This window comes from Bartonella tribocorum (assembly GCF_002778015.1).
Lineage (GTDB): Bacteria > Pseudomonadota > Alphaproteobacteria > Rhizobiales > Rhizobiaceae > Bartonella > Bartonella tribocorum_B.
Genome location: NZ_NJPP01000014.1, coordinates 1 through 44,307 on the forward strand (window position 1 = coordinate 1; position 44,307 = coordinate 44,307).

A 44,307-nucleotide genomic window follows, 5' to 3' on the forward strand; every position below is an offset into this window, starting at 1 on the left:
GGCATAACAATAACTATCTGTATTTGGGCATAACAATAACTATCTGTATTTGCCTGACAACCAAGATAAGTGTTTTTATAGGCTGTTGCCCCTACATTGGTCAACACATTCGCATGGATATCCGCATTTTCTCCTGCTTTTATAATGCTATAGTTATTCTCAATATTATCAGCGTTAATGATCAGATTACCGTGAGATTGTATCATCCCCTGAGCCGCCGATTTATGCGAAAACGTCTGCGTGACAGTCTCCTCTGTCATATGGGACCAATTATTCCATTGATACCGTTTTACAGATTTTTGATCATAGACAGGCTTAAATTCCCAATTAAATGCCTTATAGACTGATCCATCTTTCAATGTTGCTTTGCCGTATGATCCTTCCTTATTGTCAAAAAGTACTTCGTCCAAGATAAATTTATTTTGTATTCTTTAATATCGAGGCAGTTCATACAACAGATGAGAATATTTTACATTTTATCCTATTAAGAACTGAGACTTCCTTTATATTTGAATGAATAGTTTTTCTTTTAAAGATCATTAATTGATTTTAAATAAAACTATTAAAATTCATCCCTTCATTAACAAGAGCTTTCCTTTTTTCCTGTATTTTTCTTCCCATATTTAATACGCATAGATCTTTTTTTAATTGTAATATCCAGCGTAATGATAATAAAATGGAGGCAGATAAATTTTTTACATTGCTCCAAAAGAGCTTACAGATTATAAAAATGCCTCGTGGTTTTATCTTTGCCTGCTTATTGAATAGGAGAACATAATGAAGTTATTAGCAAGAGCTCTTATAATAAGCGCAACGTTGTTTACATTATCAGCCAATTCTCAAACGCTGAAAATAGCAAGTGATGCTTCCTACCCTCCGTTTAGTTATATTGATTCAAATAACGAACTTCAAGGATTTGATATTGATATATCTTACGCACTTTGTAAAAAAATGAATGTTGAATGTACCATTGTCACGCAAGACTTCGAAGGGATGATCCCCGGCCTTTTAGCCAAAAAATATGATGCTATTGTTTCTTCCCTTTCTCCTACAAAAGAGCGTTTACAAAAAATTGATTTTACAGATCCTTATTACAACACAGTACTTGCTGTCATTGTTACCAAGAACTCAGGCATTAAAGAAATTTCAGCACAAGCCTTTAGAGATAAAAACCTTGGTGTACAATCAAATACAACACAAGCTGCATATGCAGAAGATCATTATGCTTCTGAAGGCGTAAATATCAAACTTTATCCTACAGCAATAGAAGTGAATCGTGACCTTTTAAGCCATCGGCTTGATATCATCATCTTTGATAAATTAAAGGCAGTAGATTGGCTTGAAAATAAAGGAAAAGACTGCTGTAAGCTTCTAGGAACTTTAGAAGAAATAAAATTTCCTGTTGCAATTGCACTGCGTAAAAATAATCATGATCTTAAAAATAGTTTTAATAAAGCAATAGAAGAGATACGCGCAGATGGGACCTATGATAAAATTATGAAAAAATATTTTACATTCGATATCTATTAAATATCACGATCAATTAAAATCGACTCTTTTTAAGAAATGCCGTTTAGCTTTTTGTTGAACATGAAAAAAGTGTTAGAAATTCAGTGTTTTTATAAAAAAATTATATTTATCAAAAGATTATTTTTTCATTGTTTCTCGATAGTTAAATGTTTATAGAATCTAATGGCAACAAGGAAGTTTTCTATCTTATCTCAATCTAATTTGTTATATTCATATTGAATAGCCTTATTTTTAAAGAAAAGCCCTCAGTTTCTACTCGTGAAATGATGCCAACCTATCATTTCATGAAAATTAAGTGTCGTACAGCAGTAAGATATTTCTTCTTCTTGAGATCATAAAAAAGATATTTTTTTGATAATAATGTGCAGCATAATAATCTAAAATAAATACCGATAAATTTTTGCATTGCTCCAGAAAAGCTTACAGATTATAAAAACGTGACGATTTCATATTTGCCTGCTTATTCAATAGGAGAATATCATGAAACTATTAACAGGAGCTCTTATAATAAGCGCCGCACTATTTATCCAATTGGCTGACGCAAAAACATTAAAAATCGCGAGTGAAGGCACTTATCCTCCCTTTAGTTACATTGATTCAAATAACAAACTACAGGGATTTGATGTTGATATATCTTATGCACTTTGTAAAAAAATGAATGTTGAGTGTACGGTTGTCACGCAAGATTTCGAGGGAATGATTCCTGGGCTTATTGCAAAAAAATATGATGCAATCGTTGCTTCTCTCTCTCATACACAAGAGCGTTCAAAAAAAATTGATTTCACAGATCCTTACTACGAAACAGCACTGGCTGTCATTGTTACCAAAGCTTCGGGAATTAAAGAAATCTCAACACAAAACCTTAGAGGCAGAAATCTTGGTGTGCAATCAAATACAACACAAGCTGTTTATGCAGAAGATCATTATGCCTCTGAAGAAGTAAAAATCAAACTCTACCCTTCCACAATAGAAGTGAATCGTGATCTTTTAAATTATCGACTTGATGCGATTATTGTTGATAAATTACAAGCATTAAATTGGCTGAAAAATGAAGGAAAAGATTGCTGCCTTCTCCTGGGAACTCTGGAAGAAACAAAGTTTCCTGTTGCAATTGCGTTGCGTCAAAAGAATAATGATCTAAAAAATAAATTCAATGAAGCTATAAAAGAAATTCGTTTGGATGGAACTTATGAGAAAATTATGAGAAAATATTTTACGAATGATGTTTTTTAAATATCATTGTGATATTTAATAAGATCCACTGTTTATTTCTAAAAACATGATCTAACTCTTTCATGAGGAATACAAGAATGATTGAAAATTTAGCATTGCTATCATTTAGCAATGGTGGGTGGGGAGCGGTTATACTTTCTAGTGCAGGAATGACATTATCATTGGCGTTATGTTGCGGACTTCTGGGACTTCCTCTAGGACTTCTCAATGCAGTGATGATTCGATCCAATATTAAGATGGCTAAAGCTATAGCACGTCTCTTTTCAATGGTGTTTCGTGGGCTACCAGAGCTTTTAACTTTGTTTTTAGTGTACTACGGGTTACAAAGTCTTATTCAAAATGCCTTTGACTATTTTAATCTTGAAGTCATGTTCACTATCAATGCCTTTGTGGCGGGTGTTCTTGCACTGAGTATGGTTCTTGCCGCTTTTTCTTGTGAAGTTTGGCTTGGAGCATTCAACATTTTTGATAAAGGTCAATATGAGGCAGCAAAAGCCTTAGGCCTTTCACAGTCAACCACATTCTTTCGTATTGTCTTCCCTCAGCTCATCCGAAATGCCTTACCAGGACTTTCCAATAATTGGCTTACTTTACTGAAAGATACATCTCTCGTTTCAACCATTGCGCTTGTTGACCTCATGCGGCAAACGAATTTAGCTGTCGCTGCGACCAATAAACCTATGCTATTTTACCTTGTCGCATGTTTACTTTATTTATTATTTTCAGCGTTTTTTTCTGCAATCTTACGCCATTTGGAAACTTACACTCAAATAGGCTATAAAAAGGTTCTAAGTCAATGATTCCTGAGTGGCTTTATTTCCTTTTTAATCCTGATCTTTTAAGCCGTTATGGACCCAAATTTATTGATGGTTTTATTGTTACTGTTGAGCTTGTTTCTATTTCTTGTTCTCTTGGTTTTTTCCTTGGTATGGTTATTGCTTTTGCACGTTTGTCAAAAAATACATTTTTACAATATCTTTCAAATGCTTATGTCTATTTTTTTCGCGGATCTCCTTTGTTAGCCCAACTCTTTCTTTTTTATTATGGGCTTGCTTCAATGAACAGTTTTTGGCAACAGATTGGTCTATGGTGGTTTTTTCAAAACGCGTGGTATTGTTGTCTTTTTATTTTCACACTCAATTCTGCTGCTTATCAATCTGAGATCTTTAAAGGAAGTTTTCTATCCGTAACAACTGAACAACGTGAAGCATCACAAGCTTTAGGACTGAGCAATTCTGTCACATTTTTTAGAGTTATTCTTCCACAAGCAATGATTGTAGCATTACGCCCCCTAGGAAATGAGTTGATTTTAATGATTAAATCCAGTGCCATTGCCTCTCTTGTTACTGTTTATGATTTAATGGGGGTTGCCAAACTCACGTATTCACGTACATTCGATTTTCAAGTTTATGTTTGGGCCGCTCTTATCTATCTTTTTATTGTTGAAATCATTCATCGTTTTATCGTTTTTATCGAAAATCACCTCACACGATATTTACGGTAAAATAAAATGATCATAAAAAACTTTACCAAACCAACATGTTGCATTAATCAATTTATTCATCAATGAAAGAATAAAACAAGATGAATTTGGAAAATAATCAATCGACCTCTTCCAGTAAAAGCCCTGTGATCTCCATTCGAGATCTCAATAAATGGTATGGAAACTTTCAGGTCTTACATGATATCAATTTTGATGTTCAAGCTGGTGAACATATCGTTATTTGTGGGCCATCCGGATCTGGAAAATCAACGTTAATTCGTTGTATTAACCAATTAGAACAAGCACAAAAAGGTTCAATCTGTATTCATAACGTTGATATCCATACCGCTCCTATACAACAGCAAAAAAATATTCTGCGAAAGATAGGAATGGTTTTTCAAAACTTTAATTTATTTCCCCACATGAGCGTTATACAAAATTGTATTTTAGCCCCTATGACAGTTCAAGGGCTTTCCAAACAACAAGCACAGGAGCGAGCAATTCGTTACTTAACGCATGTCGGTATTGAAAAACACTGTGAAAAATATCCTTTACAACTTTCTGGTGGGCAACAACAGCGTGTTGCGATTGCCCGTGCGCTTTGTATGGAACCTGAAGTCATGCTTTTTGATGAACCAACTTCTGCTCTTGATCCAGAAAGTGTGGGAGAAGTTTTGGAAGTGATGGCGCAATTGGCTAATACAGGGATTACAATGCTTTGTGTTACCCATGAAATGGGCTTCGCACGGAAAGTATCAGAAAGAATACTTTTTCTGGAAAATGGAAAAATCGTTGAAGATACCGCCTCTGATAAATTTTTCACCAACCCTAAAAGCCAACGTGCCCGTGATTTTCTTGCTAAAATTAAACATTAGTCATCAAAATATTGCTTTATTTATACAATTTTACCCCTACTTTTTAAAAGAGTAATAATTTTTTGCGCACCGACAACTCCGGAGGGGACTTCAGTTTTCATTTTCTGTTCCACCCCCTCAAAAGCATCAAGTTGAGCCTGGCGTAATAAAGGATTAGATAAAAGTTGTTCTATCTGTCTTGCTAACATGCCAGGACGTATCAATTCATTCAAATATTCTGGAACAATAGGCTTATCAGCAATAATATTTGGAAGAGCAGCGCTCCATAACATCATTTTAGGGAAAATAAATAATTTAGAAAAAAGATCAAGTTTATAGCAAAGAGCCATAGGAATTTTTGCTAAAGCTAATTCAAGTGAAACCGTCCCATGGGATGCAAGAGCAACATCTGCTTGTGAAAAAGCACGCCATTTTTCATCTTCCCCAACAACAATTTCTACTTTGCTTTTCCAACCTTGTACAAAATCACTGATTCTATTCACCAAATGGGGTAAAGTTGGTAAAATAATCTGTAAATGAGGGATACGCTGTACAAGAATCTCTACGGTTTCTCGAAAAATAGGCATTAAAGAACGAAGCTCTGAATTGCGTGATCCCGGCAAAATAACCAATGTAGGCGATGAGGTTTGTTGATCATATAAATGTCTTTGTTCTACTTGGCGCTTTTTTTCTGATTGAACTCTCAAAAGAGGAGAATATGTCAAAAGGCGATGTCCAACATAGGTGGTAGAAGGACCTCCCAAATCCTGCATAACCTTTTCTTCAAAAGGAAAAACCGCTAAAACATGATCAACAAACCCGCGCATAGCTTTTGCACGCTCTGGTCTCCATGCCCAAACGGTTGGCGCAATATATTTAATAATCGGAATAGAAGGCGCTAAAGCGCGTACCTTTTTTGCAACACGATGCGTAAAATCAGGACTATCAATAATAATTAAACAATCAGGTTGTTCTTGTGCGATAAATTTGGATAAATTGCGAATATGGAGCAACAACAACGGTAATTTTTTCAATACCTCCTTTAAACCTATTAAAGCAATATCACGAGAATCAAAAAAGCTTTTTAAACCTAAAGCTTTTAAATGCCTCCCCCCAACCCCCATCAAATGAATGTTGCATTCTATTTGTTGTGATAAACAAGAAATTAAATCTGCTCCAAGCAAATCACCAGATTCCTCACCTGCAACCACAGCAATCTTTAAGAAACAATCATTCATGACCAAATTTTTCAAATGTTTCTATAAATAGAGAATATTTATTGGCTTTTTCTATTGTTGTTTTCACCGATAATATTAGACTTCTATTTGCCTCAACCGCAATACCAGATAAACCACTCTTTGCAATATTCACTATTGTCGCAGGCCCAATTGATGGCAAATCAACGCGATTATCCTGCTGTGGCTTTGCACATTTAACAAGAACACCACCTTTAGGGGGGATTTGCCCTCTTTCTCGCATTTCACAAACACGCCACAACATATTATCAGTTCCCTCAGCTCCCTCCAGAGCAACCACCCTTCCTTGAACAACGACAACAGCTTGACCGATATCCAATTGACCTAAAAGCTTTGCTGCTTGTGCTGCTAAAAAAATATCTTTCTTCTCTTTTGACGTAGCACGCCGTACTGTTAAATTAAATTCTATGGGCGCTAAAAGATCTGGGACTATTTCATGAGCACCGATAACACAAAAACCGTGTGCTTCAATGACCCGTATAAAAGCTTTTAATAACGCATCATCCCCCCTTCTTAAGGCTCCAATCAATTTAGGAAGAGCTAAAAATGTGATCCAGTCCAGTCGCAATTGTGTAAGAAGTGGTCGCTTTTTCACACCACCTGCCAAAACAACATTATAAACGCCAGCCTCTTTTAAGATTTTAATGAGTCGCGCTAACTCTACAATTGATAACTCGCAATGCTCATAGCGATAAAGAAAAGAATCTGCCTCACCATGCAAAAGCACAAGAAAAGGATTCTCTCCATTCTTCTCAAGAGCCTGCGCAACAGTAATCGGTAGAACACCATTTCCTGCTATAATAGCAGTACGGCCGGAAAGAAAATTTCTGGCACCCCAAATAGGCATTTTTAATCCTTATGTTCTTTTATTCTATCACCTTCATATTTTGGTGTACAATAAAAACGCTTTCCTTCCTCTTTTATAAAATTAACAACTTCAGCAACAGACCGAAAAGAAGAATAGAAAGAAACAACATCACCAACACGCTCTTTAAATGGCTTTTTATGATCAAAAAGCATGGCAACCGCATGACGGAGTGCGTGAATATCTTTACGCTCCAACCCTGCACGCTTCATGCCAATAATATTGAGACCAGCAAGTTTTGCCTGCACACCAACAGCTGTTCCATAAGGAATGAGATCACCGACCAGTGCAGAGACACCACCTATAAATGCATGATGCCCAATACGAACAAATTGGTGAACAGCAGCACCACCACCGATAATCACATAATCACCAACAGTAACATGACCAGCAATCATTGCATTATTAGCAAATGTTACGTGATTGCCTACATAACAATCATGAGCGATATGCGCATAACAAAAAAATTGGCAATTATCACCAATAACTGTCATTCCTCCACTCGAATCAGAGCCTCTATGCATTGTTACGCCTTCACGAATTGTACAATTCTTACCAATAGAAAGAGTCGTAGCCCCCCCTTTATGTTTATTATTTTGCGGATCGGCCCCCAAAACTGCATGAGAAAATACTTTACTCTTGGCTCCTAACGTTGTCTTTCCCATTACCACAACATGACTTGTCAAACTACATTCATCACCAATAACAGCCTCTGAACTAATATGGCAAAATGGCCCAACGTGTACATTCTCACCAAGCTGCGCCCCCTTCTCCACAAGAGCAGTTGGATGGATTTTCGTACCGGACATTTTTAAATTCCCATCAAATATCGTTTATTCTTCTTCAACAATCATCGCAGCAATTTCTGCTTCAGCCACGCGGACATCTTCTACTTTTGCAACACACAAAAAACGCCTCATACCAGATCTCTTTTTCAAAAGCTGAACATGAATTTTAAGCTGATCACCAGGCATAACCGGCTTACGAAATTTCGCTTTATCAACCGTCATAAGGTAAACTAAATTTGTTTGCTTATTACCTAAATTTAAAAGTGCTATTGCTCCTGCCGTTTGTGCCATAGCTTCTAAAATCAAAACTCCAGGCATAACCGGCTTTGCGGGAAAATGTCCCGTAAAATGTGGCTCGTTAATCGTTATATTTTTAATACCAATCGCTTCTTGTTCACCATCAATATCAACGATACGATCGATCAATAAAAATGGATAACGGTGCGGTAATATTGATAGCAGTTTTTCAATATCAACGGTCTCTAAATCTTTAATTCCTTCAGTGCTGATCATATCAGCTTTTCTCCTTTTTAACTTTTCCCATACTGCGCAACGTCGCTACTTCACGAAACCATTGTTTTAATGGTCGCGCTGGACTCCCTCCCCATTTTTCACCATCGGGAATGTCATTCATAACACCACTACGACCAGCAATTTGAACACATTTACCTATTACGATATGGTCTGCTACTCCAACCCCCCCACCAAGCTGAGACATATCCCCTATAGATGTACTTCCCGCAATTCCACAGTGGGCGGCAATAAGGCAATAACGACCAACTTTGACATTGTGGGCAATTTGTACAAGATTATCAATTTTGCTTCCTTCTCCAATAACTGTATCTTGAAATGTTCCTCGATCAATCGTGGTATTGGCACCGATTTCCACATCATCCTCAATAATAACGCGACCAAGTTGTGGAATTTTCTCGATTCCAGAAATACCCACAACATAACCAAAACCATCTTGCCCAATGCAAACACCAGGATAAAGCTGAACCCTATCACCTATTAGAGAACACTGAACGGTTACTCTAGGAGCAATATAGCAATCACGTCCAATACGACAATTCTCACCGATAACAGCTGTGGATGAAATAAGTGTTCCTGCTCCAATCTCAACATTTCTACCAATAACAGCTCCCGCTTCAATACACACATCATGGGCAAATTTAGCCGTTGGATGAATATGCGCATGCGGTGAAATCTCCTTCTGTCCAAACCAAGGCATTGGCTTGACAGAATCAGGAAACAAAATACGACCAATCTGAGCAAAATCACGCTGCGGTGTGGACGTCACCAAAATTGCCATCGTGTCAGGAACTTTAAAAACAATATCATTCGTACAAAAAACAGCAACAGCAGAACTGTCCCGTAGAGCATCAGAAAATTTCCGATGCTCCACAAAAACAAGAGATCCTTCTACAGCACTCTCAAGAGAAGAAAGAGTATTGATAACTTTATGAGAAAACTCTGGATTAAGAAGCTTTGCACCCGTCAACTCAGCAACATTTGCAACTGTTAATTGCTGGGACGGCGTAAAAAAAAATGTATCCGCCATCAAAACACTTTCTCTCCCAGCTTAAGCTATTCTCTTCAGGTTTGTCCTTCTTAAAAACCACTCAGATCAGAACTTCGTAGAAATACCAAAGTTCAATTGCTGCAAACGATCCCCCTCCTGCTTTTTTATTGGCCAAGCATAATCAAAACGCAAAGGACCAAACGGAGAATCCCACATCAAACTCACACCTGCAGATGAGCGCCAAGCACTTTTAATATTGGTAACAGGCGGTTCACCCTTAAAAACAGCTTTATAATTATTGCCATAAAGCGTAGCAATATCCGCAAATACAGCACCGCGCAATCCAAATCCTTCCGGCACAACAGGAATAGGAAACTGTACTTCAGCAGTCGCATTCATATAAGTCGTCCCCCCTAAGAAGTAAACTTCACCTTTACTGGAAACCTGACGTGGACCTATTCCGTTGTATTTGAACCCTCGGATCATATCGGTATTTGCTTTAAACATATCGAAAATACGAACACCCTCTTTGCCTACTTCATGGATATAACCACCACCAAAGGAAAGCAAACCAACAATATCCTTCTGATCAGAAATAGTCTTGTACATCATCGCCTTCCCCGTGGTCTTCAAGAACTTTGCACTCCCACCAAGTCCTGCATATTCCTGAAGGAGATTCACATACCATCCATCATGGGGATTTCTCATATCATCAATCGTATTATAGGTTAAACCATAACTAATCGATGAACGTTTCCAAGGACTTTGCTTAGCTGCTTGAACAATCGCACCAGAATATTTCCCATATAATTCTATTATATCACTCTCTTTGTCGAAATCATACTCCCCGCCAAAATCGTATTCTTCCTGTACATAAGAATAAGCGACATTCGCAGATAATTTATTATTAATAGGGAGAGAAAACCGTAGTGATCCCCCTGTCTGTCGTACATCGTACGCTTTATCAGCACGGTAAGTGCTGCGAAAAACATCGACACCAGCCGATAAGCGGTACCCTAAGAAATAAGGATCAACAAATGATAAATTATAATTACGGGATTTTTCTTGCCCCGCTCCTAATCCTAAACGAACGTACTGACCGCGTCCCCCAAGATTACGTTCAGTAACAGAAACTTCAAGTGACATACCAGGGCTTGTTCCCCCCGTTGTATATCCTCCAGAAAGGGAAAGATCTCCTGTTGAAGCTTCAACGACATCTATCACTAAAACAACCTGATCGGATTGCTCGGTGGGAACCATTGAAATATTAACGGCTTTGAAAAAACCTAAACTTTCTAAACGACGTTTTGCCCGCTGTAATAAAGTTTGATTGTAAGCATCTCCTTCGTTTAAATCAATCTCACGACGAATGACGTAATCACGCGTTTTTTCATTACCACGTATATCAATGCGCTGAATATAAGCCCGTGTACCTTGTTCAATATTATATAAAATTGAAATCGTATGACTTGCTAAATCACGGTTTCCCCGTGGTTCAACTTTAGCAAAAGCATATCCCGAATCAGCAACCTTGTTATTAATAGTTGCAACAGATTGTTCAATATCTTCTGCACTATAAATACTACCTGGCTGAGTCTTAAGCATCCTTTTCACAGATTGAACATCAATTCCATCAACATCACTTTCAACCTGAATATCACTAATTTTATAGCGCGCTCCTTCATCAAGAACGAAAGAAATTTTATACGTATTGCTTGCTGCATCAAAAGTTGCTTTAGAAGAGACAACACGAAAATCTGCATAACCACGATTATAATAAAAGCGACGTAAAGCTTCTTCATCGGCAGCAAGGCGCTCTTCACTGTAAACATCGCCTCCCAACAACTTCGAAAAAATTCCTGAAGATTTGGTTGAAATCACATCACGCAATCGGCGGCTTGCAAAGACACTATTTCCCCTAAAAGTAATAGCCCCAATCTTTGTTTTTTGTCCTTCAACAACATTAAACACCACATTAACACGCCCTTTTCCAAGGTTAATTGTTTGAGTGTTAATAGTGATATTATTACGACCAAGCGTTTTATAAGCTTCACGAATTGTATTTATATCAGCAGAAAGCTTAGCAGAATTAAAAGGTCCATTTGGTTTTAATGAAATAAATCGCTTGAGATCTGGATCCTTAAAAGATTTATTTCCCTGAAATAATATTTGATTAACAACCTCGTATTCTTTTACGAATACAACCAATTTATCACCTACTTGATTTATTTTAACATCATAAAATAAACCTAATTCAAAAAGATTCTTCACAGCATGGTCAACATCACCACTGGAAACCCCTTGTCCAGCCTTTATACCTATATTATCCCGAATCGCCTGAGAACTTACAAACTTATTCCCACGAACCTCAATAGAACGGACTACAGATGCTTGTATTTCTCCAACAGCAGCAATTGACATAAAAACCGTTGCTGGGGCAATCATCCCCATCCTTAACACTAATACAGATGCTGCATTTAAAAACTTTGAATTCGTAGTCATTGGCTTTTTTACCTTACTCTTGTTCTTTGGACACGATGCCTTAAAAAGCTAACTGCCATAACAACCTTTTTACAGCGAGACTTTTTCATCCCTTAATTACTCATTATAATGTACAACGCCACAATATTTTGCAGACATGGTAAACAACCTTCAAGTCATTTTTGCTACTATTACCTAATTTACAAAGCATTTTCTATAATTTAATTAGCTAAACCAACAAAAATAATCATTAAAGAAGACAAAAAGCATAAAAAGAAGAACAAGGGAAAAACCTAAACGAAAAACAATTCCCTGAGTTTTAGCGGATGTTTTCCTCCCAGTAATGACCTCAATGACATGAAATAAAAGATGCCCACCATCAAGCGGTGGAATCGGAAAAAGGTTAATAAGCCCAACGCTTATTGAAAGAAAAGCAGCCAAATTCAACAAAGAGATAAAACCTGTCTCGCTCACTTTCCAAGCAACTTTAACGGTCTTAGAAGGCCCACTTAGCCGACAACGATCTTCTTTTCCTACGATTAAACGACTCATAAAAAGAATAGTTTGAGTGCTAATAAACACGGTACGGTTTAACGCTTCTCTTATAGCTGCTAGAAAACCATAGCGAATATGTTTTATATAAGCTGGGTCTAAACGCGCCGGATTATTTACATCAACAGGAACACCTACACCAATCATAGGACTTTGTGTTTTATTCCCAAACCCATCATCTCGCTCAACAACTTTTGGGGTAATGACTGTTGTAAATGCCTGCCCCATACGTTCTATTTTAAACTCTATCGGTTCTCTTCCATAAAAAGCAACATAATTCATCAAATCTTCAAAACTTTTAACCTGTCGACCATCCATTTCAACAAAACGGTCTCCTAATTCCAAACCGGACTGAATAGCAGGGCTCTCTTTTACCAAAAAACCCACAACAGGTTCAATGGCAACACGACCATAAGTAAAGAAAAAAAATGTTAGAGTAATAACAGTAAAAAGAGCATTGAAAAAGGGACCCGCAAAAACAGTTGCGGCTTTTTTCCAAGCATGCGCACTGACAAATGAACCATCAACAATCGGAGATGATGGAGATGATAGCGTATCGTTGTTTTCCTCATCCCCAACGAACTTCACATAACCTCCTAAGGGGATAAATGCTAAACGCCACTTCGTGCCATGCTTATCTGTGTAACTGGCTATTTGTGGTCCAAATCCAAGTGAAAAAACTGACGCCTTAATACCACACCACCGACCAATAAGATAATGCCCAAATTCGTGCACAAAAATGATAATCATAACGATGAAAAGGATACCCAAACTTCTTAAAAGAAAATCACCCATAGTGACCATATAATTTAAAAGTCCCAAAATATCTTCTCCCCATTAAATCATACTAAAAAGATTAAAAGGTGCATCCATATCAGACATCAATGAACCAATTAAATAAAGGAGACAAGCCGCCCCTACCAATCCATCCATACGATCCATAAAACCACCATGTCCAGGCAATAAAGAACCGGAATCTTTAACAGAAAAGCGTCTTTTAAGCCATGATTGTCCTAAATCACTCAATTGTGAAATAATTGACAAAACAACTGGAAGGATTAGCACAAAAAAACTTGCTAAATTTATATCAAAAAATCCAACAGAAACCCATATACCTGCGAAAACGCCGACACATGTACCACCAAGTGCTCCTGACCATGTTTTATTGGGAGAAAATCGTGGCGCTAATTTAGGCCCCCCCAATGCACGTCCGATAAAATATCCACCGATATCGGTTCCCCATACTACCGAAAATAAGAAAATAACAACTTGGAACCCCAACATCTCATGATCCCGTAAAAAGCATAAAGCCGCCACAGGAAAAGATGCATATAAAAAACCACAAAAAACCCAACCACTGTTTTTTATAGATATAATAGCCAAAACCGCAGCCAACACGATTAAAACACAAAAAACCAATGAAGCAGATACATTCAACACTAAAAGAAAGCCAAAAAACAAATAAAAAATGCTTACTAATATCTTTTGTAAAACACACCACTTCTCTTGAGTAATACGTATCCACTCATAAAGAATAAAACCGCCAATACACCACGCAAACAGAAAAAAGGAGACCCCTCCCAACCATGTTAGATACAAAGCAATAACGCCAAATACAAAAGCTGTTAGAACACGATAAACCAAATTAGACAAAACAACATCCAACCAATAAGAATAGCAAACACAAGCTCTAAAATTGATGCAACAAAAACGGCCCTCTCGAGTATTTTCATTTCATACTTGTACAAATCTCTCTTAATAATTTACCACAATTGATCTAGTTTACCAAGATAGCGCTTATAAGACGAATAATCAATGAAAACAGCTTCAAAAATCTTCCTTATCAGGGTTAATCCTAAAATAAGTTTTCAAATATTTTCTAAAACATAAAATGAAAAAGCGGCTGTCTACGCCCCATAACATCAGCTTTCTTTACCCTACGCACATGTTTTTAATGAACGATAAGAGCAAAGTATTATTTGTTGCACTATATTATTTCCCAAAACTCCATCTTAGAATATTTGAGAAACCCTCATAATATTTCTCATCATACAGTTTGACAAAAACATGCTAAACAAAAAAATCTCATTATGCTGTAATAGTGTCCTCCAGTAAAGAACAGAACGCACTCACAGATTAAAGAATAAAAGCATCAACTCTTTCAAATCAATCTTTCCCCTATCGAAATGATTAAACAATAAAACAGCTCTCTGTATCACACCTTGCTATCACAGTGCACATCTATGCTCTTATCCAATAAAAATAATTTACACGCTGGGAATAGAATATCTTTTCTAGCGAAAAAATCGTCTTAAACGTGCATAATTTCAGATTCTTTCACGGCTAAAATTTTATCGATATCAGCAATAGTTTCATCTGTGAGTTTTTGAACTTTCTCGGATAAACCATGGGCTTCATCTTTGCCAATTTCACCATCTTTTTCTAATTTTTTCAAATTATCCATACCATCACGACGAACATGACGTGTAGCAACACGCGCTTGCTCTGCATAGTGATGCGCAATTTTTACAAGTTCTTTACGGCGCTCTTCATTCAACTCAGGCAAAGGAATACGTAAATTCGTACCATCAGTTATGGGGTTCAAACCAAGACCAGAATCGCGAATAGCACGCTCGACAGCTCCTACCATCGTTTTATCCCATACAGAAACGGAAAGCATCCGAGGTTCGGGAACAGAAATATTCGCAACCTGATTAATGTGTACAACAGAACCATAAGATTCAACGGTCAACGGCTCTAATAAACTCGCTGATGCCCGTCCCGTCCGCAAGCCACCTAATTCATGTTTAAAAGCCGTAATAGCACCATCCATGCGTCGTTTCAGATCATCCATAATTGATGCAACATTCATATTTTTGTCTCCTTCAATTGTTCTTTGAAGCTTATCCTTATTCCGATACCATTGTAAAGCGCCCTGTTCCATTCAAGACTTTAGCTAAACCACCTTTTTCATGAATAGAATACACAATAATTGGTACATTGTTCTCACGGGCTAAAGTGACCGCCGTTGAATCCATAACCGATAATCCCCATTGCAAAATTTCAACATGTGTTAATTGGTCAAAACGCTTAGCTGTAGGGTCTATCTTTGGATCTGCTGAATAAATACCATCAACTTGTGTTCCTTTAAGAAGGACATCTGCACCAATTTCTGCTGCACGTAAAGTCGCAGCAGAATCAGTGGTAAAAAAGGGATTTCCTGTACCACCCGCAAAAATAACAACTTTTCCCTGATTCATATAAGCTATTGCTTTACGTTGCGAAAAACTTTCACAAATTTGTGGCATAGCAATCGCAGAGAGTACAACAGTTTCAACCCCTAGTTTTGTCAATGATGTTCGCAATGCCAAAGAATTAATAGCCGTTGCAAGCATTCCCATATGATCACCTGTCACACGGTCACCACCATGCGAAGCAACAGCAACGCCACGAAAAATATTTCCCCCACCGATAACAACTGCGACTTCTATCCCCATCGCGCGCACTTCTGCAATATCATCAGCAATACGGTCGACAACAGAAACATCAATACCAAAGCTCTGCCCCCCCATAAGAGCTTCACCAGAAGCTTTTAAAAGGATACGTTTATACGGAAGTGCTAATGCCATTCACAATCTCCCCAAAAGCACATTTACTTTTTGCTTTTGACACCACGAAGGGCACCACTTTTTTTCACGTGACGCCCTCACAAAAATTACCTTGTTTCCATCAGAGATTCTAAAACGAGCAATATGATTCTAAATCTCTGATCAAAAGTTTGCAATAACTAGCCTTTTGCAGCAGCCGCAACCTCTGCAGCAAAATCAGACTCCTCTTTTTCTACACCTTCACCGAGTGCAAAACGAACAAAGCCTGTAATTTTTGCTGGAGCACCAATTGATTTCTCAGCGTCCTTTAAAGCAGTTTCAACAGTTATATCAGGATTCATAACAAAAGCTTGAGAAAGCAAAACAACCTCTTCAAAAAACTTACGCATACGTCCTTCCACCATTTTTTCAATGATATTCTCAGGTTTCCCAGACTGACGCGCTTGATCTGAAAAAATTGCTTTTTCACGTTCAACAGCACCAGAATCAACATCTTGTGCTGTAAGCGCTAATGGATTGGTTGCCGCAATATGCATCGCGACCTGACGACCAAAAGCAAGAGCAGCTTCTTTATTTCCCGTTGTTTCAATTGCAACCAAAACACCAAGTTTCCCAAGCCCATCAGCCACACTATTGTGTATATAAGTCGCAACAACACCATTCTCAACAGACAATTTAGCGGAACGACGAAACGTCATATTTTCGCCAATTGTACCAATTGCATCTTTAATTGTAAGCTCTACGGTCTTCTCAGAACCCGGATAAAGAGAAGCAGAAACAGACTCAACATCACCTGGCGTATCCAAGGCAGCAGCGGCTACATTGCGCACAATGTCTTGGAATCCATCATTGCGTGCAACGAAATCTGTTTCTGAATTAATCTCAACCAAAACAGCATGTAAATCTCTTAACACGACACCGATTAATCCCTCAGCTGCTGTACGACCAGCCTTTTTATCTGCTTTAGCTATCCCTTTTTTACGAAGCCAATCAACAGCAGCTTCCATATCACCATTGGTTTCTGCTAAAGCAGTTTTACAGTCCATCATACCGGCGCCAGATAATTCTCTAAGTTCTTTTACTTGTGCAGCAGTAACACTCATATTTTCCTCGTTATTCTATAACAGTGGAAGCGTGCAAATCTCCGCACGCTTGTAACATTTCCTTTAGATAATAAAAATACCTTAATTAGACGTTTTACATTACTCAGAAACTGCCAAAACCGCACTTTCTTCCAAAACAGGTTCCACTTCTTCTAAAACAGGTTCCACAGGCACATCAACTTGAGCTCCTAAATCAATACCCATTGCACCTTGCTGACGAGCAATCCCATCAAGGGCAGCACGCGCAAAAAGATCGCAATAAAGAGAAATTGCACGTGAAGCATCATCATTTCCTGGTATTGGATGTGTTACATCATCAGGATCACAATTGGTATCAATAATAGCAATCACTGGAATACCCAAACGTTTTGCTTCTTGGAGTGCAATATTTTCTTTATTGGTATCGATAACAAAGATAAGATCCGGAACAGAGCCCATATCTTTAATACCACCAAGCGCACGATTAAGCTTTTCACGATCACGTTCAAGATTTAAACGTTCCTTTTTGGTAAAGCCTTGCGCTTCAGCAGCGAGAATTTTATCAAGTTTTCGCAAACGATGTATCGAATTGGAAATTGTTTTCCAGTTCGTCAGCATACCGCCAAGCCAACGCGCATTAACATAATACTGGGCGGAACGATTCGCTGCATCAGCGATAATTTCAGATGCTTGCCGTTTCGTGCCAACAAAGAGAATACGGCCACCACGCGCAACAGTATCTGAAACAAGTTTAAGCGCTTGATGTAAAAGTGGAACGGTCTGAGCGAGATCAATAATATGAATATTATTACGCTGACCATAAATATAGGGAGTCATTTTGGGATTCCAGCGATGAGTCTGGTGACCAAAATGTACACCTGCCTCTAAAAGCTGGTGCATAGTAAAATCAGGTAGTGCCATAAATCTTATCCTTTCCGGTTTAACCTCCGCGGAAAAAGCAGGAAAACCTACTACCGGCGGATGCTTGCTAAACTTTTAACACGAGATCATCTATAAGCACCCAAACTCCGCGTGTGGAATAGCGCAAACATACTAATATTTAATTCTTTTTCAAGTTATTTTCTTCAATCATTTAATATTTGCACTTTCACATTGATTAAGATCTTCATCTTTTCCAAGTTCTAAGAATTCAAGACTACTCAATTTCGCACGCATTGAAAAAGTTCCATAATCTATACGAAAATCACGCATGACACCATTCTCATGTAAAAGAAAACTGTTCTGATAAACCGGCAAACCATCTTTATTTTCACCATCATCAAAATAAGAGATCGTAACAGGCCAATATCCTTCTTCATCCAATTTTCTCACTTTTTCCGCCTCGCTATCGGATAAAAGCGCTTTCTTTTCCCCTATGACGATACTTTCTTTTATAACTTTATCTGTTTTATTTTTTCCGTCAAATACAGTAACATTATAAAAATGATCCCCCGCTTTTGCATGGCGGATAATATTCTTTAGTTGCATCATTGGAAATTCAGCCATTACGAGCTTATACTCTTTTTCCTTTGGCTTTTTTAAGGTAACTGTAATACCATCTCTCGTTCGTTCTGCAACTCCCTCCGCATGATGCGTAACCTCTTCTCCCTCTAAATCTGTAACATTAAAACGAAATGTACGGCTATCTCCTGTTTCATAAGTCATCGTCTGTTGATCCTTGAAACGTACCGGCATATCTTCAACATGAAGACGGTTAATGAAACGCAAACGCGTGCTATAGCCTTGGCATACCGAACCAGTAAGCTCGTAAACCATTCGCCCTGATATCCCAGAAATTGTCATTTCATGCGAAACGCTATCGAGATGAAAATCATAAATTGCTCGATGAGGCGCAATAAAAATAGACTCTTCAGCTTTCGCCGTACAGAAAAAAACAATATATAAAATTATTATAAATAACGCTCTAATCATTCCCAACTTCCAAACTTTATCCCCGTTGCATAACATCATAAAACAAGGCAAAAAAGGCTAATTTCTTCATTAACCACACATTTCCTTAAATTAAAAAATAGGTTATGCAATGAATATATAGAACAGCTATGGAGTTTAAATTATGACTAATATGATTGAAAAAAACTTAGAAAAGTTTGGTATCACTCTTCCTGCAGCAACGCAACCCCTTGCCAATTACATCAGCACTTCACAAAGTGGCAATCAACTCTTTATTTCTGGACAGCTCCCTCTTATCAATGGGAAACCAATAGCCATCGGTAAAGTCGGTGCAGCTGTGAACGCTAAACAAGCCCAAAAAGCATCGGAAGCTTGTGCTCTCAATATTCTTGCCCAACTCAAAGCAACTTTGGGTGATCTAAATAGAATAAAACGCGTGGTAAAAATTACTGTTTTTGTGGCTGTCGATCCTCATTTTACCGATATTCCTTTTGTCGCCAATGGAGCTTCTGATTTATTCGTCAATATTCTTGGTGAAATTGGGGAGCACGCCCGTTCTGCTATTGGTGTTGCCTCTCTTCCTATGGATGTTTCTGTAGAAGTTGAAGCTATCATAGAAATCTAAATCTTCATTAAAAACAGTGCGTTTCTTAAAGATAACTGAAGTCAAAATATTTTTTGTCTTACACTCTGATAAACCTTGTATTTTTCCGTTTTAAAATTAGAATTCTAAACTTGTAATAAAAGGAAATATTTGTATGAAACAAGCTTATGACGATAACAATATTTTTGCTAAACTGATTCGTAATGAAATCCCTTCTGTTCGGGTTTACGAAGATGATGATGTCATTGGATTCATGGATATCATGCCACAAGCACCAGGCCATACGCTGGTCATTCCTAAAAAAGGCTCCAGAAACTTACTTGATGCCAATACCGAAACATTATTTCCTGTTATTAAAGCTGTTCAAAAAATCGCCACTGCCGTCAAAAAAGCCTTTCAAGCAGATGGCATAACGATCATGCAATTTAATGAAGCCGCTAGTCAACAAACCGTTTATCATCTCCATTTCCATATTATACCACGTATGGAAGGAATAGAACTTACCCCTCACAATGATGTAATAACTCCTACAGAAATACTTGAAGAAAATGCAAAAAAAATCCGTGCTGCCTTGTAGCATGTCTTCTGTGTGGCATGCTTTTAAGACGTTGTGCTTTTTTTTCTTTCGCGTTTTTTTATAAAATTTTTCGTTTTACTTTTCTTTGAGTCAACAGATACGTCGGAAGAGAAAATTTTCAACTGTAATCTCTCTTTTTCGCCATTTGACTTTTGTGTCAATACGCGAACGGTACCACCATTGCGTAACTTTCCAAATAAAATTTCATCCGCTAATGGCTTTTTAATATATTCTTGTATAACACGCGCCAATGGCCGTGCACCCATCTGAGAATCATATCCTTTATTGGAAAGCCATAAAGTTGCAGAAGGGCTTAATTCAAAACAAATCCCCCGATCAGCTAATTGTGCTTCAAGCTGAAAAATAAATTTTTGCACTATTTGATTGATGGTGAAATGAGATAAAGGCGCAAACGGAATAATTGCATCTAACCGATTACGAAATTCTGGTGTAAATAACCGATTGATTGCTTCTATATCCTCACCATCACGCTGGACTTTTCCAAATCCAATAGCTGATTTTGCCATATCTGAAGCCCCAACATTGGTTGTCATAATCAAAATAATATTGCGGAAATCAATTTTCTTGCCGTTATGGTCTGTTAATCGACCATAATCCATGACCTGCAATAAAATATTAAATAACTCTGGATGAGCTTTCTCAATCTCATCAAGCAATAGAACTGCATGCGGCTTCTGATCTACTGCATCTGTAAGGAGGCCTCCTTGATCAAACCCTATGTAGCCTGGAGGAGCACCGATTAAGCGCGCTACCGTATGGCGCTCCATATATTCTGACATATCAAAACGTAATAGTTCAATGCCTAAAGATGATGCAAGCTGTTTTGCAACTTCAGTTTTTCCAACTCCTGTTGGTCCTGAAAATAAATAATTTCCTATTGGTTTATCGGGTTCTCGTAAACCTGCTCGCGCCAATTTTATGGATGAAACTAAGACAGAAATTGCCTGATCTTGTCCATAAACAACGTGCTTGAGTTCTCTCTCAAGCTTACTCAATATCTTCTGATCATTCCGCGAAACTGTTTTGGGTGGAATCCTTGCAATTGTAGCAACCGTTGCTTCAATTTCTTTAACACCTATAGTCTTTTTGCGCTGTTTTTGTGGCAAAAGCTTTTGCGCTGCGCCACTTTCATCAATAATATCAATTGCTTTGTCAGGTAACCTACGATCAACCATATAGCGTGAAGATAATTCTACGGATGCCTTCATTGCCTGATCTGTATATTTGATCTGATGAAAATCTTCAAAGTAAGGCTTCATCCCCTGCAAAATCTTAATCGCATCAAGAACAGAAGGTTCATTAATATCAATCTTCTGAAAACGGCGCTCTAAAGCACGGTCTTGTTCAAAGAATTTTCGATATTCTCTGTAAGTCGTCGACCCAATACATCGCATAGCTCCAGAAGATAACGCAGGTTTTAAAAGATTTGCAGCATCCATATTTCCCCCTAATGTTGCCCCTGCTCCAATTAGGGTATGAATTTCATCAATAAATAAAATAGCATCTGGATACAGCTCAAACTCTTTAATAACTTGCTTTAATCGTTCTTCAAAATCACCGCGATAACGGGTACCAGCCACAAGTCCCCCCATATCAAGAGAAAATATCGTTGCATTTGATAAAACTTCAGGCACTTGCCCATCAACAATACGTTTTGCTAATCCCTCAATGATAGCGGTTTTTCCTACTCCAGGATCACCAACCAAAAGCGGATTATTTTTTGATCGTCGGCATAAAATCTGAATCATGCGTGAAATTTCTTTTTCACGGCCAATTAATAAATCAATTTTCCCATTCCGTGCTTTACAATTGAGATCAACACAATAACTCGTTAAAGCACTTGTTACCCTTTCACCATTGTCGGAAATCTGCTGATCTAATTGCTCTTCAAGACCTTCCAGTAACATGGATAATCCATCATCACGCGTAATACCATGTGAAATAAAACGTACAGCATCATAGCGTGTCATACCCATCTCTTGAAGAAAGTAGGCTGCATGACTTTCACGTTCAGAAAAAATTGCAACAAGAACATTTGCCCCTGATACTTCATCTTTTCCAGCAGATTGAGCATGAATCACCGCACGTTGGATAACACGCTGGAAAAAAGCTGTAGGCTTTGTATCCTCATCAGCTCTAATCTGTTCATCTAACTCTGAGCGAAGATAATTAGTTAAGCGCTCACGCAATTCCTCCACATCTACTTGGCATGCCTGAATAACGGAGCTTGCATCGGCATCATCTAACAGAGCAAGAAGAAGATGCTCTAATGTTGCATATTCATGCCGCGCTTGAGTCGCAATTGTTAATGCACGATGTAAAACCTCTTCAAGACTCGGTGTAAAAGATGGCATAATTCCTCACTTCCATTCCATTACACATTGTAACGGATGTTCATTTTGACGTGCACACTTCCTCACTTGTATCATTTTCATTTCAGCAACTTCATAAGTATAAGTTCCACATTCACCTACCCCATTATGATGAACATTTAACATAATCTGCGTGGCCTCTTCGAAACTTTTTTTAAAAAAGTTCTGCAAAACGAAAACAACAAAATCCATAGGTGTGTAATCATCATTAAGTAAAAGAACGCGATATAATTTAGGTTTTTGGGGTTTTGCTCTAGCTTTAGGGATTATAACCGCACCCTGCCTACCTTCATTCCAATTCTTGCCCTTTTCATTATGCATAATATGGAGTATATCATTATGTGTAATATGAGGTATAGAGTTTATTATGAGTATTTGTCCCATTATCGTTTTCCATGCAGAAATTTTTTTATCAATTTTAAGTTCTTTCACGACTATTGCAATACCTCTTTCCTATAAGATAAAAACTTCCCCCTATGATTTAATTTAAATCACTCATAAAATAACTTCTGTAAACAAATTAGTAATACCATTCGTCTACACTGCATCAGCACGTTAAAGAACAGGAATCTTTATAGAAGTTTTTCAGAGTAAATGGAGAAATAGGATAACTACAAGTGTGTATTAACGATCAAAAAATTATGCGCTGTTATAAAAAAATAGCAATTTCTTTCGTTATGTTAGCTTTTTCTTATTGTTGGGCATCAGCAACACCTCAAGGAGCCTATCCTGATAAGTATGCAGCTATTGTTATAGATGCCACTACGGGAAAAACTCTCTTTCAAGCCAATGCAACGCTAAAACGTTATCCTGCTTCTTTAACAAAAGTAATGACATTGTACCTACTCTTTGAAGCTATGCAGATGCGCCGTGTGACACCCAATACACCAATTCCTGTTTCACATTATGCAGCAACACGTCCACCGACAAAAATTGGATTTAAAGCAGGCCAAACAATTTCTGCAGAAGCAGCAGCTAAAGCACTCATAACAAGATCCGCAAATGATGTCGCTACCGCCATTGCAGAATATCTTGGAGGGAGTGAAAAAAAATTCGCTCAAATGATGACAGCAAAAGCTCGTAAACTTGGCATGAAATATACACATTTCGCAAACGCTTCAGGACTTCCGGATGTGCGTAATTATTCTACGGCACGAGATATAGCCACTTTGTCATTAGCCATACGTAAACATTTTCCAAAACAATATAAATTGTTTAAAATAAAAAGTTTTAATTTCCGTGGACATACGATTAACAGCCACAACAAACTCGTTAAAATAATGAAAGGTGTCGATGGAATTAAAACAGGATACACACAAATGTCAGGTTCTAATTTAGCAACTTCGATGCGTCTTGAGGGCCGTTCTATTGTCGCTGTTGTTATGGGAGGTAAATCGTCTACCGCACGTGACGAGCATATGGCGAGCTTATTAAATCAATATTTACCAAAAGCAGCCCAAATGAAAAGTGGGGAACGTTTAATAGCCTCTGTACACTATCACTTACCTACTGGCGCAAAGACTCCTATACCGACCATTAAAGCTAATTCAAGCAATTTTGATGATGAAATTTCGACTATGTTGACAGCATTTGCAGAACAACCGAAAAATTCCAATATCGCAATAGCTGCTGTAAATAAAGTGATTGTCCCAATACCTAACCCTCAAAAAGCTACACTCGTTGAAACTGATAAAGTTGTAACTGCTTCTTTTTCCACAAATACCGGATGGGCTATACAAATTGGCTCTCTTCCCAGTGAAGAACAAGCAAAAACTCTGCTTTTAAAAGCAAAAAATACATCTTTTTCTATTTTAAAGAACGCCTCTTCACATATGCAACTGTTTGAAAAAAATGGGCAGCGTTATTATCGAGCTCGATTTACAGGATTTCAATCAAAAAAAGCTGCATTTGATGCGTGTTCTACATTAAAGAAAGCAAATTTTAACTGCTATACTGTAGCCTACTAAGAGTTTTTGAATTTTGCGTTAGGATAGTATTATGACAGATAATGCTTTTGCTTCATTCCATGAAAAAAAATTTTTATTGAAGCAATCATCCCTCCTTTCATTGCGTTCTTTTCACGATGCTGCAGCAAAACTTACTGGTTTGAAATATAATTCAACTGCCTTAGACACACGGTCTCTTGTTAACCTTCTCATTTGCCAAACAATGCGCAATCGTCGTCTTATAATGCCGCCTGTACGCATCCATTTACGCGTTGCGAGTCAAACTGGTAATGTGCCTATTAAAATTCATCTAGGAGCAACAAATAGTTAATTCTACAAACCTTTCTAAAAAATTATTTTACTATTATACCATTATCTACACTCTTAGAAAGTCCTTTGATAAATATACTTCTTTCTTAAGTCGTCGAAATTGTTCTAACGGCTATTCTAACTATTCCAGCAAACGTCTTTAAGATTCAAATAAAACTATTTCTTAAGAACACAAAAAATGCCAAATATTTTTCCACTTTTTGATATAATATCAAAAATTATCTTCGATATCTTTCTGGAAAAAAATGCCCCCTCCATGAAATAAAAGCTTATTACTTTAGAGGATATTGTAAAAGTGCAATAAAGAAAATCCCTCTTAATAACGATTCTCCCTATAACATAAGCGCTGTAAAATAATCTAAGTCCTTTTATTTCTTTCAACAGACAAAGAAAATTTGAAAATATAAATACCATCAATCAAAAAATGTAAAAGAAATTATCAAATTAAATATCATGATACAATTTCCATAAGATTTTCATTTATTTTTTGCATATGCCTTAACATAGCAGCAAGTCAAATAGGACAATGATGAATCGATGAAAAAAATCCTTTTTAGAGATACAATAGACTTTTTAAATTATTTGGATTGCTTCTAATGATAAAGATACACAAAATTCTTCTTTAGCATTTCATCGATTTTTTATATCTTCAGTAGGAATTATCCATGAATCATCTTCAATCTGATTGTCACAAATATAACCCAATGGATATGTGTGAATACTTGTAAGAATAAAAAACACAAAATAAAATGCATTATGGTTGTTTTTTCACAAAGTTTTTTTGTAAAAAGCAGGTTCTTCTCTTCATTTTTTTGCTGGTAAACTTTGTATTTTATGGAGTTGTTCTTCCTAAGAAAGCCTGTGCTTTTTCTATTACCTATAAATCAACATCCAATCCTTAGCAACCGCATGTTTGAGACAAAGATTAAATCGCATCAGTAGCTATACGAACAATCCAAACTTCCGTATGTTAGATGGAAAAAAGGTATTTTTCATACCTGATTGTACAATCTCCAAAACAAGCAGACAGCCTCATTTTGGAAAAATATGAAGTTTTATAAGTGAAAACCGATCCCAAACCTTGCATCTCCTTTTAATTCAGCTTTACCGATTTCAAAAATATCTAAAGCAATATTCTTTAAATAATTAAGATTACGCATTATTTCATGCTTTTTTATATTTTTCTCCATTCGACTATTTTTTCATTTCACAGACAAATCAAACAGATATAAGCAACACTCTCCTACCAATTATGCAGAAAAAAGCTACTACTCGTTCAGAAAGCACGAACCCGTCTCAAATTTATATCGAGTATACTGCTGAATTTAATTTGAGTTTCGGTTTATAAGCAACAAAAACGATATAAGCTTTACTTCGTTTCTTATAAAGACAAAATGCTTTTGGAAAAGAATGGGGAGCAATGGCTCAACATCCAATAACTATATGGCAGAAAGTGATTTAAACGGGTATAATCTCAAAGTGTTTTTCATTCTAGCTTCTTGTTTTGATTTTAAAAATCTACTCGTCGTCAATCAAACGGAATTCACTCAAAGAATTGCTATTATTAGGCATGATTTTAATCGCAGTGAAAAAGACTCATAGGATATCCTTTTGGAAGCTTCTCGTATTGGTATTAATAGATCTTATCGCCTCAATCCAAACTTTGACTGGAAGAGTAATACAAAAAACCATAAAATGGTTATTAAAGAAAATTTTAAAAACCGCATTAAAACTGCTGGTATTAGTATATACGAAAACCGTAAATCTCTATAAATTGATATCGATAATCAAATAGATCTTGAAGATTATTTAAAAGAACCCGTACGTACTTCGTTCGTCCATAAACCAATGAAATGAGATGCTACCGCCTCTCAAATTCTCTGTACGCTCACCAACATCACGGTCTCAGATCCGCATTTATCGAAAGGATAACAATCCTTTGGTTCTTAGAACCAATCCCCCCCTACGGAGGCGCTTAACGTCGTCCTTGACCAAAGATACCAAACGGTTTGTTTTTACGTTCTCGCGCGGTTTCGAAATCATGATATTTTAAGGAGTTTCTTATGGTGCTAAAATGGAGAAATTATCGTTTTTTCGATATGGGTTTTGCACCCCCAAATTACGTTTTATTTTAAAACGTATCATTGCACCTTTAAAAAATCTTTTAAAGAAAGACATTTTTCAGGAGAGCATGAATGTGCATTGGGGATTTTTCAAAAATGAAAGGAATGGAAAAATGCACTCAGTCACAAATTTTTGGGGGGTGATGTTTTTTTGAAAATGATTTTTGAGAGTTAAAAATATTCTATTTGCTTTTTAAAAGCTCTTTGAGAGAGGTTTTGTTTTAATGTATATAGAGACAGAAATTGGTTTGTTTTATAAAACGCATTCTAGGGCTAAATTTGTTTCCAATAGAGGTATTTTTATCTCATCATGTTTTCGGCGAGCTGCGTTATAAGGATAAAACAATTCGTTTGATTCTGGATCAAAGTCGCCGTTAGACTCTCCAACGGAAGGGCCTTTACCCTAAAAACCAAAGGATTGTTAGTTCCCAAAAGCACGGCTTTGAGATCATGATCTTGATGAGTGTACAGAGATTTTGAAAGACGGTAAGCCTCTCATCAAATTAAAAAAAGTCTGCTTTAGAAGCCATTTTTTCTCTGATGAATTTGTTGAATGAAGTTCGTCATTTTGAGACTTAAAAAGCCCGTCTAAAACGAACGTTTTAAGTATACAATATACAGATACAGAAGAGAGGATAAAAAATTCATAGTAGCTACGCATTGCAATATTATTATTAATGGTAACATCAGTGACCTAACGAAGTTAATTTTATGAATAAAAATTATACTCAATAGATAGAAGACAGGCTAGGAATAACAATGTGCTGCCTCTCTCAAGAGCCAGTATAGATTGAAAAATATTCCAACTCTTAACAAGATATTGCATTAACTGCGAGACCACCTTTACTTGTTTCTTTATAGCGTTCACTCATATCATGGCCCGTCTGACGCATTGTTTCTATACAAGCATCAAGAGAAACAAAATGTTCTCCATTACCATATAATGCAAGAGAAGAAGCCGTGACTGCCTTAACTGCCCCCATTGCATTACGCTCAATACAAGGAACTTGTACAAGACCTGCAACCGGATCACACGTCATTCCCAAATGATGCTCAAGCGCTATTTCCGCAGCATTTTCAATTTGAGCCGGTGTTCCACCTAACGCTGCAGTCAACCCCGCTGCGGCCATCGAAGATGCCGTTCCAACTTCACCTTGACACCCAACTTCTGCACCAGAAATAGAGGCATTATGTTTGATAACACCGCCAATAGCTGCTGCTGTCAATAGAAAATTATGTATTCCCTCTTGATCTGAATTATCATTAAACTGAAGATAGTAACGCAAAACTGCGGGAATAACACCAGCTGCCCCATTTGTTGGTGCTGTAACAACACGACCACCTGCTGCATTTTCTTCATTGACTGCCATAGCATATACCGAAAGCCAATCGTTTGCCCAAAGTGGATAATTGTAATTTTTCTTTTGATTTTCCAAAAGCGTTTCATGCAGTTTTTTAGCACGCCTTAGAACACGCAATCCACCTGGCAACTCACCTTCTTGTGAAAGACCTCTATCAATGCAATTTGTCATCACTGAAAAAATTTCATCAAGCCCTGCATCCAGAGAAGAACGCTCTATCTTTATTTCTTCATTTAAGCGCTTCATTTCAGCAATTGAAAGTCCTGATTTTTCTGCCATTGATAACATTGTACGCGCCGAATCAAAGGGATATGGCACCTCAAATGATTCTGGTTGTATATCACCATTCATATGGCTTAATTCATCCTCAGTCACAACAAAGCCACCACCGATAGAATAATAAATCTGCCGCAATAGAACATTCTCAACCGTATCAAGTCCTTCAAAGGCGAGGCCATTCGTATGTCCAGGTAAGATTTCTTTTCGTTCAAAAATAAGATCACGTTGCAAATCAAACTGATAAGCGGGATGATCTTCTGGTTGGACTTTTTTTTCACGTATAACTTTTTCTAACAAAAATTCCATATTATCAGGATCAACAGTAGAAGCTTTTTCTCCTAAAAGTCCTAGTATAATAGCCTTATCTGTCGCATGACCAATCCCCGTGAAAGCTAAAGAACCATAAAGATAAACACGTATACGAGAAACTTGAATACCAGATGACTGAGAAAAATCTCTTATCTTTTGCAAAAACATATTAGCAGCCGTCATCGGCCCCATCGTATGTGAGCTAGAAGGACCAATTCCAATTTTAAAAAGTTCAAAAACAGATAAAAACACGCATCACCTCAAAACTCTAGTATGGTTTGAGCATACGCTTTTTATTGCTTATTCCATTTAAAATCAAATTGCGAGATAAACTAAAAAAATGATAGCAATAAATAGGATTGTTGCTCGTCTTGCTACCACCCAACACCTTTTTTCTATAGTGCTTTCCACAGTCAACCTTTAAAATGGACAATGCTCATAGAGTCATCACTTTCTTAACTTCGTAAACGTAGTAAAATAAGCGTTAATATGCAATACTATAATTCAATAAGAATGTGGGATTCTTACCGAAAATATTTCTTATAATGCACCAAGCTCTTCAAAATATATGTTTAATTATACAAAATATTTTATGGATATGCTTCAATGAAACGGACAAAACTTTCTAACGGTTCTCGTTCTGTCTCAAAATTGTTTTCTGGAGCATTCATATCGCGATAACCAAGTGCCATACCACAAATAATATGGCGATCAGAAGGGATCGATAAAAGTGTACAAATCTGTTTATGATAATCAGCAAAAGCTGCTTGGGGGCAAGTATCTAATCCAAATCCACGTGCTGCTAACATAATAGTCTGCATAAACATACCCAAATCAAGCCAACTCCCCATCTCCATGTCGTGATCCATTGTAAACAAGAGTCCTACAGGTGCATCGAAAAATAAAAAATTTCGCGCCTTTTGATGAAGCATTTTTTCTTCATCATCTTTTTGAATTCCAAGACTCTGATAAAGGTCCAAACCAACTTTGCGACGCCTTGAAAGATAAGGCTCACGCCACTGACGTGGATAATACTGATATTCACGCTCACCTTTTACACCTGAAAGCACAAGTTGTGAAAGCTCTTGCCCCACTTTTTGTAATACACTTCCCCTAAGCACAATTACTTGCCATGGCTGAATATTTGTTCCAGATGGTGCACGTGCTGCAAGTTTTAAGATTTCTTTGATTGTTTCAAAACTAACTGGCCGGTCAGTAAAAGCGCGAATTGACTTTCGCGACAAAATAGATTGAAAAATACTCATGGGAGAAAATGCCATTGTCTTTACTTTCTTTATGAAAAATATTTTTTACTTATTAAGGACAATACACTGTGAAAATATCTTGCTGCTTTTTTCGCACGCTTTATTTCTTTAAATAACTTACACATTTCACGCAGTGTTAAAGACCACCCATCCATCAGGATAGCACAACCTCTCTCTTCAAGAGAAAGAAATTTGTCTAAAAGTAGATGAAATACATTTCATCATCAACGCGTAACCCCCAACTCTGCTAAGCTTTCAAAAAAATCTTCCTCAATTCGTTCTAAATCCTGTAAAAGATCATCAATATCATGCTGCATCTTTTTTAAATCAGCTCGTTTTTTACGAATTCCTGCAATTAATTTCTTAAGCTTTTTCTCATCATCAGGTGGTTTTCCAACCATAGCCAACATATCAGATATTTCAGACAATGAAAATTTAACTCTTTTAGCACGCAGTATTTGTTTTAACTTATGACGATCCGTTTGTGTATAAAGTCGTGTAGTCCCACGCCGAAAAGGAATAAGAAGTCCCTCTTCTTCATAATAACGCAAAGTCCGAGCTGTTATTGAAAATTCACGCGTCAATTCTCCAATTGAATAATATTCGTACATTTTATCATTCTGTCTTCATAAAATACATTGTTATAAGAAACTATGTCTATTTTCTATAACACTTGAGGCAAGCACTCTATTTTCTAATTTTCTGCACTCTAAAATATAAAGACATATATTCTTATCATACAAATATTATACAGCGAAAAAAAAAACTATTTTTTTAGATTACAGAAAAGACTACTGATCTTTTGTTATAAGATCTTTTAAATCTTTATAGAAGATATAAATTAAGAATTTTTTCAAAATTCGAAATCAATTGTTATTTCACTTGTAGAGAGTCCTCTCTTTGTCCTTGGGATATGGCTTTTAGGCTTCACATATCTTAAAAAAAATTCAATATCGCCTTCAGAAATAAGAAAACTTTAAAATGAAGAAACAAAAAGATAAGCATCACTACAAAATAATAAATGGCTAAGAATATTTGAAACGACTGCCAGCTTATAATTTTTATTATTATATTTTTCAGAAAAATATATAACTTCTATATTTTGAGATATAAAAACGTCTGAACTTCCCTATTCAGACGTTTTTATATTACGTGACGTTGCTTTAAATTATTCAGCAACGGCTTCAGCTGTCATATTTGTCAACATAGCCTTGGCTACTTCGTTATTACTAGACTTACGCTGCTCATCTACAATCAAATCATCACGAACTGCTGCAATACGACGAATTTGAGAAATCGTTCCCCCTGTACCAGCAGGAATAAGACGACCGACAATAACGTTCTCTTTAAGTCCTTGTAAAGTATCAATTTTACCAGAAACCGCTGCTTCGGTCAGAACACGCGTTGTTTCCTGAAACGATGCCGCCGAAATGAAAGAAGGCGTTTGAAGAGAAGCTTTTGTAATTCCAAGAAGAATGGGATTACCAGATGCTGGTTTTTTCCCTTCTGCAATCAAATTATCATTGATTTCATCAAGTTCAATACGATCAACATTATCACCTGGAATATAACCAGAATCTCCAGAATCAGTAATTTCAACCTTTTGCAACATTTGACGAACAATCACTTCAATGTGCTTGTCATTGATAAGAACCCCTTGCAAACGATAAACCTCCTGAATCTCATTAACAAGGTAAGATGCCAAAGCTTCAACACCCTTAATCGCTAAGATATCATGAGGGGCTGGATTACCATCAAGGATATAATCACCCTTTTCAATTTGATCGCCTTCTTGAAAGTGAAACAACTTACCTTTTGGAATCAAATATTCTACTGCCTCAAGAGTTTCATCATTTGGTTCAATGATAATACGACGCTTATTCTTATAACCACGGCCAAATCGAATTGTACCACTCACTTCAGCAATAATCGCATGATCCTTTGGACGACGCGCTTCAAAAAGCTCTGCCACACGTGGTAGACCACCTGTAATATCTTTCGTTTTGGCACTTTCCATTGGCAGACGAGCGATAACATCACCAGCTTTAACATGCGCACCAAGCTCAACAGAAAGAATAGTTTCCACTGACATCATATAACGGGCTTCACCTCCCTTATACAATTTAGCAATGGATTCACCTTCTTTATCTGCCTGGATAATAATAGCTGGTTTAAGCTCCGCACCACGTGGATTAGCACGCCAATCAATCACCAAACGCTTCGTAATTCCCGTCGATTCATCCGCTGTTTCAGTGACCGATAAACCATCAACCATATCTTCAAAACCCACATAACCTTCAACTTCCGTTAAAATTGGACGTGTATAAGGATCCCATTCTGCTATACGTTGGCCACGCTTAACCACATCACCATCATCAACAAAAATATGCGCTCCATAGCTAATACGATGCACAACGCGCTCTTTTCCTAACTCATCCTTGATAAGGATAGCCATATTACGCCCCATAACGACCAAGTGGCCTTCAGAGTTACGCGCCACATTACGGTTACGAATTTCCACCGTACCTTCATAAGATGCCTCTAAATACGATGAATCAACAACCTGCGCAGTTCCTCCTAAGTGGAAAGTGCGCATAGTAAGCTGCGTTCCCGGCTCACCAATTGACTGAGCAGCAATAACACCAACCGCTTCTCCCTGATTAACAGGTGTTCCACGCGCCAAATCACGGCCATAGCATTTTGCACAAACACCAATACGCGTTTCACATGTTAAAGCAGAACGAATTTGAACAGATTGAATTCCAGCTTCTTCAATCTTCGCGACATCAGCTTCCTCAATCATCGCTCCACCTTCAAGAATAACCTCTCCAGAGATAGGATGTAAAATATCAACAAGGGCTGTACGACCAAGAATTCTTTGCCCAAGAGAAGCAACTATTTGTCCTGCATCAACAATTGGCTGCATCGTAAGCCCTTTTGCTGTCCCACAATCAACTGCTGAAATAATAGCATCCTGTGCAACATCAACAAGACGCCGTGTGAGATAACCAGAGTTCGCCGTTTTTAACGCAGTATCCGCAAGTCCTTTACGCGCACCATGTGTGGAGTTGAAGTATTCGTTAACAGTTAAACCTTCCTTAAAATTTGAAATAATCGGTGTTTCAATAATTTCACCCGATGGTTTTGCCATTAATCCACGCATACCAGCCAATTGTCTCATTTGGTTAGCAGAACCACGGGCACCAGAATGCGACATCATATAAATCGAATTCATGGGGCGTTGACGACCTGTTTTAGGATCAAAATCAACGGCTTGAATTCGTTTCATCATTTCATCGGCAACACGGTCTGTACATTTACCCCAAGCATCTACAACCTTATTGTATTTTTCACCTTGTGTAATCAAACCATCATTATATTGCTGTTCGTATTCCTTAGCCAAAGCCTCTGTTTCTGCAACTAAACGTGACTTGCTGTCAGGAATAACCATATCATCCTTACCGAATGAAATTCCTGCACGACAAGCATAAGAAAAACCAAGCTGCATAATACGGTCGCAAAAAATAACCGTCTCTTTTTGTCCACAGTGGCGATAAACATGATCAATCATTTTAGAAATATTCTTTTTTGTCATTTCTTGATTGATAATATCAAATGAAATATTCGGATTTTTGGGCAAAAGCTCACCGATAATCAAACGACCAGGTGTCGTATCATAAAGTTTAGCAACTTCTTTTCCATCCTTGCCCATATTCTTAACACGGCCTTTAATCTTCGTATGAAGCGTTACAACCTTATTTTCCAAGGCATAATGAAGCTCACCTATATCGGCAAAAGCCATTCCCTCACCTGGTTCTTTTTCAGAAACAATCGAGAGATAATAAAGCCCAAGAACCATATCCTGTGATGGAACAATAATGGGGGCACCATTAGCTGGATGAAGAATATTATTAGTCGACATCATCAAAACACGTGCTTCAAGCTGTGCTTCAAGAGAAAGTGGAACGTGAACTGCCATCTGATCTCCATCAAAGTCCGCATTAAATGCCGTGCATACCAATGGATGAAGTTGGATAGCCTTGCCTTCAATTAAGATAGGTTCAAAAGCTTGAATCCCCAAACGGTGCAATGTTGGCGCACGATTGAGTAAAACAGGATGTTCACGAATAACCTCATCTAAGATATCCCAAACTTCTGGATGCTCTTTTTCAACAAGCTTTTTTGCTTGTTTTACTGTTGAGGAATATCCTTTTGCATCAAGCCGCGCATAAATAAAGGGCTTAAATAATTCAAGGGCCATTTTCTTGGGAAGACCACATTGATGTAATTTTAATTCAGGACCTGTCACGATAACAGAACGACCCGAGTAATCAACACGCTTTCCAAGCAGATTTTGACGGAAACGTCCTTGCTTCCCCTTTAACATATCTGAAAGAGATTTTAACGGACGCTTATTGGCTCCCGTAATCACACGCCCACGCCGCCCATTATCAAACAATGCGTCAACAGCCTCTTGCACCATGCGTTTTTCATTGCGCACAATAATTCCAGGAGCACGCAATTCAATCAGCCGTTTCAAACGGTTATTACGATTAATAACACGCCGATAAAGATCATTCAGATCTGATGTTGCAAAACGTCCACCATCAAGGGGAACCAATGGACGTAAATCCGGTGGAATAACCGGAATTGTTTTCATAATCATCCATTCTGGCTTATTCCCAGATTCAAGAAAATTTTCAACGATCTTCAATCGTTTAATCAATTTTTTCTGCTTTAACTCTGAAGTTGTTTCAGCTAATTCAAGACGCAAATCATTAGCGATCTTATCTAATTCCATACTCGCTAAAAGCTCGTAAATAGCCTCAGCGCCAATCATTGCTGTAAACTGATCTTCTCCAAACTCATCAATAGCAAGCATATATTCTTCTTCAGAAAGAAGCTGGTAGAGCTTAAGAGATGTCAACCCTGGTTCGGTTACAATGTAATTCTCAAAATAAAGAACACGCTCAATATCTTTTAAAGTCAAATCTAAAAGTGTAGAAATACGGCCTGGTAACGATTTAAGGAACCATATATGCGCAACAGGTGCTGCAAGCTCAATGTGCCCCATACGCTCACGACGTACACGCGAAAGAGTAACTTCCACACCACATTTTTCACAAATAATACCCTTATATTTCATGCGTTTATATTTACCGCATAGACATTCATAGTCTTTAATCGGGCCAAATATACGTGCACAAAAAAGACCATCACGCTCTGGTTTAAAAGTCCGATAATTAATAGTCTCAGGCTTCTTAATCTCACCATACGACCAGGACAAAATTTTCTCAGGACTCGCAATGGAAATGCGAATAGAGTCAAATGTCTGCGCTGGCGCTTGAGGATTGAAAAGATTCATGACCTCGTGGTTCATGCTGTTCTCCTTCAAAGATTCTTAGAACCTGTTGTAATATCTCGTTCATTTTATAACAGATCTTCTTTTAAAGACATTTACTTTAAAAAACGATCCGTACGACCCGAATAAAGTTATTGAGCCTTTTAAAATAATCAGAGCGCAACCTTTTTCTAGTGCGCTCCTTGAATTATTGTTCTGCCGTATCAGATAAAACACGCTGTGCAATAAGTTCACGCGCATCATCAAGCTCTACATTAAGAGCCAGTGAACGCATTTCTTTCACCAATACATTAAAGCTCTCAGGTATACCGGCTTCAAACGTATCATCACCACGCACAATTGCTTCATAAACTTTCGTACGACCAGCGACATCATCCGATTTTACTGTCAACATCTCCTGCAAAGTATATGCAGCACCATAAGCTTCAAGGGCCCATACCTCCATTTCACCAAAGCGCTGTCCACCAAACTGTGCCTTCCCTCCCAACGGTTGCTGCGTAACAAGTGAATAAGGACCAATAGAACGTGCATGAATCTTATCATCAACAAGATGATGCAATTTCAACATGTAAATATACCCTACCGTTACTGGACGATCAAAAGGCTCTCCCGTACGACCATCATAAAGCGTAACCTGCCCTGAACTATCTAGTCCTGCATCTTCCAGCATCATGTTGATATCAGACTCATGGGCTCCATCAAAAACAGGCGTTGCAATTGAAACCCCTTTCTTCATCTGAAGTGCCAATTTGTAAAGACTTTCATTATCATACTGGCGCACAGGTTCATTATGATTATCATTAGGCATAAGATTTTCAATACGTTGACGTAAAGGAAGTATATCACCAGTCTCTTGATATAATTCTAACAAATCACCAATCTTTTTGCCCATCCCCGCACATGCCCAACCAAGGTGCGTCTCAAGAATTTGTCCAACATTCATACGACTAGGCACACCAAGCGGATTCAAGACGATATCAGCATGCGTTCCATCTTCAAGAAATGGCATATCTTCCACGGGAAGAATACGTGAAACAACACCCTTATTTCCGTGACGTCCCGCCATCTTATCACCTGGTTGGATTTTGCGCTTCACAGCTACAAAAACCTTTACCATTTTCATGACACCAGGAGGCATTTCATCACCCCTTTGGACCTTTTCAACTTTATCCATAAAGCGACGTTGTAATGCTTCTTTTGATTCATCATATTGCTTGCGCAAAGCTTCAATTTCATTTTGAAGCTTTGCATCTTCAACAGCAAATTGCCACCATTGCGAACGTGGATAATGCTCCATTACCGTACTATCAAGCTTTTTGCTCCCTGAAAAGCCTTTTGGACCTTCTACAGCGACTTTACCTGTCAACATATCAGTAAGACGTGCATAAACATTGCGATCAAGAATCGACTGTTCATCATCACGGTCTTTTGCTAAACGCTCAATCTCTTCACGCTCAATTGCCATAGCACGCTCATCTTTTTCAACACCATGGCGATTAAAAACGCGAACTTCAACAACAGTACCAAACGTCCCAGGAGGCATACGCATAGAAGTATCACGAACATCCGATGCCTTTTCACCAAAAATTGCACGAAGAAGCTTTTCTTCCGGTGTCATGGGACTCTCACCCTTTGGTGTAATCTTTCCAACCAAAATATCACCCGGTTGAACTTCAGCACCAATATAAATGATGCCAGCTTCGTCAAGATTTCTTAATGCTTCTTCCGCAACATTAGGAATGTCGCGCGTAATTTCCTCAGGACCAAGCTTTGTATCCCGTGCTGCCACTTCAAATTCCTCAATATGAATTGAAGTAAACACATCATCCGCAACAATGCGCTCAGATAACAAAATGGAATCTTCGTAGTTGTATCCATTCCAAGGCATAAAGGCGACAAGAACATTCCGCCCAAGAGCCAAATCACCAAGATCCGTGGATGGACCATCTGCAATGATATCGCCCTTTTCCACCCGATCACCAACATGCACAAGAGGACGCTGATTAATACAAGTGGACTGATTAGAACGCTGAAATTTTTGTAAGCGGTAAATATCAACGCCTGATTTTGAAGGATCTAAATCTTCTGTTGCACGAATAACAATACGGGTAGCATCAACTTGATCAACAACACCACTCCGTTTTGCGCTCACAGCAGCTCCTGAATCTCGTGCAACAACGGATTCCATTCCCGTACCAACAAATGGCGCTTCAGCGCGTACAAGAGGAACGGCCTGACGCTGCATGTTCGATCCCATCAACGCACGATTCGCATCATCATTTTCCAAAAAAGGAATAAGCGCGGCTGCGACTGAGACCAACTGTTTTGGTGAAACATCCATCAAATCAACATGATCGCGCGGCGCCATTAAAACTTCACCAGCATGACGGCAAACAACAAACTCTTCTATAAAACGGCCTTCATTATCTAATGAAGAATTCGCTTGAGCAACATAGTGCTTTGCTTCTTCCATTGCTGAAAGATAAATAACTTCTTTGGTGACTTTACCATCAATAATTTTACGATAGGGGCTTTCAATAAAGCCATATTTGTTAACCCGGGCAAATGTTGCTAAAGAGTTAATAAGACCAATATTGGGACCTTCTGGTGTTTCAATCGGACAAATACGACCATAATGGGTAGGATGGACGTCACGAACTTCAAAACCCGCACGCTCACGGGTCAATCCCCCTGGACCAAGAGCAGAAAGACGGCGCTTATGGGTGATTTCCGACAATGGATTGGTTTGATCCATGAACTGCGACAATTGTGAAGATCCAAAAAACTCACGAACTGCTGCTGCTGCAGGCTTTGCATTGATCAAATCCTGCGGCATAACTGTATCAATTTCAACCGATGACATACGCTCTTTTATCGCACGCTCCATACGAAGGAGACCAATGCGATATTGATTTTCCATCAACTCCCCAACGGAACGAACACGACGATTGCCAAGATTATCAATATCATCAATTTCACCACGGCCATCACGCAATTCAACCAACATCTTAACAACAGCAAGAATATCCTCTTGACGTAAAATGCGAACTGTATCTGGACAATCAAGATCCATACGCAAATTCATCTTCACACGCCCAACTGCTGAAAGATCATAACGCTCTGGATCAAAAAACAATGAATTAAACATTGCTTCCGCTGTATCGATTGTTGGGGGCTCACCTGGACGCATTACTCGGTAAATATCAAACAATGCATCCTGTCGACTTTCATTCTTATCTACCTTTAAAGTATTGCGGATATAGGCGCCAATATTCATGTGATCAATATCAAGGATATTGATTTGATCTGCACTAACATCAAGCAAAACTTTTAATACTTTTTCGTCAATCTCATCCCCAGCTTCAAGGTAAATCTCACCTGTCTCATAATTGACGATATCTTCGGCAAGATAACACCCTAATAAATCATCTTCACTAACTTTAACCGCCTTGAGACCTTTTTCTGCCAAAGACTTCGCAGTACGAACTGTTAGCTTTTTACCAGCTTCCGCAACAACTTCACCACTATCTGCATCTATAAGATCAGAAATGAGCTTCATTCCTTTAAAGCGATCAACAGAATAAGGAACACGCCATCCTTCTCCATCACGCTCATAAGCCACTTTATCATAAAACGTCGACAAAATATCCGACGCATCCATACCTAATGCCATTAAAAGACTGGTTACAGGAATCTTGCGCCGCCGATCAATACGCGCATAAATGATGTCCTTAGCATCAAACTCAATATCCAGCCAAGAGCCATGATACGGAATAACACGAGCAGCAAAAAGAAGCTTTCCCGACGAATGGGACTTCCCTTTATCATGATCAAAAAAAACACCAGGAGAACGATGCATCTGAGAAACAATAACACGCTCTGTACCATTAACAATAAAGGTACCATTGGTCGTCATTAAAGGCATATCGCCCATATAAACGCCCTGCTCTTTAATGTCTTTGATATCTTTGGCACCAGTATCCTCATCAACATCAAAAACAATCAAACGTAATATAACCTTTAAAGGGGCAGCATAAGTTAAATCACGTTGACGACATTCTTCAACATCAAATTTCGGTAAATCAAATTCATAACCAACAAACTCAAGCATAGCTGTACCGGAAAAATCGGAAATAGGAAACACCGATTTAAAAACAGCTTGCAAACCTTCCTCTGGTCGTCCACCTTTCGGTTCCTCAATCATGAGGAACTGATCATATGATGCCTTTTGAACCTCAATAAGATTCGGCATCTCTGCTACTTCAGGAATCTTACCAAAAAACTTGCGCACCCGCCTACGACCATTGAATTGAGACATCATTGCGTGAGTCTGAGCCATCGTCGCTCCTTGATCCTTACTCTTCAAGGTAGACCAACCTTGAAAGCCTTACATCATTAATCTGCATACGCAGACCAGTTCACTTGACACCCAATAATGAGCATCGTTAACTCCCCCATCAACAAAAGCCTTTCATTAACTCGGCTCTATGATGAGGGATGAATAACCCAAACCTATTCCCATTACTATGATTAAACCGTTGGAAAAAGGTTTTGTATCCATTATCTTTCCTCTTTTTAAAGAGAGAATCGGCGAACATAAATGTCCGCCGATAAAATTAAATTTATTTAAGTTCAACTTTAGCACCAGCAGCTTCAAGCTGAGATTTAATTTTTTCTGCCTCTTCTTTAGAAGCGCCTTCTTTAATAGGCTTAGGTGCTCCTTCAACCAGATCTTTAGCTTCTTTAAGACCAAGTCCCGTAAGAGCACGAACTTCTTTAATAACATTAATTTTTTGCGCGCCACCTTCAACGAGAATAACATCAAATTCTGTTTTTTCTTCAGCAGCTGGAGCAGCAGCACCAGCAACAGCAGCAACAGCTACAGGAGCAGCAGCCGAAACACCCCACTTTTCTTCAAGTAACTTAGAAAGCTCAGCAGCTTCCAAAAGGGTTAGATTAGAAAGGTCTTCTACGATCTTCGCTAGATCAGCCATTTTTAAATTCCTTTAATTAAAAGATTTGAACCATTATTAAAATTTTTATTCAAAAAAACAGAAAAGCATTAAAGCTCTTCCATCACCATGAATACAAACAGCCTTAAGCCGCCTTATCCTCCTGAGCATATGCTCCAATGACACGTGCAACCTGACCTGCAGGTGCATTAACAACCTGTGCAATACGGGTGGCAGGAGTAGAAATCATACCCACAAGTTTTGCCCGCAACTCGTTTAATGAAGGCAATGAAGCCAATGACTTCACAGCATCTACAGTTAAACTTGTTGCACCCATTGAACCGCCAAGGATGACAAATTTGTCATTGCTTTTTGCAAAATCAACAGCAACCTTTGGTGCTGTGATTGGATCTTCTGAATAAGCGATAAGCGTTTGTCCAGTAAACAAACCCGATATCGATTCAGATTCCGTGCCCTGAAGAGCGATTTTAGCAAGACGGTTTTTGGCGACTTTAACGGCACCGCCAGCTTCACCCATTTTTGAACGCAAATCATTCATTTGTGAAACTGTCAGACCGGAATAATGTGCAACAACAACAGAACCAGACTTTTGAAAAGCCTCGTTAAGCCATGTAACAAATTCGCGTTTTTCCGCTCTATTCACTGTCTCTCTCCATTTAACAGATTTGCTTAAAACAAACCTGTTGGTTACCTTTGATAACATAAAATATTCATGTCACCGATGAGGATCCTGTCCCCTTTTCACGCACAGCATTCAAAGGCAACCTTGGCTCAAACCCTTTAAGTCTTTAAACTCTCAGTTTTTTACCCCAGTCTCATGAAGGTCTTTTTGATTAAGATACTTAAAGCATCACCCACAATCTCGGACAGGATATTCCGGAATTTCTCCCGGTACAACCTAAGCTCTAAAAAGCTTAGATAGCTAAATGCCAGCCAAAACCGACATTTAAAATATAATTTTTATAATTACATACCTCAAAAAAAATTATAAATCAGCTTATATTGACTCTGAACGAACCGTTGCTGGATCAACTTTAACACCAACCCCCATAGTTGAAGAAACAGCAACACGCTTAATATACTCACCCTTTGCACCTTGCGGTTTCGCTTTAATAACCGCACTTGCAAAGGCTTTAATATTTTCTACGATTTTTTCAACACCAAAAGAAGCCTTCCCAATACCTGCATGCACAATACCTGCTTTTTCAACACGAAACTCAACAGCACCACCTTTAGAAGCTTTGACAGCACCGGCAACATCAAGGGTTACAGTACCAACTTTTGGATTTGGCATCAAACTCCGTGGACCAAGAATCTTACCAAGACGACCAACAAGAGGCATCATGTCTGGTGTTGCAATACAACGATCAAAGTTAATTACCCCCCCATTAATACTTTCAAACAAATCTTCAGCACCTACAATATCAGCTCCTGCTGCCTTAGCTTCCTCAGCTTTGTCTCCACGAGCAAAAACGGCAACACGAATATTCCGTCCCGTTCCGTTAGGCAAATGAGCGACACCCCGAACCATCTGATCAGCATGACGAGGATCAACACCCAAGTTCATTGAAATTTCAATTGTTTCATCAAACTTAGCAACGGCACGCTCCTTAACTATTAAAACAGCATCATTTAAAGCGTAAAGTTCATTAAAATCAACATCTTTTCGTATATTTTTCATTCTCTTTGCTACTTTTGCCATAATATTAGCCCACCACTTCTAAGCCCATAGAGCGCGCAGAACCTTCAACCATACGCATCGCTGCCTCAATGTCATTCGCATTAAGATCTTTCATCTTTGATTCCGCAATCGAACGAATTTTATCGCGAGAAATACTGCCTATAGATACCTTACCAGGCTCTTTTGAACCAGATTTCAGTTGCGCTTCCTTCTTTAAAAAGAACGATACAGGAGGCGTTTTGAGAGAAAACGTGAACGACTTATCTTGGTAATACGTAATAACAACTGGAATCGGCGCTCCCTTTTCCATTTCTTGTGTAGCCGCATTAAACGCCTTACAAAATTCCATGATATTAATACCACGCTGTCCAAGGGCCGGACCAATCGGTGGAGATGGAGTAGCAGCCCCCGCAGGAACCTGCAACTTGAGTTGACCTATACTTTTTTTTGCCATAATAATCTGCCTTCAATTTCACTGGTACACGAACAACTTATCTTGCTCGCTACCCGCTGCAGCCATGTGGTTCGGATCATTAAGCCGACAAAAGCCATAAATCACCTCCCACTCCTCCCTTAAAGTAATTAAAATTACTCTAAGCTTAATTAAAGTTTTTTTATTTAATCAGAGTTTTTCAACCTGACCAAACTCCAAATCAACAGGCGTAGGACGCCCAAAAATGAGCACCTCAACTTTAAGACGAGAGCGCTCTTCCTCAACCTCTTGAACAATTCCATTAAATGAAACAAAAGGACCATCAGCGACGCGAACTTGCTCTCCAACCTCAAACAACACAGAAGACTTTGGAGACTCAACCCCTTCCTGAACTTGTTTGAGAATCTGTTCAACTTCTCGATCAGAAATGGGAACAGGACGCGCGTCCGATCCTAAAAAACCTGTCACTTTAGGCGTATTCTTAATAAGATGATAAACCTCATCTGTTAATTCAGCACGAACAAGAACATAACCAGGAAAAAACTTCCGTTCAGTATCAACTTTGCGTCCACGACGAACTTCTACTACACGCTCCGTTGGAACAAAAATTTTTTCAAACAGATGATCAAGTCCTTTTTGCTTCGCCTCCTTGTCAATAGCTTCCGCTACTTTCTTTTCAAAATTTGAATATGCCTGAACAATATACCAACGAGCCGCCACAATCACACTTCCTTACATTCTCAACTAAAAAGATATTTCAGAAGATCAATAACCCGCCAAACACCAAAATGCATAACCTGATCCACAATAAAAAAGAAAGCCGAAGCCACTGCAGTTACCAACAAAACCATAACAGTAGAAATAACCGTCTCGCGACGCGTAGGCCACTTCACTTTAGCTGTTTCTGCATAAACTTGCTTCAAAAAGGCAATTGGATTCGTTTTAGATACCATCGTCACATTATACTCTCTAGCCTTATATACTCTCTTTTAGACCTATTGCGCTTTATCCAACAAAATAAATACGGAAAAATGTAAAAGCCAACTTCCAAACTGATGCATTTCTTTACTTTCTATTCAATAGCGTTTCACATACAAAAAAACAAGCCCTCTACAAAAAAAAGTAAAAAATGCATAAAAACCCGCCCCCATATTTAAAACCTTATCCCCCTTTGGCAGGGGCAGCAGGACTTGAACCCGCGACCTGCGGTTTTGGAGACCGCCGCTCTACCAACTGAGCTATACCCCTAACTTTCAAAACTCAAACACCTTTAGAAATTTTCCAACAAGCATTATTTATTCAATAATCTTGGAGACGATACCGGCACCAACAGTACGACCACCTTCACGAATAGCAAAACGAAGCTTTTCTTCCATCGCTATCGGCACAATCAGAGACACATCCATCGCAACATTATCCCCTGGCATAACCATTTCTGTCCCTTCTGGAAGCGTAACAATACCCGTAACATCCGTCGTACGGAAATAAAACTGAGGACGATAATTC

At 38.2% G+C, this 44,307-nt stretch carries 36 protein-coding genes, 1 tRNA gene and 2 pseudogenes; 10 read left to right on the plus strand and 29 right to left on the minus strand.

What is annotated here, in order from left to right; all coding sequences use genetic code 11:
* Nucleotides 1-419: pseudogene (locus tag CEV08_RS04935) on the minus strand (hypothetical protein); the annotation flags it as partial.
* Between the two features lie 358 nt (nucleotides 420-777).
* Here CEV08_RS04935 and CEV08_RS04940 point away from each other — a divergent pair.
* From CEV08_RS04940 to CEV08_RS04960, 5 genes are all read left to right on the plus strand, one after another.
* Complete coding sequence (locus tag CEV08_RS04940; RefSeq protein WP_100130617.1) at nucleotides 778-1,530, plus strand: transporter substrate-binding domain-containing protein; 753 nt, start codon at nucleotides 778-780, stop codon at nucleotides 1,528-1,530.
* 480 nt (nucleotides 1,531-2,010) lie between these two features.
* Nucleotides 2,011-2,763, plus strand: a complete 753-nt coding sequence (locus CEV08_RS04945; RefSeq protein ID WP_100130618.1) for a transporter substrate-binding domain-containing protein — start codon at nucleotides 2,011-2,013, stop codon at nucleotides 2,761-2,763.
* A gap of 77 nt (nucleotides 2,764-2,840) precedes the next feature.
* On the plus strand, nucleotides 2,841-3,563 hold the full coding sequence (locus tag CEV08_RS04950; RefSeq protein ID WP_100130619.1) for an ABC transporter permease: 723 nt from the start codon (nucleotides 2,841-2,843) through the stop codon (nucleotides 3,561-3,563).
* Nucleotides 3,560-4,267 (plus strand): ABC transporter permease, encoded by a 708-nt coding sequence (locus CEV08_RS04955; protein WP_100130620.1) that lies wholly within the window; start codon nucleotides 3,560-3,562, stop codon nucleotides 4,265-4,267. Before CEV08_RS04950 ends, CEV08_RS04955 begins: the two co-directional genes overlap by 4 nt.
* Before the next feature lie 80 nt (nucleotides 4,268-4,347).
* Nucleotides 4,348-5,121 carry an amino acid ABC transporter ATP-binding protein gene (locus tag CEV08_RS04960; protein ID WP_100130621.1) on the plus strand — a complete coding sequence of 258 codons (774 nt, stop codon included), beginning with the start codon at nucleotides 4,348-4,350 and terminating at the stop codon, nucleotides 5,119-5,121.
* 20 nt (nucleotides 5,122-5,141) lie between these two features.
* Here the strand turns inward: CEV08_RS04960 and lpxB are convergent, their stop codons facing one another.
* The 13 genes from lpxB to CEV08_RS05025 all read right to left on the minus strand — a co-directional run bounded on the left by lpxB (nucleotide 5,142) and on the right by CEV08_RS05025 (nucleotide 19,186).
* Complete coding sequence (lpxB, locus tag CEV08_RS04965; protein ID WP_100130622.1) at nucleotides 5,142-6,338, minus strand: lipid-A-disaccharide synthase; 1,197 nt, start codon at nucleotides 6,336-6,338, stop codon at nucleotides 5,142-5,144.
* Nucleotides 6,331-7,203 (minus strand): LpxI family protein, encoded by an 873-nt coding sequence (locus CEV08_RS04970; protein WP_100130623.1) that lies wholly within the window; start codon nucleotides 7,201-7,203, stop codon nucleotides 6,331-6,333. The genes lpxB and CEV08_RS04970 overlap by 8 nt, the downstream gene beginning before the upstream one ends.
* Nucleotides 7,204-7,205: 2 nt before the next feature.
* Nucleotides 7,206-8,030 (minus strand): acyl-ACP--UDP-N-acetylglucosamine O-acyltransferase, encoded by an 825-nt coding sequence (gene lpxA, locus CEV08_RS04975; protein ID WP_100130624.1) that lies wholly within the window; start codon nucleotides 8,028-8,030, stop codon nucleotides 7,206-7,208.
* 24 nt (nucleotides 8,031-8,054) lie between these two features.
* Nucleotides 8,055-8,522, minus strand: a complete 468-nt coding sequence (gene fabZ, locus CEV08_RS04980) for a 3-hydroxyacyl-ACP dehydratase FabZ (protein ID WP_100130625.1) — start codon at nucleotides 8,520-8,522, stop codon at nucleotides 8,055-8,057.
* Nucleotide 8,523: 1 nt separating this feature from the next.
* Nucleotides 8,524-9,570 (minus strand): UDP-3-O-(3-hydroxymyristoyl)glucosamine N-acyltransferase, encoded by a 1,047-nt coding sequence (gene lpxD / locus CEV08_RS04985; protein ID WP_100130626.1) that lies wholly within the window; start codon nucleotides 9,568-9,570, stop codon nucleotides 8,524-8,526.
* Nucleotides 9,571-9,636: 66 nt separating this feature from the next.
* Complete coding sequence (bamA, locus tag CEV08_RS04990) at nucleotides 9,637-12,033, minus strand: outer membrane protein assembly factor BamA (protein WP_100130627.1); 2,397 nt, start codon at nucleotides 12,031-12,033, stop codon at nucleotides 9,637-9,639.
* Nucleotides 12,034-12,237: 204 nt separating this feature from the next.
* Nucleotides 12,238-13,386 carry an RIP metalloprotease RseP gene (rseP, locus tag CEV08_RS04995; RefSeq protein ID WP_100130628.1) on the minus strand — a complete coding sequence of 383 codons (1,149 nt, stop codon included), beginning with the start codon at nucleotides 13,384-13,386 and terminating at the stop codon, nucleotides 12,238-12,240.
* Nucleotides 13,387-13,401: 15 nt separating this feature from the next.
* Nucleotides 13,402-14,217 (minus strand): phosphatidate cytidylyltransferase, encoded by an 816-nt coding sequence (locus tag CEV08_RS05000; protein WP_100130649.1) that lies wholly within the window; start codon nucleotides 14,215-14,217, stop codon nucleotides 13,402-13,404.
* A gap of 658 nt (nucleotides 14,218-14,875) precedes the next feature.
* Nucleotides 14,876-15,436, minus strand: coding sequence for a ribosome recycling factor (gene frr, locus CEV08_RS05005; protein WP_100130629.1), 561 nt, complete (start codon nucleotides 15,434-15,436; stop codon nucleotides 14,876-14,878).
* A 37-nt stretch (nucleotides 15,437-15,473) separates the two neighbouring features.
* Nucleotides 15,474-16,193: a UMP kinase gene (gene pyrH / locus CEV08_RS05010; RefSeq protein ID WP_100130630.1), complete on the minus strand. Its 720-nt coding sequence runs from the start codon at nucleotides 16,191-16,193 to the stop codon at nucleotides 15,474-15,476.
* 158 nt (nucleotides 16,194-16,351) lie between these two features.
* Nucleotides 16,352-17,275 carry a translation elongation factor Ts gene (tsf, locus tag CEV08_RS05015; RefSeq protein ID WP_100130631.1) on the minus strand — a complete coding sequence of 308 codons (924 nt, stop codon included), beginning with the start codon at nucleotides 17,273-17,275 and terminating at the stop codon, nucleotides 16,352-16,354.
* A 99-nt stretch (nucleotides 17,276-17,374) separates the two neighbouring features.
* The gene (gene rpsB, locus CEV08_RS05020) at nucleotides 17,375-18,175 is read right to left on the minus strand and encodes a 30S ribosomal protein S2 (protein ID WP_100130632.1); all 801 of its coding nucleotides are present in this window, start codon (nucleotides 18,173-18,175) and stop codon (nucleotides 17,375-17,377) included.
* 168 nt (nucleotides 18,176-18,343) lie between these two features.
* Nucleotides 18,344-19,186 (minus strand): EipB family protein, encoded by an 843-nt coding sequence (locus CEV08_RS05025; protein ID WP_100130633.1) that lies wholly within the window; start codon nucleotides 19,184-19,186, stop codon nucleotides 18,344-18,346.
* Between the two features lie 142 nt (nucleotides 19,187-19,328).
* Here CEV08_RS05025 and CEV08_RS05030 point away from each other — a divergent pair, with 142 nt between their 5' ends.
* Together CEV08_RS05030 and CEV08_RS05035 are read left to right on the plus strand one after the other, a co-directional pair.
* Nucleotides 19,329-19,790 (plus strand): RidA family protein, encoded by a 462-nt coding sequence (locus CEV08_RS05030; RefSeq protein ID WP_100130634.1) that lies wholly within the window; start codon nucleotides 19,329-19,331, stop codon nucleotides 19,788-19,790.
* Between the two features lie 133 nt (nucleotides 19,791-19,923).
* Nucleotides 19,924-20,346 (plus strand): HIT family protein, encoded by a 423-nt coding sequence (locus CEV08_RS05035; RefSeq protein WP_100130635.1) that lies wholly within the window; start codon nucleotides 19,924-19,926, stop codon nucleotides 20,344-20,346.
* Nucleotides 20,347-20,369: 23 nt separating this feature from the next.
* Here the strand turns inward: CEV08_RS05035 and clpA are convergent, their stop codons facing one another.
* Together clpA and clpS are read right to left on the minus strand one after the other, a co-directional pair.
* Entirely contained in the window at nucleotides 20,370-22,721 is a 2,352-nt protein-coding gene (gene clpA / locus CEV08_RS05040) for an ATP-dependent Clp protease ATP-binding subunit ClpA (RefSeq protein ID WP_100130636.1), read from the minus strand.
* 6 nt (nucleotides 22,722-22,727) lie between these two features.
* Nucleotides 22,728-23,123, minus strand: a complete 396-nt coding sequence (clpS, locus tag CEV08_RS05045; RefSeq protein WP_100130650.1) for an ATP-dependent Clp protease adapter ClpS — start codon at nucleotides 23,121-23,123, stop codon at nucleotides 22,728-22,730.
* 233 nt (nucleotides 23,124-23,356) lie between these two features.
* Between clpS and CEV08_RS05050 the strand changes: the two genes are divergently transcribed.
* From CEV08_RS05050 to CEV08_RS09945, 3 genes are all read left to right on the plus strand, one after another.
* Nucleotides 23,357-24,706 (plus strand): D-alanyl-D-alanine carboxypeptidase, encoded by a 1,350-nt coding sequence (locus tag CEV08_RS05050; RefSeq protein ID WP_100130637.1) that lies wholly within the window; start codon nucleotides 23,357-23,359, stop codon nucleotides 24,704-24,706.
* 31 nt (nucleotides 24,707-24,737) lie between these two features.
* Complete coding sequence (locus CEV08_RS05055; protein WP_100130638.1) at nucleotides 24,738-25,016, plus strand: hypothetical protein; 279 nt, start codon at nucleotides 24,738-24,740, stop codon at nucleotides 25,014-25,016.
* Nucleotides 25,017-26,626: 1,610 nt separating this feature from the next.
* On the plus strand, nucleotides 26,627-26,788 hold the full coding sequence (locus CEV08_RS09945) for a hypothetical protein (protein ID WP_245407042.1): 162 nt from the start codon (nucleotides 26,627-26,629) through the stop codon (nucleotides 26,786-26,788).
* 1,159 nt (nucleotides 26,789-27,947) lie between these two features.
* On the opposite strand, the gene CEV08_RS05070 is transcribed toward CEV08_RS09945, so the two are convergent.
* The 13 genes and pseudogenes from CEV08_RS05070 to tuf all read right to left on the minus strand — a co-directional run.
* The gene (locus CEV08_RS05070) at nucleotides 27,948-29,339 is read right to left on the minus strand and encodes an L-serine ammonia-lyase (protein WP_100130640.1); all 1,392 of its coding nucleotides are present in this window, start codon (nucleotides 29,337-29,339) and stop codon (nucleotides 27,948-27,950) included.
* Between the two features lie 338 nt (nucleotides 29,340-29,677).
* A complete protein-coding gene (locus CEV08_RS05075; RefSeq protein ID WP_100130641.1) occupies nucleotides 29,678-30,367 on the minus strand; it encodes a nitroreductase in 690 nt (229 codons plus the stop codon).
* A 209-nt stretch (nucleotides 30,368-30,576) separates the two neighbouring features.
* Complete coding sequence (locus CEV08_RS05080) at nucleotides 30,577-30,963, minus strand: MerR family transcriptional regulator (protein ID WP_100130642.1); 387 nt, start codon at nucleotides 30,961-30,963, stop codon at nucleotides 30,577-30,579.
* A 557-nt stretch (nucleotides 30,964-31,520) separates the two neighbouring features.
* Nucleotides 31,521-35,732, minus strand: coding sequence for a DNA-directed RNA polymerase subunit beta' (gene rpoC / locus CEV08_RS05085; protein ID WP_100130643.1), 4,212 nt, complete (start codon nucleotides 35,730-35,732; stop codon nucleotides 31,521-31,523).
* Nucleotides 35,733-35,901: 169 nt separating this feature from the next.
* Nucleotides 35,902-40,053: a DNA-directed RNA polymerase subunit beta gene (rpoB, locus tag CEV08_RS05090; protein WP_100130644.1), complete on the minus strand. Its 4,152-nt coding sequence runs from the start codon at nucleotides 40,051-40,053 to the stop codon at nucleotides 35,902-35,904.
* 283 nt (nucleotides 40,054-40,336) lie between these two features.
* The gene (rplL, locus tag CEV08_RS05095) at nucleotides 40,337-40,708 is read right to left on the minus strand and encodes a 50S ribosomal protein L7/L12 (RefSeq protein ID WP_012231477.1); all 372 of its coding nucleotides are present in this window, start codon (nucleotides 40,706-40,708) and stop codon (nucleotides 40,337-40,339) included.
* A gap of 103 nt (nucleotides 40,709-40,811) precedes the next feature.
* Complete coding sequence (rplJ, locus tag CEV08_RS05100; RefSeq protein ID WP_100130645.1) at nucleotides 40,812-41,330, minus strand: 50S ribosomal protein L10; 519 nt, start codon at nucleotides 41,328-41,330, stop codon at nucleotides 40,812-40,814.
* A gap of 354 nt (nucleotides 41,331-41,684) precedes the next feature.
* On the minus strand, nucleotides 41,685-42,389 hold the full coding sequence (gene rplA, locus CEV08_RS05105; protein WP_100130646.1) for a 50S ribosomal protein L1: 705 nt from the start codon (nucleotides 42,387-42,389) through the stop codon (nucleotides 41,685-41,687).
* 4 nt (nucleotides 42,390-42,393) lie between these two features.
* A complete protein-coding gene (gene rplK / locus CEV08_RS05110) occupies nucleotides 42,394-42,822 on the minus strand; it encodes a 50S ribosomal protein L11 (protein WP_100130647.1) in 429 nt (142 codons plus the stop codon).
* Between the two features lie 168 nt (nucleotides 42,823-42,990).
* Nucleotides 42,991-43,521: a transcription termination/antitermination protein NusG gene (gene nusG, locus CEV08_RS05115; RefSeq protein WP_005773664.1), complete on the minus strand. Its 531-nt coding sequence runs from the start codon at nucleotides 43,519-43,521 to the stop codon at nucleotides 42,991-42,993.
* A 20-nt stretch (nucleotides 43,522-43,541) separates the two neighbouring features.
* Nucleotides 43,542-43,754, minus strand: coding sequence for a preprotein translocase subunit SecE (secE, locus tag CEV08_RS05120; RefSeq protein WP_100130648.1), 213 nt, complete (start codon nucleotides 43,752-43,754; stop codon nucleotides 43,542-43,544).
* 219 nt (nucleotides 43,755-43,973) lie between these two features.
* Nucleotides 43,974-44,049 (minus strand) — tRNA-Trp (locus CEV08_RS05125).
* Nucleotides 44,050-44,096: 47 nt separating this feature from the next.
* A pseudogene (gene tuf / locus CEV08_RS05130) lies at nucleotides 44,097-44,307 on the minus strand (elongation factor Tu); the annotation flags it as partial.

Bases quoted from the DNA above. Each gene is read 5' to 3' on its own strand.
- CEV08_RS05055 (WP_100130638.1), top strand. From the start codon at position 24,738: ATGACAGATAATGCTTTTGCTTCATTCCATGAAAAAAAATTTTTATTG.
- CEV08_RS04960 (WP_100130621.1), top strand. From the start codon at position 4,348: ATGAATTTGGAAAATAATCAATCGACCTCTTCCAGTAAAAGCCCTGTG.
- CEV08_RS04950 (WP_100130619.1), top strand. From the start codon at position 2,841: ATGATTGAAAATTTAGCATTGCTATCATTTAGCAATGGTGGGTGGGGA.
- rpsB (WP_100130632.1), bottom strand. From the start codon at position 18,175: ATGGCACTACCTGATTTTACTATGCACCAGCTTTTAGAGGCAGGTGTA.
- rpoC (WP_100130643.1), bottom strand. From the start codon at position 35,732: ATGAACCACGAGGTCATGAATCTTTTCAATCCTCAAGCGCCAGCGCAG.
- lpxB (WP_100130622.1), bottom strand. From the start codon at position 6,338: ATGAATGATTGTTTCTTAAAGATTGCTGTGGTTGCAGGTGAGGAATCT.
- lpxA (WP_100130624.1), bottom strand. From the start codon at position 8,030: ATGTCCGGTACGAAAATCCATCCAACTGCTCTTGTGGAGAAGGGGGCG.
- CEV08_RS05080 (WP_100130642.1), bottom strand. From the start codon at position 30,963: ATGTACGAATATTATTCAATTGGAGAATTGACGCGTGAATTTTCAATA.
- bamA (WP_100130627.1), bottom strand. From the start codon at position 12,033: ATGACTACGAATTCAAAGTTTTTAAATGCAGCATCTGTATTAGTGTTA.
- clpA (WP_100130636.1), bottom strand. From the start codon at position 22,721: ATGCCATCTTTTACACCGAGTCTTGAAGAGGTTTTACATCGTGCATTA.
- fabZ (WP_100130625.1), bottom strand. From the start codon at position 8,522: ATGATCAGCACTGAAGGAATTAAAGATTTAGAGACCGTTGATATTGAA.
- CEV08_RS05035 (WP_100130635.1), top strand. From the start codon at position 19,924: ATGAAACAAGCTTATGACGATAACAATATTTTTGCTAAACTGATTCGT.
- CEV08_RS04940 (WP_100130617.1), top strand. From the start codon at position 778: ATGAAGTTATTAGCAAGAGCTCTTATAATAAGCGCAACGTTGTTTACA.
- rplL (WP_012231477.1), bottom strand. From the start codon at position 40,708: ATGGCTGATCTAGCGAAGATCGTAGAAGACCTTTCTAATCTAACCCTT.
- CEV08_RS05075 (WP_100130641.1), bottom strand. From the start codon at position 30,367: ATGGCATTTTCTCCCATGAGTATTTTTCAATCTATTTTGTCGCGAAAG.
- rpoB (WP_100130644.1), bottom strand. From the start codon at position 40,053: ATGGCTCAGACTCACGCAATGATGTCTCAATTCAATGGTCGTAGGCGG.
- CEV08_RS05025 (WP_100130633.1), bottom strand. From the start codon at position 19,186: ATGATTAGAGCGTTATTTATAATAATTTTATATATTGTTTTTTTCTGT.
- CEV08_RS05030 (WP_100130634.1), top strand. From the start codon at position 19,329: ATGACTAATATGATTGAAAAAAACTTAGAAAAGTTTGGTATCACTCTT.
- CEV08_RS04955 (WP_100130620.1), top strand. From the start codon at position 3,560: ATGATTCCTGAGTGGCTTTATTTCCTTTTTAATCCTGATCTTTTAAGC.
- clpS (WP_100130650.1), bottom strand. From the start codon at position 23,123: ATGGGACAAATACTCATAATAAACTCTATACCTCATATTACACATAAT.
- CEV08_RS04970 (WP_100130623.1), bottom strand. From the start codon at position 7,203: ATGCCTATTTGGGGTGCCAGAAATTTTCTTTCCGGCCGTACTGCTATT.
- secE (WP_100130648.1), bottom strand. From the start codon at position 43,754: ATGGTATCTAAAACGAATCCAATTGCCTTTTTGAAGCAAGTTTATGCA.
- rplA (WP_100130646.1), bottom strand. From the start codon at position 42,389: ATGGCAAAAGTAGCAAAGAGAATGAAAAATATACGAAAAGATGTTGAT.
- tsf (WP_100130631.1), bottom strand. From the start codon at position 17,275: ATGAGTGTTACTGCTGCACAAGTAAAAGAACTTAGAGAATTATCTGGC.
- rplK (WP_100130647.1), bottom strand. From the start codon at position 42,822: ATGGCAAAAAAAAGTATAGGTCAACTCAAGTTGCAGGTTCCTGCGGGG.
- CEV08_RS04945 (WP_100130618.1), top strand. From the start codon at position 2,011: ATGAAACTATTAACAGGAGCTCTTATAATAAGCGCCGCACTATTTATC.
- frr (WP_100130629.1), bottom strand. From the start codon at position 15,436: ATGAATGTTGCATCAATTATGGATGATCTGAAACGACGCATGGATGGT.
- pyrH (WP_100130630.1), bottom strand. From the start codon at position 16,193: ATGGCATTAGCACTTCCGTATAAACGTATCCTTTTAAAAGCTTCTGGT.
- lpxD (WP_100130626.1), bottom strand. From the start codon at position 9,570: ATGGCGGATACATTTTTTTTTACGCCGTCCCAGCAATTAACAGTTGCA.